Origin of the sequence: Winogradskyella sp. (assembly GCF_013213975.1) — a bacterium.
Lineage (GTDB): Bacteria > Bacteroidota > Bacteroidia > Flavobacteriales > Flavobacteriaceae > Winogradskyella.
On sequence record NZ_JABSST010000006.1, the window covers coordinates 1 to 57,671 of the forward strand.

Below are 57,671 nucleotides of genomic sequence, written 5' to 3' on the forward strand. Positions count from 1 at the left end.
GAAGGTCGTTTAGTGAATCTAGGTTGTGCTACAGGTCACCCTAGTTTTGTAATGAGTAACTCTTTTACAAACCAGACGCTTGCACAAATAGAATTGTGGAATAATTCTGAAGCCTACGAAAACAAAGTATACATGTTGCCTAAACATCTTGATGAAAAAGTAGCTAAACTACACCTAGAAAAAATTGGTGTTGAGCTAACAGAATTACGGAAAGAACAAGCAGATTATATTGGTGTTACAGTTGAAGGTCCATTTAAACCAGAACACTATAGATACTAAACTAGTCATCTACTTTAATAAATAGAATAAACCCTTGCAGAATTGTAAGGGTTTTTTACTTTTAAGATTATGAAGCAGCCAACTAAACTTTCGCAATACCTCAATAGATTTGAAGCGGTCATACCACAATTTGAAACAAAAAATCTTAAGGCATCAAAATCTTCTGTAGGCTGGCAAATAGATCATAGTCTTAAAGTTATTAATGGTATAATACATCAATTAAAAGCGTCATCAAATAACATAAAACCTAAACGCACGCTTTTAGGGAATTTCTGTTTAATAACAAGATATATTCCAAGAGGAAAAGGCAAAGCTCCAAAAGTGGTTTTACCACCAGATACTATTAAACTTAATAACCTCAAAGAACAATTGGAAGTGGCTCGCATCGCCATTGTAGACTACTCAGAGATTAATACAAAAGCTACCTTTAAGCATCCTTATTTTGGAATTTTAAATAAGACCTCAACTTTTAAATTTTTAGAAGTTCACACCAAACACCATCTCAAAATAATTGAGGATATTTTAAAAGACTAAAGACAACTCATCTTACTCCATTTTTGCAGTCAATTCTATTGAGAAGTAACTATCTTTATAAAATGCAAACCCGTTCAAAATTACCTCATGTAGGCACTACAATTTTTACCGTAATGAGTGCCTTGGCTAATGAGCATAACGCTATTAATTTATCTCAAGGTTTTCCCAACTATCCTAGTTCACAGAAATTAAACGACCTTGTTAACAATGCCATGAATAATGGTTTTAATCAATACGCACCAATGGCAGGTCTTTTAAATCTCAGAGTAGCCATTTCTAACAAATATGACCTTCTCTATAAATCCACATATCATCCAGAAAAAGAAATTACCATAACAGCAGGTGCAACACAAGCCATTTATACCGCAATTTCGGCGTTTGTGCACCAAAATGATGAGGTTATTATCTTTAAACCAGCCTACGACTGTTATCAACCCGCAATAGAAATCAATGGAGGTAAGACCATTGCAATCCAGTTATCTGCACCTGAATATAAGGTTGTTTGGACTGAAGTAGCTTCAAAAATTAGCTCTAAGACTAAAATGATTATAATTAATTCGCCACATAACCCGAGTGGTACCATTTGGTCTAAATCCGATATGTTAGAATTACAGCGGCTTACTGCAAATACAAATATTATTATTTTAAGTGATGAAGTCTATGAGCACATTGTCTTTGACAATGAAAAACATCAGAGCGTTTGTCTATTTAATGATTTAAAACAACGTAGTTTTATAACTGCATCCTTTGGTAAAACTTTTCACAATACTGGCTGGAAAGTTGGTTATTGCTGTGCTCCTGAAACATTAATGCAGGAGTTTAGAAAAGTACATCAGTTTAATGTATTTTCAGTGAATCATCCTGTTCAAAAGGGTATTTCGGACTTTATGTTGGATGCAGATACGTATTTAGGCTTAAATCGGTTCTTTGAGAAAAAACGTGACCTTTTTTTAAATTTAATTAAAAAATCACGATTTAAATTCACCCCATCACAAGGTACCTATTTTCAGGTTTTGGATTACTCAGAAATAACCAGTGAAAATGATGTTGAATTTGCGAAACGACTAACCAAAGACTTTAAGATTGCTTCGATTCCTTTATCAGTTTTTAATGAGAATAACAAAGATGACAAAGCTCTGCGTTTCTGTTTTGCCAAAACTGATGAAACCTTGATTGATGCCGCGGATATTTTATGTAAAATTTAAGTTACTTTTTGTAATTTTCCATGTCTTACCATTGAATAAAAACTAAAATCAATGAGATATTACATTATACTATTCCTCTTTACTTTTTCATTTAGCTCTTTTGCCCAAACTATAGAAAAGAATGGAAAGACCTATGAAGTTAAGGATGAAAAAATCTTTTTTAATAGCGAAGACATTACAGAAAATTTGAATATTGAAGAAAAAGCAAAACCTAAACTTTAGACTATGAGCAATACCCTAAAAGTTGCTTTAATACAAACAGAATTGGCTTGGGAAGAACCAGTGCTTAATCGGCAAAATCTAAACACAAAGATCAATTCTATTACAAATGGAGTTGATCTTATTATTTTACCAGAAATGTTAACCTCTGGCTTTACAATGAACGCAGACGTTGTCGCAGAATCTATGGAAGGAGATACTATTTCATGGCTAAAGGATCTTTCTAATTCAAAAGATGCAGCAATCATTGGAAGCTTAGTTATCTCAGAAAACAATCAATTCTATAATCGCCTGGTATGTGTTGAGCCAAATGGTAAAATAACCACTTATGATAAACGCCATACATTTACCTTAGCCGGCGAGCATAAGGTTTATACTTCTGGGACCGATAAAGTAACCTTTGAATATCGTGGTTGGAAAATATGCCCATTAATTTGCTATGATTTGCGCTTTCCTGTATGGGCTAGAAATAGTGAGGATTATGAGCTTCTTATTTACGTTGCTAATTGGCCAAAAACCAGAGTAAGCGCCTGGGATGCACTTTTAAAAGCACGCGCCATCGAAAATATGAGCTATTGTGTTGGTGTAAATCGGGTAGGTCTAGATGGTAATAACTATGAATACACTGGTCATTCAGCAGCATATGATGTTCTCGGGCATCGCTTAGATGACATCCCTTCTAATGAAGAAGCAATATGTATTGTTGAACTTGAAAAGTCTCATATTGACTTTTACCGAGATAAATTAGGTTTCCTAAAGGATCGTGATTCCTTTATTATAACAAAGTAAAATCAATTACAAAGTCAAAACTAGCCCTTACTTCTTCCAACGGTGGGGCATAACTGACGCGCTCTGGTTGAATTCCAAGTAAGAAATTACCTGTATCATATTTTCCATTACCATTGGTATCATAGATAACTCTTAAGCTGTATTGTCTTGGTGAAATATCAGTAAAATCTACAACGGGAGATTCTGTTGTATAACGCTCATAAATAACCACACCATTTTGATTAACCAATTGAACAATCAATGGGAATTCAGCATTTCTGAGGTTTACTCTTATGTTGCCATATTCCGATTTCATTTTTGTTCTAAAAGAAAAATCTAAAGTGTCTTTATTAACTCCATCATAGAAATCGATTATAGCTTCTGGGAGAATTTGCATAAAATACTTCTGTCCTTCTTCCTTTTCAATTGGAAATGAATAACGGTTGTAAAGTGAATCGTATTCAACCTTAAAATCAATATCCACAGAATCTCTATTAATTACTTTAATCTTTGATTTATCAATCTTAACTAAAGGAATATTGCCTTCTAAAGTAAAGTCAGTTTCAAAATTTAAGGTACCAGAGGTCACTGCTTTTAATTCCAGGGTGTCTTTATCAAGTTTTCTAAAGCGATGATTAAATGTATCAACAAATCTCTCGTTAGTTACCAAAAACTTAGTGGTATCTACTTCAAAACTTGGTTTATACCAATAATACAGGGAATCCGTGGTTGGATCCTTCAAAATTCTGGTCTGATAACTTTCTGGCTTTTGACCTAGTACTTTAATACGAATACCTTCATAACTCCCTTCATAAGGAAACAAAATCTTAGTTGCTCCTTCTTGTTTTGGTTTAAATGCTTTATAGTTAACCTCTTCTTTAAACAAGGTTAACTTATAATCTGCTGCTGTCGGAACTGAAATATAGTCTTCAAGAAAGGCAATTTTATCATTCTTTTGATCGAACTTATAATTTCCATTCCTGTCTTTTAAAGCAATTAATTTATAGTTTCCTTCCTTAATGTTATCTATACTAAATGTTGTAACACTATCTAAGGTATTAGTGACATATCTCGGTTTCTCTTTATAGACAATAGAATCTGTATAAGAAGAATCTACTTCATAAAGCATTACCGAAATAAAAGACTCAGGTTTTTCTAATAAGGCATCTTCAACATAACCAATAACTTTTAAAGAATCGATAGAATCCCCTGTAGAAAACACATAGCGATAAAAAGGATACGGATTTCCCTCGTTATTATCTACAATACTTTCCCCAAAATTAAAAGCGTAAGTTGTATTATCTCTTAAGGTATCTTTTATTTTTATTGAAATGTATTTGCTCGCACCACTTGCTGGAACAATAATTGGATCTTGATCCATTGGTGGTGAAATGATTAGTTGTTTTCTTATATCCTTAATGGTTACATATTCATCAAAATAAATTCTGATTTCGTCAGCTTTAAAATTGGTGGAAAAATTCTCAGGAACCTCTTTAATAATAACTGGCGGATCCTCATCTTTTGCACCACCATCTGGAGTACCTCTATTAGCACAACCTGTTAGAGTAACTGCAATTAACGTAAGCACTAAAAAACGATAAAATAGTACGCGCATTATAGAGATTTAATTTAGCACAAAGAAACAATATTAAAAGCAAGAAACGAAAAAATCAATCGGCAATCGCCATTGTCGCTAGACTTAACTTAATATTATCAATTTTTAACAATTCTATAGCACAAGCTTCGATGGTAGCCCCTGTAGTAATGATATCATCCACGAGTAAAATATGTTTATCTTTTAATGATTCAACCTCAGAAATGGAAAAGATGGCTCCATCATTCTTCCATCGAGACATTCTACGTTCAAAAACTTTGGTTTTAGTAGACTTTACTTTAATTAGGATTTGATTGTTGTAATCTGCATGTAATGCCTTTGCAATTTCCATCCCAAACTTTTCAACTTGGTTATAGCCACGTTTGCGTAGCTTAGTTTTGTACAATGGTACAGGAATTACAACATCAATACCCTGATATTTCTCAATTTCACTCAACTCAGCACCAAGCCATGCACCTAAAAAACCACTTATTTGTTCATGACCTCTGTACTTAAGATTGTGTAACATTTGTTGAACGATACTTTTCTTGGAAAAATGAAGTAATGCGGTTGCACTTTCTAACTTCACCCGACCATATAGCACTTTCTTAACTACTTCATAATCATTAAAATGAAAATTAGTTACTGGTAACTCATGCCTGCACTTTAAACATAAAATTGACTGATTATCGTTTAAAATATCATTACAAGCTTCACACACTTTTGGAAAGAATATGTTCAACAAATTTTTTACCACTTAATCGAATAAAATAAATTGACCCTTCAATATACTGTAATTTCGTACCATCTAAGAAAATTAATAATGATAGTTAACCCTCAATTATTTAACTACAGATTAATTATAAGTTCTTTATTAGTCGTTTTAACCGTTTTAGGGATATATAGTTTTACAAATTATAAATCCATTAAATCCTACGAAGAATTCCTAAAACAAGAAAAATCTTTGATAGAAAAAGAATTATCAGAGATGTTAGTTAGTTATGACGAACTAAGCCAAGAATATGATCTTATGGGCTCTCGGCTCCAAGAAGCAAAATTTGAAACTAAGATTGCTTTAGATTCTTTAAGATTATTAAAAAGTGACTTATCAATTATTACTAAGTTTAAAGACCAACTTTTGGTATTAAAATCAAAAAGTAAGGTGCTTTTAGCTACTGTAGATTCTCTTAATTCTGCTAATGAACGATTAGAGAAAGAGAAACGCTATGCACTTAATACAATAGAAGCAAAGTCATTAACCATTTCTCAATTAAAAGAAACAAATTACGCTTTAAATAAAACAATTGATAAGGCCTCCATTTTAAAAGTAAGTCAAGTAAGTGCTGAAGCCTTTAGGATTAATAACCAAAAGAAAAAAGCAACAACACGAGCGCGACGTGCTAATGCCATTGATATTTGTATCGATTTAATAGAAAATCCGCTAACCGAACAAGGAGATAAAGAGTTTTATATTCAAATCGTTAGCCCAAATAATAACATTATATCAGACAAAGGTGAGGTGTTCTTTGGAAACAGCTCATTGATATATAGCAAAAAGCAAACGGTTAATTTCGATAATAAAAATTTAAATATTTGCACTACAGTGGCGACTTATAAAGAAGATAGACCTCTTAAGAAAGGTACTTATTTTATCAATGTTTTTCATGAAAACCGAAAATTAGGAAGTACAAGTATTCAATTGAAATAAGAAATCATATAATTTTATAGAAACCGCTCTTTTAATTTGAGCGGTTTTTTATTTTTGTGCCATGGCAAATGACGATAAATTCAAAAAGGTAATCTCTCATGCAAAAGAGTATGGTTACGTATTTCAAAGTAGCGAAATCTATGATGGATTAAGCGCTGTATATGATTATGCACAAAATGGTGCTGAGTTAAAGAAAAATATCCGTGACTACTGGTGGAAAGCCATGGTACAGATGCATGATAATATTGTGGGTATAGACGCTGCAATATTTATGCATCCAACCACCTGGAAAGCTTCAGGACACGTCGATGCATTTAATGACCCTTTAATTGATAATAAAGATTCTAAAAAACGCTACAGAGCAGATGTATTAGTAGAAGATTTTAGAGAGAAAATCCAGCAAAAAATAAATAAAGATATTGCTAAGGCACAAAAACGTTTTGGCGATGCTTTTGATGAAAATGAATTTAGGTCTACTAATGGTAATGTGTTACGTCGCCAAAAACAGATTGACGACATTACTGTAGAACTTACAAGAGTTCAAGAAGAAAATGACCTTGTTGGTTTTAAACAACTTATTGAGGATTTAGGCATTGTTTGCCCTGTTTCAGGAAGTAAAAATTGGACAGATGTTAAACAGTTTAACCTTATGTTCGGTACACAATTAGGCGCTTCAGCAGACAGTTCTACAACAGTTTACTTAAGACCTGAAACTGCACAAGGGATTTTTGTGAATTTCTTGAATGTACAAAAAACAGGGAGAATGAAAATTCCTTTTGGAATTGCACAAACTGGAAAAGCCTTTAGAAATGAAATCGTTGCAAGGCAATTTATCTTCAGAATGCGTGAATTTGAACAGATGGAAATGCAATTCTTTATTAAACCAGGAACTCAGAAAGAATGGTTCGATTACTGGAAAGACACACGACTCAAATGGCATAAATCGTTGGGTATGGGAGATGAAAATTACCGTTTTCATGACCATGACAAACTTGCACACTATGCTGATGCTGCTACAGATATTGAATTTAATTTTCCATTTGGATTTAAGGAATTAGAAGGTATCCACTCGCGTACAGATTTTGATTTAAGGCAGCATGAAGAGTATTCAGGTAAAAAGCTACAGTATTTTGATCATGAGGATAACGAGAGCTATACTCCATATGTTTTAGAAACTTCTATTGGTCTTGATAGAATGTTTTTAGCGGTATTTTCTAATAGCTTACAAGACGAGACTTTAGAAGATGGCAGTGAGCGTACTGTACTTAAATTACCTGCTGTTTTGGCACCAACTAAAGCTGCTATTTTACCTTTAGTTAGAAAGGACGAAGCATTAACTAAAATGGCCAAGGCAATCGTTGATGATTTAAAGTGGGAATTTAACGTTGCTTATGACGAAAAAGATGCTGTTGGAAGACGTTATCGTCGACAAGATGCTGCAGGTACGCCATTCTGTATTACTGTAGATGGCGAAAGTATCGAAAATAATACTGTAACTATTCGTCATAGAGATACTATGGAACAGAAACGTGTTAACGTTTCAGAACTTCGTGATTTAATTAAAAAGGAAGTTGACGTTAAAGAGTGGTTAATGCGAATGAAATAATTAATCATTCATTATGAAAAAACAAAAACCCAAGTTAAGCACTTGGGTTTTTTTAATGTAAATATATTTTTAATTAATGAATGACAAATATATATTATAAATTGAATTCCAGCTTAATTAAAAACGATAACCTATTGATATTCCTAATTTAAAGACAAAGTCATAATGCCTAAGATTAATTTTTTCATAGTTTAAAATTTAAATTGAATTCTTGTTAACTAGATGTGTATATTGCCCAAAGGTTACGTAAGAAATTACCTTATTTAAAAATAGGCCTTCAATTGTATCGTTCCTGTATGAATCACTTTTGAGGTTTCGGTTTTTCTACCAAAATAGTTGAGGTTTAAATCTAAAAATTTGGTCAGTTTTTTCTGTGCAAGCAAGCTCCAAGTAAAATTTTGCCCTGGCTGTAATCCTTCTAATAATTGAAATCCAACAGGTGTATTGGGATTGCCTTCATATTCGTTTTGAAAGAAATTAAACTCACCAGTTAGAGCAATTTTTTCTGCTTTATTGTAGGTGAATGAAAACCCATAATTATTTTGTTTTAGAGACTCTAAACTTCCTATTGTATTTTGTTTAGAGGTGTATTGATAAAAGACATCAAACTGTGCATTCTCACTAAACAAATAAGATAATTTGGGTTGAAACTTTTCTTCTTCAATATTAAAATTTCGATTAGCAAAGTTCTCACTAAGACTCTCATCCGTTTCAAAGCTTGCCAAGGCATTAGCCAACCAATTAGCTGCAAACTTATGGTTAAAATTCAATTGATGATTAGTTACCTTGTTTTCTTGAAATCCTATAGACAGGAGATTTCGACTAATATTTGTTAAGAAGGTATACGAAGTAGTATAACTTTGTTTTCCTCTATTATAAAACAACACATTTCTTACACTGTTATTTAATGCCAGCTGATTCTCTTCGTCTTCTTTAAAAGGATTTAGGTTAAAGTTGTTACCATCTCTACGTACTTTTCTATCAATTAAATAAGATGTCTGATTATAGAAATGTGAGAAAAACTTTTTTGTCTTATTCTCAGACTTACTCCATTGCACAGGATTAATAGTTAAGGTCTGACTCAGTCTATTTTGATGCGTTCTTATAAAAACTTGGTTAGGCAATAACACACGAATATAATTTCCTTGATCTGCAAACTGAGCGATTTCAAATTCATTAAGTTCTTGGATACCATTTTCGTTATAATCAATCCAAGTATATGCGCCTTGTCCTGCCTCAACCTCTACATATGTAAAATCTTGTTGTGGTAAGGTTCCTGAATTTGTTTCAAAACTCGTATTCCAAAGGATGAGATTATTGAATAATTTCTGATTAAAATTCAAACGGCTATTTAAACTTTGTTCGTCTTCTGAAGTATCATCTTCAGCCTTTAAGTCTCTATAGTTCACAAATAATTGCAGATTAGTAGTTTTATTCTGAATTAATCGCGACTTGAGATAATACGTATTTGATGCATTAACACGCTCTACTAAATTATTTCTAAGACTATCATTAAATCGTCTAATATAACCTACCTCAGCAAACACTTTTGTACTGTCACCTATACCAACAAAAGCCTCATAAGCAGAAAATTTTTGACTTAAAGGTGTCAATGAATCTGTTGCAATAACTTTTTGTTCATTGTCCTCCAAAGCCATTTTTGCTCCCGCCCATTTATTTCCTTTTCCATAAACAATACGATTAAACGATCTTAAAAACGTTGAACGATTTATGGTACTTTCATTATTTAAATAACTTGAATTAGAAAAGATATTAAAGTCACCTAAACGTAAATTAGCCATGAGATTATGACGACTTCCGTTAAAATTATTTGCGTAATCTAAATACTCAAAATTATAGTTCGCTGTTCCCTTTTTTGAATGCGATAATTGAAGTCCAGATGTTAGTAAAATTTGGTTACCAAAATTAAAATTACCTTGATCGTCTCTATCATCCTCTAAATTCCAATCTCTATTAAATTCCGCTCTATACAATCGCTGAATAGTTCTAAAATTCTTCTGAAGAAAGTCAATATCAACTAATGCAGACAAATTCCAAAGGCTGTCAGTTTTTATTAATTTCTGATTCACTCTTAATTTACCTGCAAAACCATCATTATCGTCATCATCAAGGCTAGAAAACAAATTGAGGTCGTTTTTACTACCTGCCAATTCAAAATAAACATCGGTTTTATCTGAAGGCTTATATTGTCCGTTAAGAACAGCGATTTGCAATCGTTCTGGTGCTATAAGCTGTGTAATAGGTTCATAATTTCCTTGAGGTACTCCTCCAATTGGTGCCACATATTCAAAAATATTAGATATTGCATTATCATTACTTAATACATAATTCCCTTGATTTGCACCAACTAATGTAAAACGTACACTAAACAATTCATCTTCTGGGTTCTGAGAAAACACAAAAACTTGTTCTCCATTTATGATATCCTGTCTGTAGAGTATTCTATTTTCTGAAAAAGATTCTTGAATTGCCGAAGGTGCCACCATTAAACTTCTGTCGTCTCCTGCATCTGCTAATATTTGAATTTGCTCGGTAGATAAGTTTTGTTGCAAGGGTTGATTCTTTGCATCACTTTCAGAATACACAGACACATTAAAACGCAATTTCTCAGATGTGTAAGAGCTTCCACCAAAAACTGTAAATCTTGAGTAGTTACGATCACTAAATTGATAGTCTACCGTAATTCGCATTTCGGATGTAATAGGATATGTGGAATTAAAAATAATTTCACCAGCATTATAATCAATGATATAATCTCTATTTTCACCACGTTCTAATGGTACTCCATTGACATAAACAGTCTCACTTCCAGAAACAATCAATACAAAAAGCTCATTATTTGGACCTCGCAATTTATATGGTCCTTGATTTCCTTCTTGCGCTGTAAACTGTGTTGTGGTAAACTGTCCTCGCACCAAGGCTCCTGATGCAAATACCGAAGTTTTATCACTGATGTTAGCATTAACTAAAAGACCTTGCACGCGTTTAGAAAAATTAGCGAAATAACTACTCGTATTAACCAAATCAATATCACCTGCTCTAATATTCCAGTTATCACTAAACAATTCAATAAACACTTGATCAAATTCATCCAGTCGCTGTGAATAACCACTTTCCTGTAAAGGAATATTTGCATCTTGTATAGATGCTCTTAACGACACCTTATCACTTAATCTCCCTGAAATTTGTAAATCAAGTTCACTATTTAAAACTGAATTTTGATTATTACCAATGGTAACACCACGTGAAATACTACCAGACGTAGTTAATCCATCAAATGGCGTAAAAGCATTACGTCTTGTATTTCGCTGTAACTTGTATAATGCTTCAGATCCCGAGGACGAACGGTCTACAATTACCTTCTCGTCCAATTGCTTATAAACTTTAGTTAAAAAGTTAGGATACCTTAAATACTCAACCTCTATCGTATCTGTTCGAATACCTTGATTAAATTTTAAAATTGAAGTTTCAAAATCGATAGTATAACGTGAAGCATCAATGATTTCACCTCCTTTATTTTTAACAATAAATCGCGAAGGGTTTATACTTACTGAGTCAATGATAATTGTGTCTTTAACGGCAAGTCGCTTCTTTTTATAATTACTTGTTTTCTCTTGAGCTTCGACCCAAAAAGAAGTAAGTAAAAATAAAAAAAAGAGTAGTCGTTTCATGTAGAACTATAACTGCTTATCACTGTAATTATTTCATGCCATAACTGAGGTTATTATATTTAGAATTTCCTTATTCAACTTAAAAACAAAGCGTCATAATCTTAGAGAAATTGGCTTTCGGTAATTTACTGTTAAAATAGGCTCAAAATAATAGTGTAAAAGTAGGGTATTATTTAATTTAGACGGACAAACCTCAAAAGGTTCCAACGAAATCCTAAATTAATTATATGAAAATAGCATCTTACAACGTCAATGGTATAAGAGCTGCCATTAATAAAGGCTTTATAGATTGGTTAAAAGCAACAAATCCAGATGTGATTTGTTTGCAAGAAATCAAAGCTATGAAGGAACAACTTGACTTAGATTTATTTTCAGAAGCAGGATACGAGTACAATTACTGGTTTAGTGCGCAAAAAAAGGGTTATAGCGGAGTTGCTATTTTATGCAGAAAAGAACCTAACCATATAGAATTTGGTACTGGAATAGAATCTATGGATTTTGAAGGTCGAAATCTAAGGGTTGACTATGATGCGGTTTCGGTGATGAGTATGTATTTACCTTCTGGCACTAACGATGCAAGACTTGCACATAAGTTTGAATACATGGATTTAATTCATGACTATTTAAATTCGTTGAGAAGTGAGAAGCCCAATCTTGTGGTTTGTGGAGACTATAATATTTGCCATGAACCTATTGATATTCATAATCCTAAAATGAAAGGTGTATCTGGTTTTTTGCCAGAAGAACGTGAATGGTTAGGTAATTTTATTGACAGTGGTTTTATAGATAGTTATCGTTATTTACATCCAGAAAAGCAGGAATTCTCTTGGTGGAGTTATCGCGCTAATGCCAGAGCCAATAACAAAGGTTGGAGATTAGACTACGCCATGGTTACAGAACCATTACAAGAAAAAATAAAACGTGGCGTTATACTCACTGAAGCAGTACATAGTGACCACTGCCCTATTTTATTAGAACTCGATTTATAAACTGATTCAACTCAAAACAATGATTAAAAAACTTTTATTAATAGCATTATCATGTGGCATGTTGAGCTCTTGTGTCTCTAAAAAGATTTATACGGATTTAGAGGACAAATATGCTAACCTTAAAAAGGAAAACAAAGCTTTATCTGATGAATTAGAGGCCTTGTCTGATCAGAAAAATCAAGCATTGAATAATTTATCGCAACTTACAAAAGAGTACGAATCAGCTATAGAAAATTTAAATCAAACAAAATCAGAGTTAGCTGCTACAAAGTCTAATCTGGATAATTTAAAAGCCTCTTACGAAGCTTTAGAAAAGAATAGCTCAGCTGAAATTACTAAGAATTCTAAAAAGAATAGAGAACTTCTAGCTCAATTAGAAGCAAAAGAACAAGCTTTAGTAGCAGAAAATGAGCGCCTTGAAAAACTCAAAAGGGAATTAGAAAGTCGCTCTCAACGTGTAGCAGAATTAGAAAATGTAATTGCTGCCAAAGATGCTAACATGCGTGCTTTAAAAGATGCCATTTCTAAAGCATTAACCAATTTTGAAGGCAAAGGATTAACCGTTGAGCAGCGGAATGGAAAAGTATACGTTTCTATGGAAAACAAATTGCTATTTCAATCTGGAAGCTGGTCTGTTGGAACAGAAGGCCGTAAAGCTGTGCAACAATTAGGTAATGTTTTAGCAGAGAATCCAGATATTGCAATTCTTATTGAAGGTCATACCGATGATGACCCTTATAAAGGAAACGCACATTTAAGCGGTAACTGGGATTTGTCTACAAAACGTGCCACGGCAATAGTTAATATTCTTAGAGAAAACGCATCGATTAATCCAGAGAACTTAACAGCCGCAGGACGTGGTGAATATGCACCAGTAGCCAGCAACGATACCGCAGCAGGAAAGGCTAAAAACAGACGTATTGAGGTTATTCTAACACCAAAACTCGATGAGATTTCAAAATTATTAAATGATATTTAAAGTCCTTTGCATATTATGCTTTACCCTGTCTTTTCTGTGTCCTGCACAAAACACTAAAGATGTTGGTTTTATTAAAAACCAACCTTACCTAAAATATGCAAAACATATTAATTGCGATAGTACTTCAGGAACGACACTTGAACAGCGAATTTGCTCAAATATAAAACTACAGCGTGTAGATTCGATGATGCTATCAAAGTTCAATCAGATTTTAAGTAAAATTGAGAATGATAGTCTAATAAGTGTATTTAAAACACATCAATCTCACTGGGAAGCTGAAAGAAAAAGTATTGGAATGCTTAAATCAGAAGGGTATGAACATAATGCCGAAGCCATAATGTATATGCATTATATGATACAAGCAACAGAAACAAGAATATTGACTTTAGACATATTATTAGAAGAGCTTTATTAAAGATAGACCTTAACAAAGATTTAGACCTTTCGTATTTTTAGAACATGAAAGGTCTTCTTATTTTTGCAAATTAGATGAACAAATAACACCTTCCAAAAAGGAATAACTATGAAATATACAACACTACCACATACTAACATTAAGGTGAGTAAAATATGCTTAGGCACAATGACTTGGGGCAATCAAAACACTCAAGACGAAGGATTTGCTCAGATGGATATGGCCTTAGACAAAGGTGTAAATTTCTTTGACGTTGCAGAATTATACCCAGTTCCTGCGACAGCAGAAACCTATGCTGATACCGAACGAATTATTGGTAACTGGTTCACCAAAACAGGCAATAGAGACAAAGTGGTTTTAGCTACAAAAATTGCAGGTCCTGGAGATTATACAGCACATATAAGAACAACTGGTTTTAGCAAGGAATCCCTTAACGAAGCCGTTGATAATAGTTTAAAACGATTACAGACCGATTACATAGATCTTTACCAACTGCATTGGCCAGAGCGCCAAACCAATACTTTTGGTGTTAGAGATTATACGCATAATCCTAATGATGGTTGGGAAGATAATTTCAATGAAATTCTTCATAACCTGGATGAAATCATTAAATCTGGTAAAATAAGACAGGTTGGTTTGTCTAATGAAAAGGCTTGGGGAACCATGCGGTACTTAGAGGAATCTAAACAACATAATTTACCGCGAATGATTACCATCCAAAATGCATATTCACTTTTATGTAGGCCTTTTGAAGGTGATCTTGCTGAAGTGGCACATCGCGAAAACATTGGATTATTAGCCTACTCACCTATGGCTTTTGGAGTCTTATCTGGAAAGTACATTAAGGGTACTGCGGCAGATAATGCACGATTAAAATTATTCCCAAGATTTGCTAGATATAGCAGTGACCAAGCCACAGAAGCTGCAAAGCGTTATTTAAAAATTGCAGAAGACCATGGTATGACATTAGCACAAATGTCTTTAGCTTTTGTTAATGAGCGACCGTTTCTAACGAGTAATATTATTGGCGCCACTAACCTTGCACAATTAGCTGAAAATATTGATAGTATTAATACATCCCTTTCTAAGGAAGTCATGGATGCTATAAATGCAGTGCATACAGAAATTCCAAATCCTGCACCATAGGTCATTAAAGCGAATAAAAAAAGCCCTTCCTAAATTGGAAGGGCTTTTTTTTAATAGATATTAATTGATTTTGTTACCATCTTTGTCAAAGAAATGGTATTCAAGATATGTGTAAGCATCTCTAGGTAAAACTTTTACCCATTTTTTGTGTTCTAAGAACCATTTGGTTCTTACCGATGGATAACCTTTTGTTAAAAAGGCCGCTATAAAAGGATGCGCATTTAAGGTTATCTTTTTATAGTCTTTCTTAAGAATCCGTTCTAAGTCTTGCTTAATACGTTGTACAACTTTAATTGGTGCTTCTATTTCGTCACCACCTACAAGATTAGGATTCTCTTCTTTAGTTTTAATTTTGCGCTCTGGCCTAACGCGTTGTCTGGTAATTTGCACTAAACCAAACTTACTCGGCGGCAAAATTTTGTGCTTTGCTTTGTCGTCTTTCATCTCATCTCTGAGAAAGTTGTAAAGCTTCTTTCTATTCTCTGCTCTACCCATATCAATAAAATCGATAACAATAATTCCACCCATATCACGTAAACGTAATTGGCGCGCAATTTCGGCAGCAGAGATTAGATTAACTTCTAAAGCTGTGTCTTCTTGGCTCTTTTCTTTGTTAGAACGGTTACCACTATTAACATCTATTACATGCATAGCTTCTGTGTGTTCTATAACTAGATAAGCTCCTTTAGCCATAGAAACGGTTTTTCCAAATGAGGTTTTAATTTGGCGTTCGATACCAAACTTTTCAAAAATTGGAACTCCGTTTTTATAATACTTTACTATAGACTCCTTTTTTGGTGCAATTTGTTGCACATAATCTTTTACTTGGATGTATAATTCTTCATCATCTACTACTATTCCTGAAAATGAATCATTAAAAATATCTCTCAAAATAGAGGATGCTTTGTTCATTTCTCCGAGAACTTTTGTAGGATGGTGTGCTTTATACAACTTTTTACACATTGCGGTCCATCGTCCCAGCAAATTCTGTAAATCACTATCGAGCTCGGCAACTTTCTTGCCCTCAGCTACAGTACGAATAATAACTCCAAATCCTTTAGGTGTGATACTCTTTACCAATCGTTTTAAACGATCTTTTTCTTCTTGTGATTCAATTTTCTGAGAAATTGAAATACGATTAGAAAATGGTACTAATACAATGTATCTACCAGCAATAGACAATTCTGAACTAATGCGTGGTCCTTTAGTAGATATTGGCTCTTTTACTACTTGTACTAATATGGATTGGTTAGATTTTAAGGCATTTACAATTTTGCCGTGTTTATCTAAATCCTTTTCCATCGGAAAGTCTTTGAGCGTATAATCTCTTAATCTTCCTGTGCTTACACGTTTAATGAATTTTAAAAGGGAAGGGAGTTTTGGTCCAAGATCATGATAGTGTAAAAAACCATCTTTCTCATAACCAACGTTTACAAACGCGGCATTAAGACCTGGCATAACTTTACGAATCTTGGCAATAAATATATCACCTACTGCAAAGTTATTATCCTCTTCATCTTTATGTAATTCAATAAGTTTTCCATCTTTTAATAAGGCAAAATCAACAATATCTGAACTCGATCTTACGATTAATTCCTTGTTCATAATGTTAATTTATATCCCGATAAATATCGAGATGGATTTTACTAAATTATTTGACACAGGATTTCCCAAATACATTGGGAATTTCCAACAAACTCAAGTATACTCTATTAAATACACTTAAATTCTATATCAAAGAACGTTCTTTAAAACTGAAAAAAGTAGTCATAAAACTACTTTTTCCCAGCTTATTTCTTTTTGTGACGATTAGCGCGTCTACGTTTCTTACGCTTATGCGTCGCTACCTTGTGTCTTTTTCTCTTTTTACCACTTGGCATAATTAATAATGCTTTTAATTAATATTTTTTTAATGTATTAGTTTACTTCAACATTAGATTTCACACCTTCTAAAAATACTTTAGCTGGCTTGAAAGCTGGTATGTTGTGAGCTGGAATTTTAATCGTAGTATTCTTTGAAATATTACGACCTGTTTTTTCAGCTCTAGTTTTTATGATAAAACTTCCGAAACCTCTTAAATAAACATTATCCCCACTTTCTAGAGATGATTTTACTTCTTCCATAAAGGTTTCAACCGTAGCTTGCACATCACCTTTCTCAATTCCTAATTTATCAGAGATTTTAGCTACTAAATCGGCTTTTGTCATTGTTATTAGTTTTAGGGTTACTATAAATTCTAAGGGATGCAAATATAGGTAATAATATTTCAATATTTCAAACGTAATTAATTAAAATTTAACGTTATAAAGATTTACTTTTGCCCTAAGCCTTTAACAAAAGAATGGAATTTAATAAAACGCTAATTAACTGGTATTCAAAACATAAGCGAGATCTACCTTGGCGAAGAACAAAAAACCCATATTACATATGGCTTTCCGAAATTATTTTACAACAGACTCAGGTTAAACAAGGCTTACCTTATTATGAAGCTTTTGTTAAACAATTTCCTACGGTTTTTGATCTCGCAAACGCCTCCGAAGATGCTGTTTTAAAGCTTTGGCAAGGCCTTGGCTATTACTCCAGAGCAAGAAACCTCCATACTACTGCCAAACATATTGCATTTGAGCGTGATGGAGAGTTCCCTAACGCTTATAAAGATTTACTTCAATTAAAAGGTGTAGGTGATTATACGGCAAGTGCCATAGCCTCAATTGCGTTTAATGAACCTGCAGCTGTGGTCGATGGTAACGTTTATCGTGTACTCTCAAGATATTATGGTATTGAGACTCCAATAAATTCTACACAAGGCATTAAAGAATTTAAAGCACTTGCTACAACCTTAATCGATCAAAAAGTACCTGCAACATTTAATCAGGCTATTATGGAGTTTGGTGCTACACAATGCAAACCCAAAAACCCGTATTGTCTGGTCTGCCCCTTTAGTGAAAGTTGTATTGCTTTACAAAAAAATCAAATTCATCGCTTACCGGTGAAGCTCAAGAAAACCAAGGTAAAAACTAAGTTCTTTAATTTTCTAGTTTATATCGATAATAATATGAACACCATTTTAGAACAACGCACAGAGAAAGGGATTTGGCAGAATTTATATCAGTTTCCACTCATAGAATCTCAGCGTAGTTTGAATGTTGATGAATTCCATCTCTTACAAACCGAGGACAGCAAGTTGTTATTCAAGCCATTCGAATACAGCCTATATAATGAGAAGGATATCATTCATAAACTATCTCATCAACACTTACATACTAAATTCTGGATTATAGAACTGGAAGATATTCCTGCACAAGCAATGCCAGTCTCTCAACTCGAAAAGTTTCCAGTACCCGTTTTAATAGGTGATTTTATAAAAGCCTTCCCTTTTAATAGCCTCTAAAAATCACTTTTTTTTCTTAATTTTAAACGTAAGATATCTAATTGAGTAAATTTGTAGGCTAAAACTAATTGTTATGTCAGGAACACTAAATAAAGTAATGCTAATTGGGCATTTAGGAGATGAAGTAAAAATGCATTATTTCGATGATAAAAATTGTGTTGGACGTTTTCCATTAGCAACAAATGAAACCTATACTAACAAAACAACAAACGAGCGTATTTCTAACACAGAATGGCATAATATTGTCGTTAGAAATAAAGCTGCAGAAATTTGCGAAAAATATCTAAGCAAAGGTGATAAGGTCTATATAGAGGGTCGCATTAAAACTAGAAAGTGGACTGATGATAAAGGTATGGAACGCTACTCAACAGAAATACAATGTACTGACTTTACATTCTTAACAAATAAGAATGAACAAGCCAATCCACAATCGCATCAATCACAATCCTATAAACCAGCTACACCACAACAAACTCAGTCAAACAGTGTTGTAACAGATGGAGATGATGATTTACCATTTTAATCTTAATTAAATTTATCTTGGACCCAGAACCCACGGTTTTAATTTCAAATTTATTAGTTACTAATACATCCTTTATAACTGGCGCTGTGTTACTCTTAATCCTACTCGCTTGTTCCGCTTTAATATCTGGTGCTGAAGTCGCTGTTTTCTCATTAACCAAATCTGATATTGACAGGGGAATTAATGAGAAATCCGCAGCCATGGAAACCATCTCTAATTTATTAGAACGCCCTAAAAAGTTACTTGCTACAATTTTGGTAGCTAATAACTTTATCAATATCGCGATAGTATTACTATTTGCTTTTTTGGGTGAAACACTATTTAAGGATGTCACTAATGCATTAGTGAGGTTCTTGCTTGAAGTGGTTACAGCAACATTTCTAATTTTGCTTTTTGGAGAAATTATTCCAAAAATATATGCCAGTAGAAATAGCGTTAAGTTTTCAAGCTTTATGGCTAAACCTTTAAAAGTATTAGATGTAATTTTCTCGCCAATAAGTTTACCCATGCGCTTTGTGACTTTGAAGATTCAAGATCGCTTTGGAAAACAACATTCTAATCTTAGTGTAGATCAGTTATCACAAGCTTTAGAACTTACAGATAATAATGATACTACAAAAGAAGAACAAAAACTATTACAAGGTATCGTATCCTTTGGGAACACAGATACTAAACAAGTTATGCGACCTAGAATGGATTTATTCGCTTTGGAGATAAATACTCCTTACGAAACCATTATCAAAGAAATTGTAGAAAATGGATACTCAAGAATACCAGTATATGAAGAAAGTATCGATAATATCAAAGGGGTATTATATGTTAAAGACTTATTACCACATTTAAATGAGAAAAATTTCAACTGGACTACCTTACTAAGAGCACCGTTTTTTGTTCCAGAAAATAAAAAACTAGATGATTTAATGGTCGAGTTTCAAAATAAAAAAGTTCACCTTGCACTCGTAGTTGATGAGTATGGTGGAACATCTGGTTTAGTTTCTCTAGAAGATGTTATTGAAGAAATTGTTGGTGATATCAGTGATGAATATGATGATGATGATCTTATATATACCAAGTTAGATGATAATAATTATAGTTTTGAAGGAAAAACTCCCCTTAAAGATGTCTATAAAATTATTGATGTAGATGAGGATGTTGAAGATTTCGAAAACAGAAAAGGTGAAGCTGAAACCTTAGCTGGCTTTGTGCTTGAGATATCTGGTGGATTCCCAAGGATAGGAAGTAAAATAAATTTTAAAAATTACGTTTTTACCATAGAAGCTTTGGAACGTAAACGTATAAAACAAATTAAGTTAACATTACTCAAATCTAATCTATGAAGCGTCTAATATTCCCTGTTCTAAGCCTTTTGTTAATAGGTTGTGGTAACGATCCTATACCTAAACCCAAAGCATACCTGAGATTGGAATACCCTACTGCCAATTATAAAAAAACAATAAGTCCGCTTCCATTTTCATTCGATAAAAATGAACTTGCTGAACCAATTTCTAAGGTCAAAACATTAGGAACAACAAAAGGAATTGAAGTAAAGTATAGCCAGTTAAAAGCTACTATTTATTTAAACTATAAGCCTGTAGAAAATGGGAATCTTGATAGTTTATTAAGAGATGCCCAAAATCGCACACAAAAGCATACTATGAAGGCAGATGAAATTTCCCAGAACCTATTCGAAGATTCTGAAAATAGCGTTTATGGGATGCTTTATGAAGTTGGAGGGGACGCTGCTTCTCAATCTCAGTTTTATGTAACTGATAGTACAAATCACTTCTTAAGTGGATCACTTTATTTTTATGCTAAGCCAAACTATGATTCTATTTATCCAGCTTCGGAATATTTAAAAAAGGATATTAAGCACATTATGGAATCCGTAAGATGGAACCAATAAAAAAACCGCTGAGAGATTCAGCGGTTTTTTTATTATGCAATTGATTGATCTATTCTCCTTGAGGAACCCATTCTCCGCCAGACTTTATTAAAGCAAAGTCCTCTGTAGAATTTCCTGGTGCCCATGTTGCAATAGTAACAATATATTTCTGCCCTTCTTCTGCACTTGGATTAATTGCATCAAGAACAAAATTTAGTGCAGTGATAATCATTTCATCAGACCAGTTTGTACTACCACCTGTTCTATTGAAATTTCCAAAATTATCAAGGTTTGCAACTGCAGCTTCAAATCCTTCAACTCCTGTTAAAGCATTTACTACTGTTGCATAATCACTAGACACTAAGGTATATCTAATTGTATTATCTGGAACCCATGTTCCGTTTTCTAGACCAAATTGTAAAGACGATACGCTTGGTACCCATTCGCCATTAACAACTGTATAAAGGTTTCCTTTTGTTACCGTTCCTTCAGAACCTCCTTGGAAAAATCTATAAATTACAAATAACTCATCGCCTTCTTGTGCGAAAGGATACTTTAAGTTTAAGAATTGCGGTAAGTAATTTCCTGGTGATACAGAACCACTAAAGTTATTAAATGCACCTGGCTGACCAGATCCTTCACCCATTGAATCATAATCTGCAACACTTAAGTAGTATACACCATCTTCCTCATCCCAAGAACCATCAAAGTACATGAAGTATGCTGATAATGATTCTGTTGGGCCAGAAAAACCTGTTGTTCTGATTGCAAAATCCTGTACCCTCCATCTTGGTGAATCAGAATCTGTAGAACTATACTTAAGACCAACGTGTACCGTTTGACCATCGTAAGCTGAAAAGTCTAAATCTTCTGAAGTTGTCATACTCCCAAAAAGAGTCTTATCGAATGGTACTGCTGTCCATGTAGCCATCATTGGATCTGTTCCATTTGTGTAATCCGTAGAAATTAAGATATCAATTAAATCAGGATCACCTAAGAAATCAATCTCTTGAGTAATTTGTAATGTTAAACCTGTTTGACCTGCCAGATCAATTTCTGGTGAGATTAACCACTCTTCCACGGCATTAGCACCACCGTCAAAACCAGATCCTTGAACGTTAGTCGATCCAACTGTCCACCCTAAAGCATCAGGACCAGAAACAGAAACTAATTCAAAGTCGTCATAGTTTGCTGGGAAGGCCGCCTCATAAACACTAGCTAGACCTACTTCTGGTACTTCTGTAAATCTGTTGTATCCAAATCTTACAACTTGACCATCTGTTGGCATAGGAAACTGAGAACTTAATAAATTCTCAAAAGTCACATCAGGATTTTCCTCTAATAAGAATGCATTACTATTACTTGTTGGGTAATCAGTTGACCCAAGCACATATACATCTGCATTTGTAAAAGCACTAACGTCTTCTGGATCTCCGTCAAATAAATTAAAATTAACAGTTACTGAAGAACCATCTCCCCAAAACGGGTATTTACTTGCTAAAAATGGAGGTAATATAGCTTTAGCATCTTCTAAATCGCTAAACGCTTCAAATTCTTCATAAAAATCAGGATCTCCATCTCCTTGATCAACCAAATCAGCATAGTCATCAGAGGTCAATGTAATTTCATCTGTTCCAATAACAGGCTCTGCCTGCTCAGCAAGATCATTATTTATATCTTCAATAGGGTTACATCCTACGAAAACTAATCCTACAAGAGCAACTAATAAATAAACTATTCTTTTCATTTTTCTAATTTTTTAAAATTTTAAAGTTGCACCAACACTAAATGTTCTTCCGAAACCGTAATAAACCAATGCAGTTTGCGCATTTGAATCTGCCCCATCTAAAGCATCAGCAATATAATGTGTGTTAAAGATATTATTGATTCTAGCTATTAACGACGCTCTAAAAGGACCAAAGTCAAAGCCATGAGTCATTGCCGCATCGAAAACTCCATATGCAGGAACTTCCCAAGGATCTGGCGCGTTAGCATCTCCTCTATCACTAGGATCAAAATCCGCATATAAACGATCAAAGTAATTATAGTCTACAGATAATCGTGTGTCTTTACCGAATTTGTAATCTGCGCCGATCGCTAAAGTTGTTTGCGCTGCATCACCAACTGGTGTGTCTTCGATGAATAAGTTTACAACATCTACAACATTTTGTTCTTCATCAAGAATATTTACATCTGTAACATCGTCTTCCCATCTCCAATCACCAAAAGATGCCATACCTGTAATGTTTAACTTATCTGTTGCCTTATAAACAAAATCAACTTCGATTCCTTGATGAATTGCATTTACACCTAAGATATTAGCAAATCCTGTTTCATCTGCACTCAATTGGAAAGCTAGAGTCTCTGTTCTATCTCTCCAAGCTGTTCTATATAGGTTGACATTAGCAGAAAGACGATCTCCTCTAAATCCATATCCTACTTCAAAGCTGATGATCTTTTGGTTTTCCGCATTAGCATTTATCTCTTCATTATTAAAGTTAGGAAAAACAGCATCAAAATCAGGAGCTCTTTCAAAATATCCAAAATTTACAAACACGTTGTGCTCGTCTGTTAATCTATAGTTAGCCCCCCCTTTTGCACCAAAGGCAAAGAAATTATAGTTATCTGTTTCTTGTAATGGATCCCCATTTAAGTAATTAAAGTAATCTTTCCTTTTGTAAGATGTATTAGCAGCGTTAAGCGCAACAAAGGTGTTAAATTTCTCATTAACATCGTACTCTAATTGTAAAAAGGCACCTAACCAACCAACAATACCGTCGTTATTATAGGCGATTTTATCACCAACTCTTGAAATACCTGTTGGATTATTTACGTTATCTTCATTAATAATAAATTGGCCACCTAATAAATCTGTCACCTCTCTAAAGTGCTTACCAATATATCTCCTAAAGTCTAAACCGGCTAAAAGAACCATGTCATCATTTAAGTCAGACTTTAAGGTAGATAAAAGACCATACCAATTGTGATCGTTACGTGATGCTCTTAAAGCTGCACTAGATCCATTTGCACCGTTAGCAATATTCTCATCTACAATTCGATCGAAATCTAATGGTCCGAATTCTCCAATTCTATACTCAGGACTTTGGAATTTATACCTTCCGTCTGCATCATCCCCTAAAGTCTCAGAATCACTTCCTAGAGTACCCCCTCCACCACCGGTTCCAAAAGAAACGTAAGCTGCAGTTGATATACTTGTATTTTCGTTTAAATCCCAATAGTGATTTAAAGAGATTTGTGGTTTATGATAGAAGTTGTCTTCGATGAAAGTAACTTGTCCATTTTTATAACCCCAATCTGAATTATATTTGATACCGTCTTCACTTCTTCGGTAAGTATCGATTAAGTGTCTATTTTGTCTTTGTCCGTGGCGTTGTTTTGCACCAAAGGCGGTAAATGATATTTTGTGCATTTCATTTATTTGCTTTGATACATTAACGAAATACGATACCGCGTTAAATTGGGTCCCTCTTACATAACCATCGCCATCCGTTTTAGCAACAGAGACAGTTGCAGCATAACCATTGTCCATTAAACCAGTTGAATATGTTAAACCAAACTTCTGGTAACCATCATTCCCTAAAGTTGTTATAAGACTTCCACCAGCTTCAATATCTGTTGTCTTTGTTAAAATGTTAATTGTACCTCCTACAGATGGCACAGCAACTCTTGCGGCACCAAGACCTCTTTGTACCTGCATAGAACTGGTAACATCACCAAGTCCAGCCCAGTTGCTCCAGAAAACACGTCCATTTTCCATGTCATTTACCGGAACACCATTAATCATAACAGCAACGTTTTCAGAAGTAAATCCACGTAAGTTAATACGTCCATCTCCGAAACCACCACCCGACTTAGTAGCATAGACACCAGGTGTTGACTTTAAAACTTCTGGGAATTCTTGAGTTCCCAACTTTAATTCAATGTCTGCAGATCTCACAGTAGAAACTGCTACAGGTGTTTTTCTATCAACTGCTACTGAAGCAACAACCATTACTTCGTCCAGACCTAAATCACTAGACATTAAATTGATTGTTCCCAAATCAGTATTTCCGTTAAAAGCTATTGTTTGACTTACATAACCCACATAAGAAATTACAATTTCACCAGAGGCTGAATCAGCAGTTAAATTAAACTCACCATCAAAATTGGTATTTGTACCATTTGCTGTTCCCTTAACCAGTACATTAGCCCCAGGAAGAGGTGAGTTTAACTCAGCGTCCATGACTTTTCCAGTGATAGTCGACTGAGCAAAAGCAACCGTAGTGAATAGCATCATCACCGTTGCAAGTAAAAATTGGTTAAATTTTTTCATATAAAATTTAAGTTAATTGGTTTCTAATAGTTCCGCAAAATTACAACTATAACTAGTTGTAATATTACTTAAATGTTAAGAATATTAACGTTTCAAGTTAATTATTGAATTCGTATTTTTTTGAAAAAATTTTGAATGTTATTAAAACTTCTTAACAGTTTTTAACAATTCTTCTTGTAAAATTCTATTAAGTTTTGAGTAGAAGTATCGTGGCTTGACTCAGATGCGGTACAGTTTAACTCTTTAAGGATAGATTTAGCTAATTGTTTGCCCAATTCAACACCAAATTGATCGTAACTGTAGATATTCCAAATGATACCTTGTACAAAAATCTGATGCTCATAAAATGCGATTAGTTTTCCTAAACTTTCTGGCGTTAATTTTTGAATAAGCACTGAAGTTGTTGGTTTATTACCTTCGAAAACCTTGAATGGCAATAGCTTTGTGATTTCTGAATCACTCAATAACTGTGACTGTAACTCAGACAATACTTCTGTCTTGGTTTTTCCATTCATTAAAGCTTCAGTCTGTGCAAAATAATTAGACATGAGTTTGTTATGATGGTCCCTATTCCCATGAAGTGACTCCACAAAACCAATAAAATCTGCAGGAATTAATTTAGTCCCTTGATGAATTAATTGAAAAAATGCATGTTGCGAGTTTGTTCCTGGCTCTCCCCAAATTATATTTCCTGTTTGATAGCTAACTCTATTACCTGACCTGTCTACACTTTTTCCATTGCTCTCCATTATACCTTGCTGAAGATAGGTTGCAAATTGGTTCAAATATTGTGTGTATGGAATAATAGCTTGACTTTCGGCATTAAAAAAGTTATTATACCAAATGGTTAATAATCCAGATATTACGGGAAGATTTTTATCAAATTGAGAATCTCTAAAATGTGTATCCATTTTACCTGCTCCAAGAAGCAGACTCTCATAATGATCATACCCGAGTGCTAAACTAATTGATAATCCAACAGCACTCCATAAAGAGAATCGCCCTCCAACCCAGTCCTTCATTGGGAAAATATTATTTGCATCTATTCCAAATGCTTTTACACTTTTAATATTAGTAGAAACGGCAACAAAGTGTTTTGAAATTGCTTTTTGTGGTAAGGAATTTAAAAACCATGCTTTAATTGAATTTGCATTTGATAAAGTTTCTTGAGTCGTAAAGGTTTTAGAAACAATCACAAATAATGTAGTTTCTGGATTCAAACCTTTGATAATTTCATTATAATGATCTCCATCGACATTACTTACAAAGTAGGTGTTCAGATGATTTTTATAATACTTTAGTGCATCTACAACCATTGCCGGACCCAAATCTGATCCTCCAATCCCAATGTTTACAACATCTCTAATTGCTTTACCTGTAAAACCCTTGTGCTCTCCATTGACAACTTTATCTGTGAAATCTTTAATCTGAGCCTTAACATTTTGAACTTCTGGTATGACATTAGCACCATTAACAAGAACTTCATTATTGCTTGAAGTTCTCAAAGCGGTATGTAATACAGCGCGCTTTTCGGTTTCATTAATGATATCACCTTCGAAATACTTTGAAATAGCATCACCTAAATCCAACTCATTAGCCAAATCAATAAGTAATTCTATGGTCTCCTTTGTAATTCTATTTTTTGAATAATCCACATAGAAATCGTCCCAATGTATGGTTAGATCATTTGCGCGATTTGGATTAGAATTAAAAAGTGCTTTTAAATGATGAAGCTTTAGATTCTCAAAGTGTGATTGCAGCTTTTTCCAAGAATCTGTACTTGTTGGATTGGTTGGTTTTAATGCCATTATTGAATATCTGTAATTTGATCTTCAGTTATTGTATTCTCAGTATTTTTAGGTGCTGCTTCCAAAAAGAAAATAGCGTCTAAACGTTCTTTTAAAGGCGTCATATATTCTAAATATCCAGTCTTAAGTGAATCTGAAATTGGCTTCGCTTCAGGCAGCTTTTGTTTAAATGGATCGACTTGCTTACCGTTTTTCCAGAAGCGATAACAAACATGTGGACCACTTGTATTGCCTGTCATACCAATATAACCAATTATATCTCCCTGCTTTACGTAATCACCTTTTTTCACGGCTTGTCTACTCATATGTAAATACTGCGTGGTATAGGTATCGTTATGCCTTATCTTAACATACTTACCATTGCCACCTCGTCTTGTAGACTCTATTACTGTTCCACTAGCGGTTGCCATAATTGCTGTTCCCACTGGTGCAGCAAAATCAGTACCTTTATGAGGCCTAACTCTATTACCGTACAATGCAATTCGTCGCTTTAGATTATATCTCGAAGATAATCGACCAAATTTTATTGGCATTTTCAAAAATGCGCGACGCAAATTTTTTGCATTTTCATTAAAATAATCCACTATATTTTTTGAAGAATCGGTTTGATATCTAAACGCATACAAGGAGTCGCCATTATGCTCAAAATAAGCTGCTTTTACATCATGAACACCAGCATATATGGTATCGTTTATATACTTATCGGTATAGATTACCTTAAAACGATCGCCAGGCAAAAGTCTTCTAAAATCTATGGTCCAAGCGTAGATATCATCTGCCAATTTATTTGCTAGTACTTGACTCAGTCCTTTTTCCTCTAAAGTCAAAGAAATATTGTTCTCAATGATTCCAGTTGCTGTTTTTTCTATATATGTTACAGGCTTTTTACTCTTGTAGGCTTGAATAGTATCTGTAAAGTCTATAACGACATAATCCTCTAAATTTTGCTGATAAATAAAGGTCGTGGGCTTTTGGACACTATCATTCAAATTGTCTTTTGAAAATAATAAGGTATATGGCTTACCGACCTGAAGTTTTGTTGCAATATCAAAGGTATCTTTTGCCTTTTCAGCAATCTGAAAAATTTCGGGATAACCAATGTTATTTCGTTCTAAAATTATTCCGAAGGTATCCCCTTTTTTGACGGTATCTCTTTTAAACTCAAAGTCTTCCTGGTCGAATCCGAATTCTATAACCTTTTCTTCTACTTGAGCTGCTAAGTCTTCTGCTTTAGTTTCAATTTTTGAGTTATCATCTCTACATGCCGTAATGCATATTGCAATTATGATTGTTGCTACTAATCCTCTGAAGTGCATTAATACTGCTAATTATATATTATTTCCCCAATTATCTTGTTCATCTTTTGTCCATAAGTCCGGAAAGAAAATACGTTTTTGGTACTTAGGATGCATATATTTTTTCCAATCACTACCACCTGTTGCTTCGCCATCACCGATACCACTTTCAATATAGTGTACTGCTGTATTATAATGCGCCATTACCCAAGTAACGTTTACCGTATAATCAAAATGTCGCATTGCCTTAATCAAATCTTTATCGTTTTGATCTTCTTCTGGCAATTCTTTAAAACGTGTCCAAAGGTTTTTAGTATTATAGGTTTCCATGAATCTTAAAAACTCATTCTTATAACGTTTTTCAAAATTAACCAAAAGTGTGGATTTCTTGCCTGTTTTATGATCTTTTCCTGCGGCCTGCCAATACAGGTGTTCAAAGGCATGTGTAAATGGAGTATTTCGATCTATATTTTTTCTAAATCTATAATCAATTAAATTAATTAATTCAGTTGATGCAAATTCAATTAATCGGTATTGCGCACTTTGAAATCCACTTGCTGGTGTAAGCGAATATCTAAACTTCATGTATTGTTCCACTTCCATTCCCTCTCGCATTATATTAAAAGAGGTAGTAAGCATATCAAAATAACGACTGATGCGCATAATTTTACCCTCAAAAAAGGCGGCGTCTAAATCTTTTTTTTCTGCAACCTGAGAAATTTCCCAAAGAATCATTTTAAAAATGAGCTCATTGATTTGATGATAGGCAATAAAAACCATCTCATCGGGAAGTGTAGTACGCTGAATTTGAAGATTTAATAAAGCGTCTGTTTGAATATAATCCCAATATGTTATCGGCTTACTATACAACAAGCCGTATAAATGATCGTCTGTATTTTGGTCTATAGTATTGTACTTCTCTTGAAGAGCGTCTAAAATTTGACTGAAATCTGGTTGGTCTGACATAAATTAATTATCAAATACAATTGGAAAGTAATGCTTTAAACCTTTAAATTGAACTAAATCTGCTCTTAAAGAACCTACTGCTAAATCTGCTTTGATTTTGAGTGGGATTCTATTCTTATCCGCACTAACCCAAAGTGTTAAACTTTCTTCTTCTTTAAATACGCGTCCGGCCATAACATACGGTCTAAACATTAATGATTTTACTTTTACTTTGGTTCCGTTAGCATCTACTTTAATAGTTTCCTTTCCAAGGTACTTTAATTTAAATCCAAAGTTTTCTTCATCAAAAAACATATTCGTTTCTATTTCATCACCAATTTCCAATGCAGTCACATTAATACTATTCCTGAGATGGTAATACATTGAAACCATATCCTGAACATCCTTTTCAGTAGAAAAGGTCTTCATTTTTTTATGTTTCTTATTGTTGACAAATGCTTGTTGCTTTTGATGGTCAAATTCTATCTCAATATCCTTTGTATGACCACCTTCGTCAATCTTTCTAATGAATTTATAAGGAACGCCCGTCTCTTTGTCAAAATAACTTTCATAGCGATCTCTTACTCTAAAAAATGCATTTGCTAAACCTGTTGTCTTTCCTTTTCCCACAACATGAAATACTGGTTTACCAGCTAGTCTTTTCTCTTCAACTTTTAAGGTTGCTTCGCCTGCTTTAAACCAGCCACTATAGCTCATTCTGAACTTAAACCACTCACCCGACATAAACGCAGATTCTTTTTTAGCCATTGGTGCATTAACTCCAATAAAAAACACTAATATGGTAAGAATATATTTCATAATAATTGCTTTGTAAATTTAAATAATGTAACTCAATTTTGATGTTACAATTATCTTAAATACAATTACTATTCCAAAACTACTAAACAATTGATATTCAGCAAAAAATAACAGTCACAAGCGAAAAATATTCGATTTATTGGTTCAAATTAAAAATGATAGGCATTCTATAAAGTGCCTCTTTTAGCTTGTTCGCGTTCGATAGATTCAAAAAGAGCTTTGAAATTTCCAGCCCCGAAACCACGAGCTCCCATACGTTGAATGATTTCAAAAAATAAGGTAGGTCGGTCCTCAACAGGTTTAGTAAAAATCTGCAAGAGATACCCTTCTTCATCTGCATCAATCATTATTCCTAATCTCTTTAACGTTTCAATATCTTCTCTTAACTCATGACTAAACTCTTCTAGTCTTCCAGGAACTGCTCGATAATATTCTTCTGGCGGAATAGATAAAAACTCTACTCCTCTTGCTCTAAGCGCAGAAACAGTTGTGACAATATCGTCCGTTGCAACGGCAATGTGCTGTACTCCAGGCCCTTCGTAAAAGTCTAAATATTCCTCAATTTGAGAACGCTTTTTTCCTTCGGCAGGTTCGTTGATTGGAAATTTAATTCTTCCATTACCATTACTCATCACCTTACTCATAAGAGCTGAATACTCCGTATGAATTTGCTTATCGTCGAAGGATAGAAAGTTAACAAATCCCATGACCTCTTCATACCATTTCACCCAGGTGTTCATTTCTCCCCATCCTACATTGCCAACCATATGATCAATGTATTTTAATCCAACTGATTCAGGATTGTAATCGCTTTTCCATTCTGTAAAGCCCGGCATAAAAACACCATTGTAATTTTTGCGCTCAACAAACATATGTACTGTTTCGCCATAAGTGTATATTCCAGCACGCACAACTTCGCCATATTCATCAGTCTCTACAATTGGCTCCATATAAGATCTCGCTCCCCGTTTTGTAGTTTCGTCATACGATTTTCTGGCGTCCTCTACCCATAAAGCTACAACCTTTACACCATCTCCGTGCTTTACGATATGATCGTTTACAGGGTGTTTAGAATTTAATGGTGTTGTTAAGACTAATCTTATTTTATCCTGTTTAAGAACATAAGAAACAGTGTCTTTACTTCCCGTTTCCAAACCTTTATATGCATAAGATTGAAAACCAAACGCTGTTTTGTAGAAATGGGCAGCCTGCTTGGCATTACCAACATAAAACTCTACATAGTCTGTCCCTAGAAGTGGCAAAAAATCTTGAGCTCCTTCAAATATTTTTTCTAAACCGTAATCAACGGATTTAATTTCTTTTGACATGATTTCTTTATTTTCTATTGATTGTTTATCTCTTTTTGTTCTAAAGTTGATTCTATATTTAATGAATCTTGTTTAACTCCTATTTCAGAAACTTTCTTATCCCAATTGAGTGTATCCGTTTCTGCTTCGTATTCGTCCACATCATAGTATTCTGAGTTTTTGAGAATTTCATCATAAAATCCAGATGATAATAGGGTACCGTAAAACGCAATTATTGCAATTGAAAATAATAAGATTAAACTATTAAGAACAATAGCAATGATATTTATAATTTTTGCTGTATTAACATTACTTCGAGATTGGTAGGAGTACAAATCTGGATGTAATTGATATTGCTTTAAACTTTTATTCGCTGTAATTAACCCAACTATAGCGATAATTAGAGGAACGATTGCTGTAATGCCATAACAACAACAGCCTGCCAAACCTATAACTAAGGCAAGAATCCCTAAGACTAAAGACAGTGGATCTGCCGGTAATTTATTATGATTATCCCTCATTTATTATTCTAACCAAGATTTAAAATAATCGTCGTCTGCAATTTTGAGTGCTTCTTCAGTCACTTTTAATGGTTTAAACGTATCTACCATTACTGCCAATTCATCTGTTTTAACTTTACCGATACTTCGCTCCATTGCACCTGGATGTGGTCCGTGAGGAATACCTGCTGGATGTAATGAAATGTGTCCGGCATCAATATCGTTTCTGCTCATAAAATCTCCATCCACATAATATAATACCTCATCACTATCTATATTACTGTGATTATACGGCGCTGGCACTGCCAAAGGATGGTAATCATACAGACGCGGTACAAAACTGCATACCACAAAAGCATCCGTTTCAAAAGTTTGATGCACTGGTGGTGGTTGGTGAACACGACCTGTTATGGGTTCAAAATCATGAATTGAAAATGCATAAGGATAATTGTAACCATCATATCCAACAACATCAAAAGGATGAGAGGCATAGACCATATCAAATATTTCGTCTTGCTTCTTTATTTTAATTAAAAATTCACCTGATTGATTATAAGTCTCTAACTCTTGTGGTTGTCTTAGATCGCGCTCACAAAAAGGTGAATGTTCTAACAATTGTCCAAACCAATTGCGGTAACGCTTTGGTGTATAAATCGGACGATAGGATTCTACAATAAACAAACGATTATCATCTGTATCAAAATCAAGCTTATAAATGATACCGCGCGGAACTAACAAGTAGTCACCGTATTTAAAATCTAAATTACCAAGATGCGTTCTTAATTTACCAGTGCCTTTATGAATAAAAATAAGTTCGTCAGCATCCGTGTTTTTGTAGAAGTAGTCCTCCGTTGAGGATTGCGGTGCTGCTAGGATAATATTACAGTCACTATTAGTTAATACTATTTTTCTACTCTCTAAATAATCGTTTTCTGGCTTAACCTTAAAACCGTGAAACCTATAGGATTGCATATTATTGGGTTTAGCAACCTTTGGCGCAACACTGTATTGTCTTTTTATTTCTTTGACCTGCGTTGGTCGTTGCTCATGATAGCTATTTGTAGACATACCATCAAAACCAATTGTACCAAATAATTGTTCATAATAAAAGGTACCGTCTGGCTTTTTAAATTGCGTATGGCGTTTAGGTGGAATTTTTCCAAGTTTATGATAAAATGGCATTTTTTAATTTTTAAAAGTTGATCTTTTTACACGCTAAAGCGCATAAACTCTACTGATTAAAGGTACAAAAAATGCAATATTACTCTGGGTTCCTTTTGATTAGGAAGTGTAAATGAAGTTTAATATCTGCCCAGAATGGTTTCATACCTTAGCAAAGTTGAGAATTTTTACTTTAAAACCAAAACCCGAGATTAAAAAACCACTGACTCTTTCCTGTCTCTGGTGAATAAGAATACTTAGCCTCTAAGGGTCCTAGAAAAGTTTCTAAAGAATAACCAATGGCATAACCACTAAAATTCGGTGAAGAAAGAAAATCTCCTGTTTCAAAAAGACCATTGTCTATATTAGCATAATTAGCAGCGAGAAGCACATGATGCTTTTTGAAAATCTCATAATCCATGGTGAATGTTGCTTTTACAAAACTGTCACCGGATAACGCTAAATAATCATAACCGTAAAATGATTGAAAATTATTGATGAAATTATAGGCGTAACCGCCCAATCCAAAGTCTAAAGTAGTAGTTGAATTATCCCCTATTTTAAATCCGCCACTAGATTCGGTTTTGAGTGATACTTTATTACTCAAACGAAAGGCGTATCCTAAATCTGCTTTTGCAATAGAAAATTCATCAAAATTACTGTTATATCCGTAAGCATTAAAGAACAAATGAAAATCACCATTAAAATAAAATCCAGTTTTAGGGAAGTATTTGTTGTCATAATTATCAAAAACTAAATTCCCAAATAGACTAAAATAATCGGTATTCTCAAACGTAAATTCATCGTCTTGATTTGGGTCAATTAAAGTTTCCGAAGTCACTTTTAATCGTTTATGCTCAACACCAGCTTTTAGAGAAAAGTCTTTTCTAAAAATGGTTTGTAAATACAACTGATTTGTAAAATCGGTGAGTTCTACATCTACCTTATTTAAACCAGATAATAAAGGATCGTCTTCTTCTAAAACTAAAAGCGCATTCACATTTTTATTAAACTGATTGAATCGTGACTTAACTCCAATACTAATGTAAAATCCTTTGTCTATAAAGTAGTCAAAATTATACCTTGGATTAGCACCCAAAATCAAATCTAAAGAGGCAATGTCATTTTTAAATAATAATCCTCTCTTAGTAAGATTGGCTAATAAAGCACTTTTATATAATGCATCATAATGCACGCCTAACCTTAAAAAGGTAGAAGTCTCTGCCGCTCTTAAATCTCCTTTGAGATTATAGCTAGAATCATCGTTAGTCTCTAAATAATATCTGAATGTCTCAAAATTGTTTGTCGCAATTAAATTATTAATCCCTTCTTTGAAGTCAGTATAGCTAATATTCGCGTTATTCTTAAACTTTAACTTCCCTAAAAGATAGGATCTGGAATATTTGTTGCTACTGTTAATACTAATAGAATTAATTCTTAAGCTATCTGTTAGTTCAATTGATGGTCCATTGGGCTGAGAAATTTGTTGCGATTTCACCTTAAGCAGTTGTTGCAAATTGGCTCGTGCCGCATCAGCCCCATTGGCGATGATATCCCGTCCTTCATCAAAGGATACTACCGAAAAATTGGTTATATCTGGTTTAATATAGATGTCTGTTAAAGAAGCCTTGGTTTTCATGGCTTCAATCGTCCTAAAGTTATTAATCTGTACCAATATTTCAGGTGCCGATTTAAGAGATGCTCTATCTTTTAAGACATCTTGAACATCAACTCCGATAATTATATCCATCCCTTTTGCTCGGAGCTCTTCTACCGGAAAATTATTAGTTACACCGCCATCAAGTAAAATGGTATCACCAATTGTTACAGGTTGAAACAAAGATGGTAATGCCCCACTAGCGGTTACTGCCTCAGCCAACCTACCTTTATCCATAACAATAGACTCACCGGTTTCTATATTTGTAGCAATACAAAAGAATGGAATTGGTAAATCTTTAAAATCTCTGATTTCATTTACAGGAAGCATCAATTGATAAAGCAAATTATAGACGTTTTGCCCACGTGATAATCCAGATGGTAAGTTTATTTTAAAATTATCAAACGGAAGACTAACCGCATATTTTTCAGCATTTTCACGTTCGTAAAATGGTTTTGAGGACCTCGGAAATTCATCATTTATTAATTCGTTAAAATCAACAGTATTAAATAGCGCTTCTAACTCCTTACCCGAATAACCGGTTGCATATAAAGATCCTATTATAGCACCCATGCTGGTTCCCGCCACATAATCAATCTTAATACCTAAACTATCAATGACCTTTAATGCTCCTATATGAGCAAAGCCCTTTGCCCCTCCTCCACTTAAAACCAGTCCCACCTTAGGTTCTTTTTGTTCTTGGGCCTTTATATTATTCAATGAAAATATTACAACTAGGATAACGAGAAATGCAGAGTATGTTTGGGTAAGTTTCAATTTAGTCTTTATGATAGTAATTATAAACTTTATTTGCTCTTGAAACCCCTACAACATCTTCTAATTCATCAAGTTTGGCATTTGCAATTCTTTTAACAGTTTTAAACTGTTTCATCAAATCAATTATGGTTTGCTCACCAACTCCAGGAATATTTTCTAACTCTGTTGTTAAAGCACTTTTACTTCGTCTATTTCTATGGTGCTCTATACCAAAACGATGCGCTTCATTACGTAATTGTTGAATGATTTTTAAAGTTTCACTTTTCTTGTCTAAATATAATGGAATTGGGTCATCTGGATAGAATAATTCTTCTAAACGTTTTGCAATCCCTATTATGGCAATTTTACCTCTCAGACCTAAGACATCTAAACTCTTTAATGCAGAAGATAATTGCCCCTTTCCGCCGTCTATTATAATAAGTTGAGGCATTGGTTTATCTTCTTCTAATAAACGTTTATATCTACGATGAACCACTTCTTCCATAGAGGCGAAATCATCTGGCCCTTTAACAGTTTTAATATTAAAATGACGATAGTCTTTTTTACTCGGCTTACCATTTTTAAATACAACACATGCCGCAACAGGATGTGTTCCTTGAATATTTGAGTTATCAAAACATTCAATATGTCTTGGCTCTTCCGAAAGTCTTAAATCTGCCTTCATTTGAGCCATGATACGATTGGCATGTCTATCTGGATCTACAATTTTAATTTGTTTCAACTTATCCATGCGATAATACATGGCATTTCGTTTTGATAAATCCACTATACGTTTTTTATCACCGAGCTTAGGAACTGTAACTTTTGTCTCTTCGCCTAAATCCACCTTAAAAGGCACATAAATCTCCTTTGAGTTTGAATTAAACCGTTGACGTATTTCCGTAATCGCAATCTCAAGAAGTGTTTTGTCTGATTCCTGTAATTTCTTTTTAATTTCAAGGGTATGGGATCGTATTATTGAACCATAACTCAGTTGTAAAAAGTTAATGTAGGCGTAGGTTTCATCACTAACAATAGAAAAGACATCAACATTACTAATCTTAGGATTAACAATTGTTGATTTTGATTGATAATTCTCAAGTATATCAAGCTTCTCCTTTATTTTTTGAGCATCTTCAAATTCCATTGCTTCCGCATGGCCTTTCATCTGGGCTCTAAACTGTTGAAGAGAGTCTTTAAAGTTGCCCTTCAAAATTTCACGAATGGCTTTTATATTGTCATGGTATTCTTCTTCGGTTTCTTTTCCTTCACATCCTCCTTTACAATTACCCAAATGATATTCAAGACAAACCTTATATTTTCCAGCATTAATTTTTGATTCAGAGAGATCGTAATTGCAGGTACGTAATTGATACAAACCTTTTATAAGACCAAGCAAGGTCTTTACAGTTTTCATACTGGTGTAAGGTCCAAAATATTCCGAGCCATCTTTATAAATACGTCGTGTTGAAAATACCCTAGGGAAAGGTTCATTTTTAACGCATATCCAAGGATATGATTTATCATCCTTAAGCATAACATTATACTTAGGTTGATACTTTTTAATTAGATTATTCTCAAGCAGAAGTGCATCATTTTCGGTCTCAACTACTATATGCTTGATAGATGCAATATTTTTGACTAAAACTCTAGTTTTCCCGTACTCGTGATGTTTGGTAAAATAACTACTAACACGCTTTTTAATATTTTTTGCTTTCCCAACATAAATTAACCGCTCACCAGAATCAAAATACTGATAGACACCAGGTTGATTTGGTAGGGTTTTTATCTGTATTTCTAAGCTTGTTTCGGGCATAAAATCAAAGGTAGTTTAAAAGCTAGGATTCTAAAAATCAGAATTCCTTTTTTAGTATATTGCCAGTACAAAGTCATTCCTAATTGTATCATGAACATTGTTATACTGTCGCGTAACGAAAATTTATATTCTACAAGACGCCTCATAGAAGAGGGTAAAAACAGGGGGCACGATATTGAAGTTATAGATCCTCTTAAATGTGATATTATAATTGAACAGGAAAAACCGACTATTTATTACAAAGATCGTTATTTAGACTATGTCGATGCGATAATACCCAGAATTGGTGCATCTGTGACTTTTTTTGGTTGTGCAGTAGTGCGACAATTTGAAATGATGAATGTATTTACAACCGTTACCTCAGATGCTATTATTAGAAGTCGAGATAAACTAAGAAGTTTTCAAAGATTATCTAAAGCCGGTATAGGAATGCCTAAAACTGTTTTTACGAATTATTCTCGTGATGTAGAAGAAGTTTTAAATCATGTAGGTGGTCCACCTGTTATTATCAAATTATTGGAGGGCACACAAGGATTAGGCGTAGTATTAGCAGAGTCTAAGAATGCCGCTGAATCGGTACTTGAAGCTTTTAATGGCTTACAGGCACGAGCACTGGTTCAAGAGTATATAGCAGAAGCCAAAGGTGCAGATTTAAGGGCATTCATCGTAGATGGCCAAGTTATAGGAGCTATGAAACGACAAGGTAGAGAAGGCGAATTTCGATCTAACTTGCATCGTGGTGGAACTGCAAATTTAATTCGACTATCTGAAGATGAATTAAAACTAGCAATAAAAGCGGCTCGGGCTCTTAAACTTCCTGTTTGTGGTGTAGACATGTTACAGTCTGAAAGAGGTCCACTAATGATGGAAGTTAATTCGACTCCAGGATTAGAAGGTATCGAACACGCCACACAAAAAAACATAGCAAGAGCCATAATTACATTTATAGAACGCAACAGAAAGTAGAGCATGAGTGAGAAAGAAGTACTAGACATTCTAGGTGAAAAAGTGGCACTAGGAGAAAGTGCTAAAGTGAGTTTTAATGTTGCAAAATTACATACTCAAAATACAATAGACGTCCCTGTAATTATTGAACGTTCTAAGAGGCCAGGTCCAACAGTTTTAATTACAGCCGGAATCCATGGGGACGAAATTAATGGCGTTGAAATTGTTAGGCAGATTATTGCTAAAGGTATTAACAAACCCAAAAAAGGAACCATTATTTGCATTCCCGTAATTAACGTTTTTGGTTTTATACATATGGATAGAGAGTTTCCGGATGGACGCGATTTAAATCGTGTTTTCCCAGGAGGTAAAAATGGCGCATTAGCGAGTAGAGTAGCTCATAAACTCATGACAGAAATTGTTCCTCATGCAGATTTAGTATTAGATTTTCATACTGGAGGAGCAGATCGATTTAATGCCGCTCAAATTAGAATTGTAAAAAACCAGATCATCCTCGAAGAACTTGCTCAAGTATTTGGTGCTCCCGTAGTTTACTATTCTAAACACCTAAAGAAATCCTTTAGAAATTCTTGTTACAAACTAGGTATTCCAATGCTTCTTTTTGAAGGCGGAAAATCATTTCACATAGATAAAACTGTAACCAACACTGGTGTCAATGGCACGAAGCGTGTTCTGCATCATTTAGAAATGTTAGGAACAAAATTTAAGGCATCAAAACCAAAAAAACATGGTATTAAAATTGTTGAAAGTAAATGGATTAGAGCAAATCACTCTGGAATGTTTAAGTCTGATATTTTGGTAAATACTCATGTTAAAAAGGGAGATGTTTTAGGACACATAACAGATCCCTACGGCAGTTTCAATCACTTTGTTAAAGCGCCTAACGATGGCTATATTTTTAATGTTAATGAATCACCTATAATTTATCAAGGTGATGCTATTTTTCATATTTCTACTAGTATTGAATAATGTCTAAATCAGAACTTCGTAAGAAATATAAATCGCTTCGAAAATCACTTTCAGAAGGTGAAATAGACGATAAAAGCTTAGCCATTGCCAATCAGCTTTTAAAACTCAACATTTGGGATAAATCGTTCTATCATATTTTTTTAACCATTGAAGAACAAAAAGAAGTTAACACCGAATATATCTTGAATATACTTTCTGGCAAGGATAAAAACATCGTTATTTCTCGAAGCGATTTTGATGATTATTCAATGACTCATGTACTTTTAACCGATAGTACTAAAATCAAAAAAAACGCTTACAATATTCCTGAACCTATTGACGGTATACCGATTGCTTCAGAAGTTATTGATGTTGTTTTTATTCCGCTTTTGGCCTTCGATAAGCTAGGCCATAGAATTGGTTATGGTAAAGGGTTTTATGACCGGTTTTTAGCCCGATGCAAATCAGAAACACTTAAAATTGGATTGTCGTTTTTTAAAGCGAACAAGGAAGATTTCGAAGTTTCTCCAAGTGACATTGCATTGGATTATTGTATTACTCCAGAAAAGGTTTTCCAATTCTTATAAACGAGGTCTAAATCCAAAAGATCTAAATAAAGTTCCCCAATTATTATTATTTACATCATTTGGAAGACCTTCTGTTCTTAACAAAGCGTCTTGATCAGTTTCATCAAACTTCCAAAGCCAAGCAGCATAGGACATTTGATTATTATGAATAATATTTAGAAAAGGTTCTGGATTCATAAGAACACCAGCGTTGACGGAAGCTACCTCTCCAAAAAACACAGGAAGATTGTTAGATATTAATATTTCCAGTATTTCTAACCACATTATAAAGTTTGATCATGGTATTACTCAATAATGTATCTGTATAACCATCAGAACGATCGAAGCGATAAGGCTCATTCTAAACTTCTATCCATACATCATCTTGATCTTTAAAGCACTCTGACCATTCTGCAAATCTTAACTTGAAGGCCTCCCAGAACTCTGTTGCAGTCGGGAGTTTTCCTGTAAATAAAGTTTCATTTTGACCGTTCCATCCAAAAGGGCATAAAATGGAAACCAATCCATTATTACGATTATCGTTTACTATAAATTGTAAGGAATGTAAAAATTGACCATTGCTATCTTGTATAGGAAATCCATCAATAGGATTATCAGTTACATTGCCAACAAATTCGCTCACAATGTTTAAATTCCACGTTGGCATATCACTACTGCCAAGACCAAAGGAATGCAGTGCATTTGCACCTACAAACTACTTATCGCAATTATCAACTACAATAGCATTAGCATTAATTCTATAACCATTATCTAAATTATTACTGCTGCTGTCCTTAGAACAGGAAAGTACACTCAGAATGACTGATATAATTAGATAAGCTTTATACTTGATCGTTACTATTTTGGGGCAATTCGTTTGAATCATCAAATGCGCGTTTATTGAAAACAATTAGCATACCAATACCAGTACTTATTGCCATATCTGCAACATTAAAAACAGGATCAAAAAAAGAAAAATATTCTCCACCAAATAGAGGAATCCACTCTGGCAGTACACCACTCCATATTGGAAAATGAAGCATATCTACAACATTGCCATAAAAGACATCGGCATAACCCCCTCCTTCAGGTAAAAACGTAGCAACTTGACCATTACTATAATCAAATAAGATTCCATAAAAGACTGAATCTATGATATTCCCGAGCGCACCAGCAAAAATAATGGCTATAGCAAATACAAGCGTTTTAGATTTCTGCTTTTTAGTTACGTCAAACAACCAAAATCCGATACCAGTTACGGCAACAATTCTAAATAGGGTTAAGATGAGTTTGGCTGAACTATCTGAAATAAATGTAAAAAAATCACTCAGTTTAGCTCCCCATGCCATACCATCATTCTCTACAAAAGCGATTTCGAACCATGAGAATACTTTTACAGGATCATCATTAAGAGAGAAATGTGTTTTAATATAAATTTTGCTGATTTGGTCTATCAACAAAATAACTAGAATGATTAATGAAGCTTTCTTTAAGGACATGAACCTAATTTGAACAAAATTAACCGATTATTCTTGTTTTACAACTGTAATATCACCATTAATGGAATGTAGATTCCAAACATTTTCTGACGACTCTAAGGGATCAGCTTTAGAATTTCCATGCTTTGAATTTGCATTAATAATAGCATTATTAGTTGCCACTTTTATGTTACCGTCTATGGTATTAATTGTTGCTGATGTCGAATTAGCATTTACATTGCAATAGCCTTGTAAAAGCTCAATAAAAATAGATTCGAATTGACCAGTTAAGTTAACAGAACCTACATCACTTTTAATATTAAGCATTAAGTCTTCAGGAATTTCAATTTTTAATGTAGCAGCAATGACTTTATGTGCATTTCGTTTATCATCTGGAATATCATCAAATGAAACATAATCTAGTCCTAGCAGTAACTGATTTCCGTCATGTTTCAAGGCTATTTGATACTTATTTTGATATTCACCGTCGAGTGTCGAGGAAACAAGAATGCGATTATTTTTGGTTGTTGTGACACTTATATTAAATATTTGATTTCCATTAATAGCAATAGTATTGATACTATCAGCTGCTATAGTTTTGGTTAACGAATTTTGAGCTTGAATCAGAGTTAAGCTCAAAGACCAGTACAATAAAAAAGCCTTGAATTTTAGAATCCAAGGCTTTATATTTATGCGTTTGGTCATAAATTATTTTTGCATATTCTTTGCTTCAATACTTAATGTAGCATGAGGCACTAACTTTAAACGTTCAGGATTGATTAATTTACCTGTTACACGACAAACGCCGTAGGTTTTATTTTCAATTCTAATCATTGCATTTTTTAAATCACGGATAAACTTCTCTTGACGAATAGCCAATGCCGAATTTGCTTCTTTACTCATTGTCTCACTACCTTCTTCGAATGCTTTAAATGTAGGTGATGTGTCATCTGTACCATTATTATGGTTGTTCATATAAGCACTTTTTATAAGTTCTAAATCATGTTCGGCTTTATCCATCTTTTCTTGTATTAAAACTCTAAATTCTTCAAGTTCTTTATCCGAATATCTGTTTTTAGTATCTGTTGACATATCTATTAGTGTTTTTGAATAAATAATTTTGTGTTGACATCATCAAAAGCAATCGTTATACCATTATTAATTGTGTCTATAATTTTTAACTCTTCAGTTAGTGTTTCTGATTTAATATAGTCTTCATTCGATGCTATCGCAGCTACTACAAGGGCATCATTTTGTAATTGAACATCTATACGATCAGTAACTTCAAAACCTGAGTCTTTGCGTAAATTTTGAATTCTATTTACAAGCTCACGTGCAATACCTTCTTTTCGCAAATCGTCTGTTATGGTTACGTCTAAAGCCACCGTTAATGCACCTTCATTAGCAACTAACCAACCTTCTATATCTTGTGATGTTATCTCAACATCGCTCAGTTCTAAATTAACATTTTTTCCATTAATTTCTACCTCTAGATTACCGTTTTGTTCAATTTTTTTAATATCATCTGACGAAAATGAACGTATTGCACTAGAAACCAGTTTCATATCTCTCCCAAAACGTGGCCCTAAAACCTTAAAATTTGGCTTAATTTGTTTTACTAAAATGTCTGAAGCATCTTCTAACAACTCAATTTCTTTAACATTTACCTCATGTTTAATTAAGGCAGAGACCGCGTGAATCTCTTCTTTTTGATATTGGTTATCAACCGGTATCATAATCTTTTGTAATGGTTGACGCACTTTAATCTTCTCTTTAGCTCTCAACGATAAAACTAGAGACGATATTGTTTGAGCGTTTTCCATTTTGCGTTCTAAGACCTTATCAATCGCTAATTTATCGGCTATTGGAAAATCCGCTAAATGAACACTTTCAAAAGACTCTTTATTTGTTACCTTATTTAAATCTAAATACAAACGATCCATAAAAAACGGAGCAATTGGAGCACCGAGTTTAGCAATGGTTACCATACAGGTATATAAGGTCTGATAGGCAGAAATTTTATCAACTTGATAATCTCCTTTCCAAAAACGTCTTCTACTTAAGCGGACATACCAATTACTCAGGTAGTCCTGGGTGAAACTAGAAATTGCTCGAGCGGCCTTGGTTGGTTCATAATCCGCATAATAGTCATCAACCTTTTGAATTAATGTATTTAATTCGGATAAAATCCAACGATCTAATTCTGGCCGTTCTTCTATTGGAATATCAGATTCTTCATATTTAAAACCATCTAAATTGGTATATAAACTAAAGAATGAATATGTATTGTACAGTGTACCAAAGAATTTACGTTTAACCTCTTCTACCCCTTCGATATCAAACTTTAAATTATCCCATGGATTTGCATTACTAATCATATACCAACGGGTTGCATCTGCACCGTGATTAGCTAAAGTTTCAAATGGATCAACTGCATTACCCAAACGTTTGGACATTTTCTGTCCATTTTTATCCAACACTAAACCATTAGACACTACATTTTTATAGGCTACAGAATCAAAAACCATAGTTCCAATGGCGTGAAGCGTATAAAACCAACCTCGAGTTTGGTCAACACCTTCTGCAATAAAATCTGCTGGGAACGCCTCTTTTTTATCAATTAAGTCTTTGTTTTCAAATGGATAATGCCATTGTGCATAAGGCATAGAACCAGAGTCAAACCAAACATCTATTAAATCACTTTCGCGCTTCATAGGCTGACCAGAATCTGAAACTAAAGTTATCTTATCTACTACATTTTTATGAAGATCAATAGTCTCGTAATTGGCGTCTGACATATTGCCTACTTCGAAATTAGCAAAGATACCCTCGGTCATTACGCCGGCCTCGATCGCCTTCGCTATTTCATCTTTAAGTTCAGCAACAGATCCAATACACAATTGCTCTTTTCCATCTTCTGTTCTCCAAATTGGAAGCGGAATTCCCCAAAAACGAGATCTTGACAAGTTCCAGTCATTTGCATTAGCCAACCAATTACCAAATCGACCCTCGCCTGTTGACTTAGGTTTCCAATTAATACTGGTATTTAACTCATGCATTCTTCCTTTTACATCAGTAACTTTAATAAACCATGAGTCTAGCGGGTAGTATAAGATTGGCTTGTCAGTTCTCCAACAATTTGGATAACTGTGCTTATACTTTTCTACCTTGAAGGCCTTATTTTCTATCTTTAATTTTATAGCAAGTTCTACATCTACAGATTTTTCTGGAGCTTGACCTTCATCATAGTATTCATTCTTAACATACTTTCCTGCAAACTCACCAACCTCTGGTCTAAAACGACCTTGCAAATCTACTAAGGGTACTAAATTACCATTGTCATCTTTAACTAACATTGGAGGAATTTCTGGTGTCGCTTGCTTGGCAACCAAGGCATCGTCTGCACCAAATGTTGGAGCTGTGTGCACGATACCTGTTCCGTCTTCTGTTGTAACAAAATCACCGGCTATGACTCTAAAGGCGTCTTGTGGATTATCGTTTGGTAAAGCATAGTTTAAAAGCTGTTCGTAAGTAATACCAACAAGGTCTGCACCTTTAAACGCTTTGACAACATAAAATGGAATCTTCTTATCGCCGTCCTGATAGTCTAGTAGTTCTGACTTAGATTCTACTTTATTGTACTTTCCATCAAACTGTTTACCTACCAGGCTCTTAGCCAAAACTACATTCATTGGCTTGAATGTATATTGGTTATAGGTTTCAACGAGCACATAATCTATTTTTGGCCCTACAGTTAAAGCCGTATTACTTGGTAACGTCCATGGAGTTGTTGTCCATGCCAAGAAATAAATATCACCTTCATTTTGAAGGAAATCAGGTAGGGTTTCTACATCTGCTTTAAACTGAGCAACAACTGTGGTATCTGTAACATCTTGATATGTTCCTGGTTGATTTAACTCATGAGAACTTAATCCTGTACCAGCCTTTGGCGAATATGGCTGAATGGTGTAGCCCTTGTATAACAAATCTTTATCATAAATCTGCTTAAGCAACCACCATACAGATTCCATATATTTTGACTTGTATGTGATGTATGGGTCATCCATGTCGACCCAATATCCCATTTTTTCAGTCAGGTCATTCCAGATATCTGTGTACCGCATAACCGCTTTTTTACAAGCTTCGTTATACTCTTCTATAGTTATTTTAACACCAATATCTTCTTTAGTAATACCGAGTTCCTTCTCAACTCCAAGTTCTACAGGTAATCCATGCGTATCCCAACCAGCTTTACGCTTCACTTGAAAACCTTTCATGGTCTTGTAACGTGGAAAAATATCTTTAATAGCTCGCGCTAGTACATGATGAACCCCTGGTAATCCGTTTGCAGATGGAGGGCCCTCAAAAAAGACATAAGGTTCTTTTCCTTCTCTTGTGGAAACACTCTTTTCAAAGATGTTTTTTTCTTCCCAATAGTTGCCAATTTCATCTGCAACTTTTGGCAAGTTAAGTCCTTTATATTCAGGGAACTTTGTACTCATGATATCAAAATTCTTTTGGAGTCGCGAAATTAAGAATTTCTTGCCAAAAGAGGGTTTATATCATAAAAAAAAGCAATCGGAATCGATTGCTTTTCTTTGCTAGGGCCATTAACTAATCTTTTGTTAGTAAATTAAACTTTTTGAAAATTAATATGAATAATCCTTATATCTCTTAACATATGATAAAATATAAGTTTTAATCTACAATTTGTATTTAAACCTACGCATCGGACCGGTGCAATATTTAGGTAAGAAGCCATTTAAAATTAAGGAACTAAAACATGTATGTCAGGTGTATTTTTTTTAATATCTCATAACGCGCCGTTGTTTTTGAGGTGTAGATGATCCATTAACATATTTTCATATAGAATAAATATACTTTATGGACTTCTATTATAAATATGGCTGATTTCTAATTTAGTCTCAAGGCGCTTTAAAAAGCCTTTAAAATTTAATTAGTATGCTGCCAAATCTACCAATGCTAAACGAGAAAGACAAGAAGGCTCTTCTTTGGTAAATGAAGAAAATAATCCAACAAACGTAAAAGAAGTATCTAAACTTAGCACCTTCTTTTTCAGTCTCTAAGAATACAATTGGCTATTAGTAAATTAGATATAACAAAGAACATTTTATCGCTTTCGATAGCTTGTAACACTGAAGTTTCAAATTGTTTCAACGTTCTAGGAGTCGTCAAACCTTGTAAAACAGAATGTACCTCTTTAGTAATATGGCATTTTGAATATAAAATTTCAAAGTTTAGGTTAACCATAATATTAATAAATCTATATTAGTAAAAAGGTCAATCCTAATTTTACATAGAATTGACCTTTTAATTTAAGATACTTTTAGCTCTTAATAAATACTTAAGATGGTAAGTACAGACGACTCTTTAAATAGTGTAAGCATCGAAATTTAATTATATCACTTCAGTTTAATTAATGATAATTTTTTTTACAATTAGATTATTGTTTTCCCCTTCAACTTTAATAATATAAATACCACTGCATAAGTTTGATAGGTCATATCTCATAATATCTTTGTCATTAAGAGCATTACTTACAAATACAGTCTGGCCGGTAACTGCAAAGACTTCGATTTTTTTTAAGAGTTGATTATAAGGGTTGTTTACGACAATGGATTTAGAATTATTTACATATTTAATGTCTAATGCATTATTATCTAGATCTAAATTAGATAAGGTTGTTTTAAATGTTAACTGAAACCTACCTGGAAAGTAACCAGAATCCGAAGGGAAAATGTAAGCATCATCGCTTCTAAGATTAAATGTAGTATCTAATAAATTATCGCGTAGTTCCACATTTTGATTACCCATGTTTTCGATACCAACGAGCTCTATGGAATAATCATAACTACCAGACGCTTGAAATACAAGATCAATAATTTTATCCTCAGTTATTGAACTGTAAGCTTGAGAGGTAAAATATTCTCCATTTAAAAATAAATTTAAATCATCCTGCATTAAGGACGCATTTTTAGTATCAAAACCTTCATCATAATTTTCCGATGTATTGGGGCTAAAGCTAAGATCTAAAATTCGGTTAACCGCTGGACCATTGACATTTGTAAATTCCAAAGTGAAACTTTGTATTGGTTCGTTACTATTGTTTGATTGCCCTTGTACATTTGAAATAGATGCACAAAAAATAAACACAATAAATAACAGAACGTATTTCTTTTTAAGTAGTAGTGTTTTCATAGATTTAGGTTTAATTGGTTAAATAACTAATACTACGTACTAAAACAGAATCTTATTCGAATGGATTAAATTATATCTGAGGAAGGAATTTAATGACCTATAAATAAATCACTCACAATAGTAACAAGGAATCTACAAACAGCCACTTTTATTCGTTGAAATGCGTTTTTTTATCGATAAAGAGTATTTTTTTATAAGAATTAACAGGTGTATTTAGCGTGATTCTATATCAATTTATTAACTAGATCATCAACTTTAGAAATAAGATGTATTTTAATTTTATAATTGTTAGTACTTATTTTACTGTATTTGGAAATATAGATCGCAGAGAACCCTAGCTTCTCGGCCTCCATAATTCTTTGCTCTACACGCTGAATAGGGCGTATTTCACCAGACAATCCTACCTCTGCAGCAAAACAGACATTATTAGGTAAGGGAATATCCTCATTGGAGGATAAAATAGCTGCAACCACCGCCAAATCTATGGCAGGATCATCCACAGATATTCCACCTGTAATATTTAAGAAAACATCTTTAGCACCAAGTCTAAAACCAGCGCGCTTTTCTAATATTGCCAATAACATATTTAATCGCTTAGCATTAAATCCAGTTGCAGAGCGCTGTGGCGTCCCATAAACGGCAGAACTAACTAAAGCCTGAACTTCAATCATTAAGGGTCTTAAACCCTCAAGTGTTGCAGCAATGGCATTACCTGAAAGTTCACCATCCTTTTCTGAGATTAAAACTTCAGAAGGATTCTTAACTTCGCGTAATCCAGAACCTTGCATTTCATAAATTCCTAATTCATTGGTGGACCCAAAGCGATTTTTATGAGCTCTTAAAATTCTAAACACGTGATTTCGGTCTCCTTCAAATTGCAACACAGTATCTACCATGTGTTCTAAAATTTTTGGACCAGCAATATGACCATCTTTAGTGATATGACCTATCAATAGTACAGGTGTGGCACTTTCTTTAGCAAATTTAATAAGCTCAGTTGTGCACTCCTTAATTTGTGAAATACTTCCTGCAGAAGATTCTATGTAGTCACTATGCAGGGTTTGAATTGAGTCAATAATTACCAAATCCGGCTGTAAATTCTGTATTTGCTTAAAAATATTCTGAGTTTTGGTCTCTGTAAGTATAAAGCAGTTATTATCTTCAGGGTCGATGCGCTCAGCACGCATTTTAATCTGTTTTTGACTTTCCTCGCCAGAAATATATAGCGTTTTATATTTTAGCTTAAGTGCTATCTGCAACAGGAGGGTGCTTTTACCGATCCCTGGTTCACCACCCAATAGCGTGAGTGAACCCTTAACCATACCACCACCTAGCACGCGATTAAACTCAGCATCAAACATATCTAATCTTGCTTCTTGCGCTGTATCTATTTCACTTAATTTTAAAGGCTTGGAAATACGTTTTAATTTAGATTCTTGTTGGTGCCAAGTTTGCTTTTCCAACTTCTGAACAACCTCCTCAACAATGGTATTCCATTCTTTACAAGACGTACATTGTCCTTGCCACTTGGAATATTGACTTCCACAATTTTGACAAAAAAAAGTTGTTTTTACTTTAGGCATACTGCGACTTAGATTTTACACAAAATCTATTTATTCAGAATCGCTAAATTAAGATATTTTTAGTTGATATCTTTAAACCAATGTGCTATAGCAATTAGTTTTGCAACGGCCAACTTAGAAGGCATATGCGCAGTAAAGAAAGCTCTGAATTTTTTAAATAAAGCTTCAAAAAAATAGTCTGTTGACAAGGTAAGTCTCTTAGTTCTCTTCATTTTCCTCCTCCTCTTCTTCTTCGTCGGTATCTACGACAGTGAGTTCATCTATTTTAGAAAATATAAAATCTCTATTTATATGACGCACATCATTAAGTGATAATGCAGACTCGTATAACTTTTTTGCCTTTTTTATTTTACCTACCTTCTCCGAATATTGCGCTAGATAATAGGTTCCTAGCAATGATTCAGGATTTAATTTTTTTGCGAGTTTCCCAATCATCTCAATAGATTCTAGATCATTTCTTTGCTCTGCAATCTTTACTACCTTTTCAAATTCTTCCTCAGCAATAGGCTTTTTTATTCCAAATAAATCTTCTATACGATCATACCGCTCAACAAGATACTTATCTAATGTACCTTCATATGGAAGTACCTTTTCTTCTAATTCTTTTTCACGAAGTGGTTTATATAATTCAAAAATTTTATCAAATGATTTTGCTATTGCACCATTTACTAAGGTATAATGTGTGTCATTTTTAAAATCATCAAAATAGTAAGTTAGATACTGATTTTGAACTTTTGAAATTTGAGTATTGACATTTAATACTGCGTCTCTTATATATGGTAAATCCTTATCTGAAGTTGCCATATAATAGAATATATGATCCTTAAAAACTTTAAGCCTCTTACCAAGGAAATCTCTAACTGTTCCCGATAAATCCGGACTTATACAGACATAGGCATTAAAAAGTGGATCGTCTTTAAATAAAAAAGCATTAATAAAATTACCCATTAGATCATGTCCAACTGCTACTCTAAACTTGCTAGTATTATATCTCTCATCTAAATATGGAATTAGTTCTTCAGCTACGAAATCGTGAAAACGCAAACCCGAATCTTTGGGTAATCCCGTTACTTCATCACAATATCCATCACGCCGACGCTCGCGCCCTTGAACTACCCCAACAATAATTGAGCTCGGCATATCATCAAAATAGGTCTGAAAATCTACTTGACCAGAAATTGGCTCAAATAAGTAGTCCCCATCAAAAACTATAATTAACGGGTATTTTACGTCGGAAGAAGGATCGTAGTTTTTAGGTAATTTTATTTTTAGTTGTCTGACTGCTTTTAATTTTGAAGAATTAAATTCGTCATAACTAATCTGAGCGAGCATCGACAAACTAAAAAAGCACGTTAAAACTATAAGAATAGTCTTTTTCATGTGTAAGTAGGTTTAACTTTGGGTTACCAAACTTACTAAAATATCGCCAAATTGTAAATTTTTTTCGACGAAATGCAATTAGTCATTAATTGCATCCTGTACGTCGTACATTTTCTCAAGCATCAATTCTTTATCGATGTATTGGGAAGGCTCTAAAAGTAATCCCGATTTATATCGTAAAAGGGCTTTCTTTAAATTACCCTCTTTTTCATAAAACATACCCATGTAATAGGCGCTAAGCATAGAATTAGGAAACTGTTTGTTAACCAGTTTTGCAAGGTTCTCTAAAGATTCTAAATCATCCTTCTTTTTTGAGGCAGCTGCTATGGCTCTGATATCATTTTCAATGAGCTTTTTTTCAAACCCATAAAAATACTGGATATCATTGTATTTTTTCATCAAGTAGTCGTAAGGTGACCCCTCATAAGGCAGTACTTTTTCATTGTACTCCTTTCCATTTATAGGTTTGTATAAGGCAAATATCTCATTTAGTGCCTTCGGGATTCCACGACCAACTAAAGAGTAATGGTTAGCATCTTCAAAATTATCAAACTTATAATGCAGCTTATCATTTTTAATCGGCTTTAATTTAGCATCGCATTCTATTATGGAATTTCGAAGCACCTTAACATCGGCATCTGCTGTTGCCATATAATAGAAGGTTTCTTGACCCAGAATGGTGAGTCGTTGCTGTAACCTTTCAATCATTTTAGGGGCTAAATCTGGACTCAAACTTATGTAAGCTCTAAACATTGGCTCATCCTTGAAAAGGTAATAATTAATAAAATTTGCACTCAAATCATGACCAACGATTACTCGATATGGTGAAACGTTATAGTTATCCTCTATAAATGGAATTAACTCTGCACCCATAAACTCATAAAATGCAGCACCTTTATCAACTGGGAAACTTGTCTCATCAGCATAATAAAAGTCATCTTCTCTTGTTTCTGATTGTTTTATTCCAACTATAATACAATCAGGTATATCCTCCCAGTATGCTTGGTAATCAATATTTCCTGCTACAGGTTCAAAAAGATAATCCCCATCTAAAACCATAACTAATGGATAAGCTCTGTCAGCATCTGCATCGTAGTTTCTGGGAAGTTGAATCTTTAATTCTCGTTGTCCTTCCAATTTATAAGAATCGATACTTTCATAAATAGCTTGTGAATACAGACTAAAGCAAACAGTTAAAAGAAGTAAACTGGTGAAAAATTTCTTCATTGGTTGATTAAATTTAGGATAAGACAAGGTAAAAAATATTTCTATAAATTAGATTTCTTCCTGTTGTAGATTGGCAAGAATAGTAATGACAAACCACCAAACACAATAATAATCAAGGTTTGTGCAGACCACATGATCCATCCAAAAGCTCTACTTGGATCTTCAGAAATACTAAATAATGTAAAGGCAATAACAACAGCTTCTGGAAAGGATCCTATACCGCCATTGGTAGCAGCAATACTAAAACTCGCTAAAATAAATCCAATCAAGACTGTACCTAAAGTTATACCTTGTAATTCTGGTAGCGCCTTGGTCGTAATAAAAAACATGCATAAATACATCACCCAAATGAATACTGTATGGAAGAGAAAAGGCCATTTCTTTTTCATTCTAAAAATACTGAGCGTACCTTCAATAAGACCATTTACAAATTTTTTGACCTTTAAAGCAATCGAAGATGAACTTGTCTTGATAAACAAAAAGAAAATTCCTCCAATGATTATAAGTACAAGTAATCCAATTAACAGTGCAGAAGTGTTAAACTTTTCAATAAGAAAATTGTAAATGAAATCAAACTCCAAAACAAGTGCAACTCCAATAATTAAAAGCAACATTATAGTATCCGCAACCCGTTCTGCTACGATTGTTCCCAATCCTTTATCAAATGGCACGCCTTCATAAGTTGAAAGAATTGATGCTCGAGCAACCTCTCCAGCTCTTGGAATAGTTAGATTAATAAGATAAGCAGAATATACAGCCATAAAGCTATTGACTAACTTAGGCTTGTAGCCAAGTGGCTCCGCCATAAACAACCATCTATAGGCTCGTGAAACATGACTTAATACCCCCAGACTTACACCCAAAACAATCCAAAAATAATTAGCATTCTTGAAATATTTAACAAGTGTAGAAATAGAAATTTGAGACAATGAATACCAGACCAAAAGCAAACCTAAGAGTAAGGGTATTATAACCTTTAGGATGGACTTTGATTTACTCAAGTGTTTAATTTAATAAATTGTTTTCCTCATTTGGAAAGACCAATGATGGTTTAAAAACTTTTGCCTCTTCTATATCCATAAAGGCATAAGTAATTAGAATTAAAATATCACCAACTGCAACCCTTCTTGCGGCAGCGCCATTTAAAGTGATTTCACCGCTATTACGAGGACCAGGAATACAATAGGTTTCTAGTCGTTCACCATTATTATTGTTAACAATTTGAACTTTCTCACCTTGTATATTATTTGCAGCATCCATTAAGTCCTCATCGATAGTTATACTACCAATGTAATTAAGGTCTGCACCTGTACATTTTACGCGATGAATTTTAGATTTTACAACTTGAATTTGCATAAGGCAAAGATAATTAATTTAAGGCGATATTATCTATGAGTCTTATATCACCAGCATAAGCAGCTATAAAGGCTCTGTATGTCTTTTGTGTTGATTTTCGTTTAACTGGCTTTAAGGTCATGGTGTCTGCTATAATAAAATATTCCAAATCTAACAATGGTTCTTCTTTAAATGCTTTCTCGACCCATTCCGTCACAACTTTAGCACTTTCTGTGCCAAACTTAATTTTGGCAGTTTGCAATGTTTTAAATATAAATGGTGCTGCAGCTCGATGCTCAGTCGTTAGCCTCGTATTTCTAGAACTCATTGCTAATCCATCATCTGCTCTATGAATTGGACACCCTACAACTTTAACAGGTAAATTATAAAGCTCGGTAAGTTTTTTTATTATTTGCAATTGCTGAAAATCCTTTTCACCAAAATATGCATACTCGGGTTTTACAATTTCAAATAAGCGCTTAACTATTGTACCAACACCGTCAAAATGCCCTTTTCTAAACGCACCCTCCATTTCATGCTCTAAACCATCGAAAGAAAAAGCCTGAGATGTTACATTGTTACCATAAATATCTTCTACTGCCGGCGCATATACAACGATCTTGGTTTTACTTACGCTTTCTAAGGCCCTAACATCAGCATCTAGTGTTCTTGGATATTTAATTAAATCCTCTCCATTGTCAAATTGAGTAGGATTAACAAAAATACTCACAACCACTAGGTTATTATCCTCTAAACCTTTTTTAACTAAAGACAAATGACCTTCATGGAGCGCACCCATGGTAGGCACAAATCCTATAGAATCTCCTTTCGATTTAAATTCCTCTAAATAGGAAGATAGCTCGGTTTTATTAAGAAAAATTTTCAATCTAGTAACAAAAAATTAACGGGTGCAAACATAATATTTTACTGGCAATCTGCACAAATTTTTGTAATTTTGCCTGTTTTTTACTTTTAATTTTCAAAAGCAGTAGATTTATGAAAGATAAACGAATATTATATGTGTCGTCGGAAGTTGTTCCTTATTTACCAGAAACTGAGATTTCCTCTATGTCCTTTGAGGCTCCAAGAATGGTGAACAAACAAGGTGGACAGATAAGAATATTTATGCCTCGCTTTGGAAATATTAATGAAAGAAGACATCAATTACATGAAGTCATAAGATTGTCAGGAATCAATTTAGTTATTAATGATTTAGATATGCCTTTAATAATTAAGGTCGCCTCTATTCCAAAGGAAAGAATTCAAGTTTATTTTATAGATAACGAAGAGTATTTTAAACGTAAAGCCACATTAACTGACGAGGACGGTAAGTTGTTTTCTGACAACGATGAACGTGCGATATTTTTTGCTAAAGGAGTTATAGAAACTGTTAAGAAATTAAACTGGGCTCCAGATATCATTCATGTAAATGGCTGGTTAGCATCTTTATTACCGCTGTATTTAAAAGAGTTTTATAAAACAGAACCATTATTTACTGAGAGTAAAATTGTAACTTCGGTATACAATCAAAGCTTTGATGGAACGTTAGATAAAAACATGATTAATAAAATAAAATTTGATGGTTTGGAAGAACAAGCTATAGAAACGCTTAGCAAACCGGATTACATAAATCTAATGAAAGTAGCCATTGATAATTCTGATGCTATTATTAAAGGTTCGGAGTCCTTACCTTCAGAATTAGATACGTATTTAAACGAATTAACAAAACCAGTATTGGATTTTCATTCAATAGAAGAATTTGCTGACCCATATACTGAGTTTTATAAAGAAGCTGTTTTAAACAGTTAATAACTTTTATGAATAAAAATAAGTTTGCCCTTCAAATACTAGTCCTATTATTCATAGTGATTAGTTTCATTGCTTGTGATAAAGATTTCTCTGCTTTAGAATCTGATATAATTAGCTCTGATGTTGCCACTAATTTCGATGTTTTGCAAATGAGTGAAACAAATCCAGAATTTACTGATATCATAACTTATACTGATGTACTAGAACCCGTTCAAACAAATGGACTAGGTCTTAATTCTATTGGCATTTATGACGATGTTGCTTACGGAAGAACAACAAATAGTTTTGTTTCTCAGTTAACTACTTCAACGTTTACCTCAGATTTTGGTGAACAAGTAAAAATCGATTCTGTTGTATTATACTTGCCATACTTTAGTTCTATTGAAGATATTGATGACGACGAGAATATTACCTATGAAATTGATTCTGTTTTTGGAAGAGAGCCATTTAGGCTAAGTTTATTTGAGAGCAATTATTTTATTAGAGATTTTGATCCTGATGCTGAATTTGATGAAATTCAGCCTTACTTTTCTAACATGTCGGCATCAACATCAGAAATGATTTCTGAGACCTCACTTGAAGGTGTGGAATTAACTTTTGTTGACTATAACGAAGATACTGGTAATTTTGACCCTATTGATAATACCATCGAAATTTCAGAAGATGGGTATATTTTAACATCTGTTGAAGAAAATGAAGATGGCGAAGAAGAAGTGACATCTCGAAGACAATTTCCTGGGATTAGAGTATTATTAGATACGACATTCTGGCATAACAAAATTATCTCTAAGGCTGGTGATCCTGTTTTAGAAGGGCAAAATGCGTTTTCTGAATATTTTAGAGGTCTATACTTCAAAGCAGAACCTATAAATGATGATGGAAGTTTTATTATCTTCAACACTGCAGGACCTGCTGGACAGACATCAAATATAACTATATATTACACTAGGCTAATTGCAAATTCTGATGAAGAAGATGCTACTGAACAAGCTACATATACCTTGAATTTTGGCCCAAATAATATTAATTTCATTACTAATGAATTCACAACCGTAATAAATGATGGTGATAATGTAAATGGTGATGCTAGATTGTTTCTAAAAGGTGGAGAAGGTGCAGTAGCGAAATTTAAATTATTTAATGGAACTGACCTTGATGACGATGATGACACAATGAATACATTCGAAGCTTGGAAAAGCGACTTTGTTGAAACGGATAGTGAAGGAAAATTTGTCAGGGCTAAACGCATAATTAACGAAGCTAATTTGGTATTTTATGTTGACCAGAATTTAGTAGATGGTGATGAGCCTGATCGCCTCTATTTGTATGATGTAGACAATAAGCAACCTTTAGACGATTATTTCCTTGATATTTCTAATTCTGGTTTACCTTCGCTTTCGAAGACGACTCATCTTGGTCCTTTGGAACGTGTTGATGATGAACCAGATGGCGACGGAATCAGATACAAATTCAGAATCACAGAGCATATAAATAATCTATTATTAAGAGACTCTACCAATGTTGAATTAGGTCTAGCCGTGTCTTTAAATGTTAACATGGAAGAAATAGTTCTTCAAAGACAAGTACAAACCGAAGACAATTCAGAATTTACAGTGCCTGTAAGTTCTGTTTTTTCACCAAGAGGGACAGTGTTGCATGGAAACAATACTGAAGACCCAACTAAAAAGGTGTATTTAGAGATATATTACACCGAACCAAATAACTAAAATTTAACCTATGTGCGGAATTGTTGGATATATTGGTCACCGAGAGGCCTATCCTATAATTATTAAAGGTCTCCAGAGACTTGAATATCGCGGATATGATAGTGCTGGTATTGCACTTTACGATGGAAGCGATATCAAGCTATCAAAAACTAAAGGAAAAGTATCAGATTTGAAAGAACGGTTGGAAGATGAAATTTCAACCCATGGAACATTAGGAATTGGTCATACGCGTTGGGCTACTCATGGTGTACCTAATGATATCAATTCTCACCCTCATTATTCTAACTCAGGTGATCTTGTAATTATTCACAATGGTATCATTGAAAATTATGATTCCCTTAAAAAAGAACTTATCAAGCGTGGATATTCCTTCAAGTCTGATACCGATACAGAAGTATTGGTTAATCTAATTGAAGATGTTAAGCGTAATGAAAATACGAAGCTTGGAAAAGCGGTTCAAACAGCTCTAAATCAGGTTATTGGAGCTTATGCTATAGCTGTTTTCGATAGAAATAAACCAAATGAAATTGTTGTTGCTAAATTAGGAAGCCCCTTGGCAATTGGAATTGGAGAAAATGAATTTTTCATTGCTAGTGATGCTTCTCCGTTCATTGAGTTTACAAAAAATGCTATTTATCTTGAAGATGAAGAATTAGCTATTATAAGACGAGGCAAAGATATTAAAGTAAGAAAAATAAAGAATGACGCCTTAGTAGATCCTTACATACAAGAATTACAACTTAATTTAGAGCAAATCGAAAAAGGTGGTTATGAACACTTTATGTTAAAAGAAATTCATGAACAACCAGAGGCAATTTCCGATACCTTTCGTGGGCGACTTATTAGTAATGAAGCCGTGGTTAAACTTGCAGGTGTTGAAGATAACATGAAAAAGTTTTTGGCTGCTGATCGGATAATTGTAGTTGCTTGTGGAACTTCATGGCATGCAGGATTAGTATCTGAATATATTTTTGAAGATCTCGCAAGAATCCCTGTTGAAGTAGAATATGCTTCAGAGTTTAGATATAGAAATCCGGTTATAACTGAAAACGATATTGTCATTGCAATTTCTCAATCTGGAGAAACAGCAGATACGCTTGCTGCT

General features: G+C 33.9%; 51 protein-coding genes (1 of these 51 running past the window's edge). 21 read left to right on the forward strand and 30 right to left on the reverse strand.

All coding sequences use genetic code 11. The features are described from left to right. The 5 genes from HRU49_RS01165 to HRU49_RS01185 all read left to right on the forward strand — a co-directional run. The coding region (locus HRU49_RS01165) for an adenosylhomocysteinase (protein WP_296353299.1) at positions 1–279 on the forward strand (279 nt) is incomplete at its 5' end. Between the two features lie 69 nt (positions 280–348). Beyond that, the gene (locus HRU49_RS01170; protein ID WP_296353300.1) at positions 349–813 is read left to right on the forward strand and encodes a DUF1569 domain-containing protein; all 465 of its coding nucleotides are present in this window, start codon (positions 349–351) and stop codon (positions 811–813) included. A 62-nt stretch (positions 814–875) separates the two neighbouring features. Next, complete coding sequence (locus HRU49_RS01175; protein ID WP_296353302.1) at positions 876–2,018, forward strand: methionine aminotransferase; 1,143 nt, start codon at positions 876–878, stop codon at positions 2,016–2,018. A 51-nt stretch (positions 2,019–2,069) separates the two neighbouring features. Continuing rightward, complete coding sequence (locus HRU49_RS01180; protein ID WP_296353304.1) at positions 2,070–2,240, forward strand: hypothetical protein; 171 nt, start codon at positions 2,070–2,072, stop codon at positions 2,238–2,240. 3 nt (positions 2,241–2,243) lie between these two features. Further along, positions 2,244–3,026, forward strand: a complete 783-nt coding sequence (locus HRU49_RS01185; RefSeq protein WP_296353307.1) for an amidohydrolase — start codon at positions 2,244–2,246, stop codon at positions 3,024–3,026. Here HRU49_RS01185 and HRU49_RS01190 read toward each other — a convergent pair. Further along, a complete protein-coding gene (locus HRU49_RS01190; protein WP_296353309.1) occupies positions 3,013–4,620 on the reverse strand; it encodes an Ig-like domain-containing protein in 1,608 nt (535 codons plus the stop codon). The two genes, HRU49_RS01185 and HRU49_RS01190, sit on opposite strands and share 14 nt — an antisense overlap. Positions 4,621–4,675: 55 nt before the next feature. Continuing rightward, positions 4,676–5,341 (reverse strand): phosphoribosyltransferase family protein, encoded by a 666-nt coding sequence (locus HRU49_RS01195; RefSeq protein WP_363146091.1) that lies wholly within the window; start codon positions 5,339–5,341, stop codon positions 4,676–4,678. A gap of 81 nt (positions 5,342–5,422) precedes the next feature. Between HRU49_RS01195 and HRU49_RS01200 the strand changes: the two genes are divergently transcribed. Next, a complete protein-coding gene (locus tag HRU49_RS01200) occupies positions 5,423–6,307 on the forward strand; it encodes a hypothetical protein (RefSeq protein ID WP_296353311.1) in 885 nt (294 codons plus the stop codon). Positions 6,308–6,368: 61 nt separating this feature from the next. Beyond that, complete coding sequence (locus tag HRU49_RS01205) at positions 6,369–7,913, forward strand: glycine--tRNA ligase (protein WP_296353314.1); 1,545 nt, start codon at positions 6,369–6,371, stop codon at positions 7,911–7,913. Between the two features lie 263 nt (positions 7,914–8,176). On the opposite strand, the gene HRU49_RS01210 is transcribed toward HRU49_RS01205, so the two are convergent. Beyond that, complete coding sequence (locus tag HRU49_RS01210) at positions 8,177–11,605, reverse strand: hypothetical protein (protein WP_296353316.1); 3,429 nt, start codon at positions 11,603–11,605, stop codon at positions 8,177–8,179. A 227-nt stretch (positions 11,606–11,832) separates the two neighbouring features. Between HRU49_RS01210 and HRU49_RS01215 the strand changes: the two genes are divergently transcribed. From HRU49_RS01215 to HRU49_RS01230, 4 genes are all read left to right on the forward strand, one after another. Beyond that, complete coding sequence (locus HRU49_RS01215) at positions 11,833–12,594, forward strand: exodeoxyribonuclease III (RefSeq protein WP_296353317.1); 762 nt, start codon at positions 11,833–11,835, stop codon at positions 12,592–12,594. 19 nt (positions 12,595–12,613) lie between these two features. After that, on the forward strand, positions 12,614–13,573 hold the full coding sequence (locus HRU49_RS01220) for an OmpA family protein (protein ID WP_296353319.1): 960 nt from the start codon (positions 12,614–12,616) through the stop codon (positions 13,571–13,573). Next, positions 13,563–13,988: a lysozyme inhibitor LprI family protein gene (locus HRU49_RS01225; protein ID WP_296353321.1), complete on the forward strand. Its 426-nt coding sequence runs from the start codon at positions 13,563–13,565 to the stop codon at positions 13,986–13,988. The genes HRU49_RS01220 and HRU49_RS01225 overlap by 11 nt, the downstream gene beginning before the upstream one ends. A gap of 108 nt (positions 13,989–14,096) precedes the next feature. Continuing rightward, positions 14,097–15,134: an aldo/keto reductase gene (locus HRU49_RS01230; protein WP_296353323.1), complete on the forward strand. Its 1,038-nt coding sequence runs from the start codon at positions 14,097–14,099 to the stop codon at positions 15,132–15,134. A 60-nt stretch (positions 15,135–15,194) separates the two neighbouring features. On the opposite strand, the gene HRU49_RS01235 is transcribed toward HRU49_RS01230, so the two are convergent. Both HRU49_RS01235 and HRU49_RS01240 read right to left on the reverse strand, forming a co-directional pair. Then, complete coding sequence (locus tag HRU49_RS01235) at positions 15,195–16,739, reverse strand: ribonuclease E/G (protein ID WP_296353325.1); 1,545 nt, start codon at positions 16,737–16,739, stop codon at positions 15,195–15,197. A 312-nt stretch (positions 16,740–17,051) separates the two neighbouring features. After that, complete coding sequence (locus tag HRU49_RS01240; RefSeq protein WP_185788003.1) at positions 17,052–17,342, reverse strand: HU family DNA-binding protein; 291 nt, start codon at positions 17,340–17,342, stop codon at positions 17,052–17,054. Between the two features lie 134 nt (positions 17,343–17,476). On the opposite strand from HRU49_RS01240, the gene mutY reads away from it, so the two are divergent. The 4 genes from mutY to gldD all read left to right on the forward strand — a co-directional run bounded on the left by mutY (position 17,477) and on the right by gldD (position 20,952). Beyond that, on the forward strand, positions 17,477–18,526 hold the full coding sequence (mutY, locus tag HRU49_RS01245; protein ID WP_296353331.1) for an A/G-specific adenine glycosylase: 1,050 nt from the start codon (positions 17,477–17,479) through the stop codon (positions 18,524–18,526). Positions 18,527–18,599: 73 nt separating this feature from the next. After that, positions 18,600–19,049, forward strand: coding sequence for a single-stranded DNA-binding protein (ssb, locus tag HRU49_RS01250; RefSeq protein WP_296353333.1), 450 nt, complete (start codon positions 18,600–18,602; stop codon positions 19,047–19,049). Positions 19,050–19,066: 17 nt separating this feature from the next. Next, positions 19,067–20,386 carry a gliding motility-associated protein GldE gene (locus HRU49_RS01255; protein ID WP_296353335.1) on the forward strand — a complete coding sequence of 440 codons (1,320 nt, stop codon included), beginning with the start codon at positions 19,067–19,069 and terminating at the stop codon, positions 20,384–20,386. Next, positions 20,383–20,952, forward strand: coding sequence for a gliding motility lipoprotein GldD (gldD, locus tag HRU49_RS01260; RefSeq protein WP_296353337.1), 570 nt, complete (start codon positions 20,383–20,385; stop codon positions 20,950–20,952). The genes HRU49_RS01255 and gldD overlap by 4 nt, the downstream gene beginning before the upstream one ends. A 49-nt stretch (positions 20,953–21,001) precedes the next feature. On the opposite strand, the gene HRU49_RS01265 is transcribed toward gldD, so the two are convergent. From HRU49_RS01265 to uvrC, 11 genes are all read right to left on the reverse strand, one after another. Then, the gene (locus HRU49_RS01265; RefSeq protein ID WP_296353339.1) at positions 21,002–22,678 is read right to left on the reverse strand and encodes a choice-of-anchor J domain-containing protein; all 1,677 of its coding nucleotides are present in this window, start codon (positions 22,676–22,678) and stop codon (positions 21,002–21,004) included. 12 nt (positions 22,679–22,690) lie between these two features. Next, positions 22,691–25,264, reverse strand: coding sequence for a TonB-dependent receptor (locus HRU49_RS01270; RefSeq protein WP_296353341.1), 2,574 nt, complete (start codon positions 25,262–25,264; stop codon positions 22,691–22,693). Positions 25,265–25,425: 161 nt separating this feature from the next. Beyond that, positions 25,426–27,072, reverse strand: a complete 1,647-nt coding sequence (gene pgi, locus HRU49_RS01275; RefSeq protein WP_296353343.1) for a glucose-6-phosphate isomerase — start codon at positions 27,070–27,072, stop codon at positions 25,426–25,428. After that, positions 27,072–28,388 (reverse strand): peptidoglycan DD-metalloendopeptidase family protein, encoded by a 1,317-nt coding sequence (locus HRU49_RS01280; protein ID WP_296353345.1) that lies wholly within the window; start codon positions 28,386–28,388, stop codon positions 27,072–27,074. Before HRU49_RS01280 ends, pgi begins: the two co-directional genes overlap by 1 nt. A gap of 12 nt (positions 28,389–28,400) precedes the next feature. After that, positions 28,401–29,333, reverse strand: a complete 933-nt coding sequence (locus tag HRU49_RS01285) for a tryptophan 2,3-dioxygenase family protein (protein ID WP_296353347.1) — start codon at positions 29,331–29,333, stop codon at positions 28,401–28,403. A 3-nt stretch (positions 29,334–29,336) separates the two neighbouring features. Beyond that, positions 29,337–30,131 carry a DUF3108 domain-containing protein gene (locus HRU49_RS01290; protein WP_296353350.1) on the reverse strand — a complete coding sequence of 265 codons (795 nt, stop codon included), beginning with the start codon at positions 30,129–30,131 and terminating at the stop codon, positions 29,337–29,339. 167 nt (positions 30,132–30,298) lie between these two features. Further along, entirely contained in the window at positions 30,299–31,459 is a 1,161-nt protein-coding gene (gene hppD, locus HRU49_RS01295; RefSeq protein WP_296353353.1) for a 4-hydroxyphenylpyruvate dioxygenase, read from the reverse strand. 14 nt (positions 31,460–31,473) lie between these two features. Continuing rightward, entirely contained in the window at positions 31,474–31,959 is a 486-nt protein-coding gene (locus HRU49_RS01300; RefSeq protein ID WP_296353356.1) for a CCC motif membrane protein, read from the reverse strand. A gap of 3 nt (positions 31,960–31,962) precedes the next feature. After that, the gene (locus tag HRU49_RS01305) at positions 31,963–33,120 is read right to left on the reverse strand and encodes a homogentisate 1,2-dioxygenase (RefSeq protein ID WP_296353358.1); all 1,158 of its coding nucleotides are present in this window, start codon (positions 33,118–33,120) and stop codon (positions 31,963–31,965) included. A gap of 172 nt (positions 33,121–33,292) precedes the next feature. Next, entirely contained in the window at positions 33,293–35,476 is a 2,184-nt protein-coding gene (locus tag HRU49_RS01310) for a patatin-like phospholipase family protein (protein WP_296353361.1), read from the reverse strand. A gap of 58 nt (positions 35,477–35,534) precedes the next feature. After that, entirely contained in the window at positions 35,535–37,328 is a 1,794-nt protein-coding gene (uvrC, locus tag HRU49_RS01315) for an excinuclease ABC subunit UvrC (protein WP_296353363.1), read from the reverse strand. Positions 37,329–37,418: 90 nt separating this feature from the next. Here uvrC and rimK point away from each other — a divergent pair, with 90 nt between their 5' ends. Genes rimK through HRU49_RS01330 form a run of 3 tightly spaced genes read left to right on the forward strand, consistent with a single transcriptional unit; the run spans position 37,419 to position 39,829 of the window. Beyond that, positions 37,419–38,294, forward strand: a complete 876-nt coding sequence (gene rimK / locus HRU49_RS01320) for a 30S ribosomal protein S6--L-glutamate ligase (protein ID WP_296353365.1) — start codon at positions 37,419–37,421, stop codon at positions 38,292–38,294. A gap of 3 nt (positions 38,295–38,297) precedes the next feature. Next, positions 38,298–39,263 carry a succinylglutamate desuccinylase/aspartoacylase family protein gene (locus HRU49_RS01325; RefSeq protein WP_296353369.1) on the forward strand — a complete coding sequence of 322 codons (966 nt, stop codon included), beginning with the start codon at positions 38,298–38,300 and terminating at the stop codon, positions 39,261–39,263. After that, the gene (locus HRU49_RS01330) at positions 39,263–39,829 is read left to right on the forward strand and encodes a 5-formyltetrahydrofolate cyclo-ligase (protein ID WP_296353371.1); all 567 of its coding nucleotides are present in this window, start codon (positions 39,263–39,265) and stop codon (positions 39,827–39,829) included. The genes HRU49_RS01325 and HRU49_RS01330 overlap by 1 nt, the downstream gene beginning before the upstream one ends. On the opposite strand, the gene HRU49_RS01335 is transcribed toward HRU49_RS01330, so the two are convergent. The 14 genes from HRU49_RS01335 to panC form a co-directional block, all read right to left on the reverse strand. Then, positions 39,824–40,093 (reverse strand): hypothetical protein, encoded by a 270-nt coding sequence (locus tag HRU49_RS01335; protein WP_296353373.1) that lies wholly within the window; start codon positions 40,091–40,093, stop codon positions 39,824–39,826. The two genes, HRU49_RS01330 and HRU49_RS01335, sit on opposite strands and share 6 nt — an antisense overlap. Positions 40,094–40,169: 76 nt before the next feature. Beyond that, positions 40,170–40,451, reverse strand: a complete 282-nt coding sequence (locus HRU49_RS01340) for a hypothetical protein (RefSeq protein ID WP_296353375.1) — start codon at positions 40,449–40,451, stop codon at positions 40,170–40,172. A gap of 199 nt (positions 40,452–40,650) precedes the next feature. Next, entirely contained in the window at positions 40,651–41,307 is a 657-nt protein-coding gene (locus HRU49_RS01345; RefSeq protein ID WP_296353377.1) for a lipoprotein signal peptidase, read from the reverse strand. A gap of 27 nt (positions 41,308–41,334) precedes the next feature. Then, on the reverse strand, positions 41,335–41,991 hold the full coding sequence (locus tag HRU49_RS01350) for a hypothetical protein (RefSeq protein WP_296353379.1): 657 nt from the start codon (positions 41,989–41,991) through the stop codon (positions 41,335–41,337). 3 nt (positions 41,992–41,994) lie between these two features. After that, positions 41,995–42,378, reverse strand: a complete 384-nt coding sequence (locus HRU49_RS01355; RefSeq protein ID WP_296353381.1) for a TraR/DksA C4-type zinc finger protein — start codon at positions 42,376–42,378, stop codon at positions 41,995–41,997. 5 nt (positions 42,379–42,383) lie between these two features. Further along, positions 42,384–45,788, reverse strand: a complete 3,405-nt coding sequence (ileS, locus tag HRU49_RS01360) for an isoleucine--tRNA ligase (protein WP_296353383.1) — start codon at positions 45,786–45,788, stop codon at positions 42,384–42,386. A 931-nt stretch (positions 45,789–46,719) separates the two neighbouring features. Further along, positions 46,720–47,505: a T9SS type A sorting domain-containing protein gene (locus HRU49_RS01365; RefSeq protein WP_296353385.1), complete on the reverse strand. Its 786-nt coding sequence runs from the start codon at positions 47,503–47,505 to the stop codon at positions 46,720–46,722. A 224-nt stretch (positions 47,506–47,729) separates the two neighbouring features. Further along, complete coding sequence (gene radA, locus HRU49_RS01370) at positions 47,730–49,088, reverse strand: DNA repair protein RadA (protein ID WP_296353387.1); 1,359 nt, start codon at positions 49,086–49,088, stop codon at positions 47,730–47,732. Between the two features lie 59 nt (positions 49,089–49,147). Next, positions 49,148–49,300: a hypothetical protein gene (locus HRU49_RS01375; protein ID WP_296353389.1), complete on the reverse strand. Its 153-nt coding sequence runs from the start codon at positions 49,298–49,300 to the stop codon at positions 49,148–49,150. Further along, the gene (locus tag HRU49_RS01380) at positions 49,287–50,468 is read right to left on the reverse strand and encodes an alpha/beta hydrolase-fold protein (protein ID WP_296353391.1); all 1,182 of its coding nucleotides are present in this window, start codon (positions 50,466–50,468) and stop codon (positions 49,287–49,289) included. The genes HRU49_RS01375 and HRU49_RS01380 overlap by 14 nt, the downstream gene beginning before the upstream one ends. Positions 50,469–50,546: 78 nt before the next feature. Continuing rightward, complete coding sequence (locus HRU49_RS01385) at positions 50,547–51,695, reverse strand: alpha/beta hydrolase-fold protein (protein WP_296353393.1); 1,149 nt, start codon at positions 51,693–51,695, stop codon at positions 50,547–50,549. Positions 51,696–51,736: 41 nt separating this feature from the next. Continuing rightward, a complete protein-coding gene (locus HRU49_RS01390; RefSeq protein WP_296353394.1) occupies positions 51,737–52,696 on the reverse strand; it encodes a lysylphosphatidylglycerol synthase transmembrane domain-containing protein in 960 nt (319 codons plus the stop codon). Positions 52,697–52,700: 4 nt separating this feature from the next. Beyond that, entirely contained in the window at positions 52,701–53,051 is a 351-nt protein-coding gene (gene panD, locus HRU49_RS01395) for an aspartate 1-decarboxylase (RefSeq protein ID WP_296353397.1), read from the reverse strand. A 13-nt stretch (positions 53,052–53,064) separates the two neighbouring features. Then, positions 53,065–53,916 carry a pantoate--beta-alanine ligase gene (gene panC, locus HRU49_RS01400; RefSeq protein WP_296353399.1) on the reverse strand — a complete coding sequence of 284 codons (852 nt, stop codon included), beginning with the start codon at positions 53,914–53,916 and terminating at the stop codon, positions 53,065–53,067. A 110-nt stretch (positions 53,917–54,026) separates the two neighbouring features. Between panC and HRU49_RS01405 the strand changes: the two genes are divergently transcribed. The 3 genes from HRU49_RS01405 to glmS all read left to right on the forward strand — a co-directional run. After that, a complete protein-coding gene (locus HRU49_RS01405) occupies positions 54,027–54,839 on the forward strand; it encodes a glycogen/starch synthase (RefSeq protein ID WP_296353401.1) in 813 nt (270 codons plus the stop codon). A gap of 8 nt (positions 54,840–54,847) precedes the next feature. After that, on the forward strand, positions 54,848–56,566 hold the full coding sequence (locus tag HRU49_RS01410; protein ID WP_296353403.1) for a DUF4270 domain-containing protein: 1,719 nt from the start codon (positions 54,848–54,850) through the stop codon (positions 56,564–56,566). Between the two features lie 10 nt (positions 56,567–56,576). Next, positions 56,577–57,671, forward strand: part of the annotated coding region (gene glmS / locus HRU49_RS01415) for a glutamine--fructose-6-phosphate transaminase (isomerizing) (protein ID WP_296353405.1) (this coding region is incomplete at its 3' end). 538 nt of the annotated region lie beyond the right edge of the window; 1,095 of its 1,633 annotated nt are in view.

Excerpts from the sequence above, each read along its gene's own strand:
- HRU49_RS01170 (WP_296353300.1), top strand. The coding sequence starts at position 349 with ATGAAGCAGCCAACTAAACTTTCGCAATACCTCAATAGATTTGAAGCG.
- HRU49_RS01175 (WP_296353302.1), top strand. The coding sequence starts at position 876 with ATGCAAACCCGTTCAAAATTACCTCATGTAGGCACTACAATTTTTACC.
- HRU49_RS01180 (WP_296353304.1), top strand. The coding sequence starts at position 2,070 with ATGAGATATTACATTATACTATTCCTCTTTACTTTTTCATTTAGCTCT.
- HRU49_RS01185 (WP_296353307.1), top strand. The coding sequence starts at position 2,244 with ATGAGCAATACCCTAAAAGTTGCTTTAATACAAACAGAATTGGCTTGG.
- HRU49_RS01190 (WP_296353309.1), bottom strand. The coding sequence starts at position 4,620 with ATGCGCGTACTATTTTATCGTTTTTTAGTGCTTACGTTAATTGCAGTT.
- HRU49_RS01200 (WP_296353311.1), top strand. The coding sequence starts at position 5,423 with ATGATAGTTAACCCTCAATTATTTAACTACAGATTAATTATAAGTTCT.
- HRU49_RS01205 (WP_296353314.1), top strand. The coding sequence starts at position 6,369 with ATGGCAAATGACGATAAATTCAAAAAGGTAATCTCTCATGCAAAAGAG.
- HRU49_RS01210 (WP_296353316.1), bottom strand. The coding sequence starts at position 11,605 with ATGAAACGACTACTCTTTTTTTTATTTTTACTTACTTCTTTTTGGGTC.
- HRU49_RS01215 (WP_296353317.1), top strand. The coding sequence starts at position 11,833 with ATGAAAATAGCATCTTACAACGTCAATGGTATAAGAGCTGCCATTAAT.
- HRU49_RS01220 (WP_296353319.1), top strand. The coding sequence starts at position 12,614 with ATGATTAAAAAACTTTTATTAATAGCATTATCATGTGGCATGTTGAGC.
- HRU49_RS01225 (WP_296353321.1), top strand. The coding sequence starts at position 13,563 with ATGATATTTAAAGTCCTTTGCATATTATGCTTTACCCTGTCTTTTCTG.
- HRU49_RS01230 (WP_296353323.1), top strand. The coding sequence starts at position 14,097 with ATGAAATATACAACACTACCACATACTAACATTAAGGTGAGTAAAATA.
- HRU49_RS01235 (WP_296353325.1), bottom strand. The coding sequence starts at position 16,739 with ATGAACAAGGAATTAATCGTAAGATCGAGTTCAGATATTGTTGATTTT.
- HRU49_RS01240 (WP_185788003.1), bottom strand. The coding sequence starts at position 17,342 with ATGACAAAAGCCGATTTAGTAGCTAAAATCTCTGATAAATTAGGAATT.
- mutY (WP_296353331.1), top strand. The coding sequence starts at position 17,477 with ATGGAATTTAATAAAACGCTAATTAACTGGTATTCAAAACATAAGCGA.
- ssb (WP_296353333.1), top strand. The coding sequence starts at position 18,600 with ATGTCAGGAACACTAAATAAAGTAATGCTAATTGGGCATTTAGGAGAT.
- gldD (WP_296353337.1), top strand. The coding sequence starts at position 20,383 with ATGAAGCGTCTAATATTCCCTGTTCTAAGCCTTTTGTTAATAGGTTGT.
- HRU49_RS01265 (WP_296353339.1), bottom strand. The coding sequence starts at position 22,678 with ATGAAAAGAATAGTTTATTTATTAGTTGCTCTTGTAGGATTAGTTTTC.
- HRU49_RS01270 (WP_296353341.1), bottom strand. The coding sequence starts at position 25,264 with ATGAAAAAATTTAACCAATTTTTACTTGCAACGGTGATGATGCTATTC.
- pgi (WP_296353343.1), bottom strand. The coding sequence starts at position 27,072 with ATGGCATTAAAACCAACCAATCCAACAAGTACAGATTCTTGGAAAAAG.
- HRU49_RS01280 (WP_296353345.1), bottom strand. The coding sequence starts at position 28,388 with ATGCACTTCAGAGGATTAGTAGCAACAATCATAATTGCAATATGCATT.
- HRU49_RS01285 (WP_296353347.1), bottom strand. The coding sequence starts at position 29,333 with ATGTCAGACCAACCAGATTTCAGTCAAATTTTAGACGCTCTTCAAGAG.
- HRU49_RS01290 (WP_296353350.1), bottom strand. The coding sequence starts at position 30,131 with ATGAAATATATTCTTACCATATTAGTGTTTTTTATTGGAGTTAATGCA.
- hppD (WP_296353353.1), bottom strand. The coding sequence starts at position 31,459 with ATGTCAAAAGAAATTAAATCCGTTGATTACGGTTTAGAAAAAATATTT.
- HRU49_RS01300 (WP_296353356.1), bottom strand. The coding sequence starts at position 31,959 with ATGAGGGATAATCATAATAAATTACCGGCAGATCCACTGTCTTTAGTC.
- HRU49_RS01305 (WP_296353358.1), bottom strand. The coding sequence starts at position 33,120 with ATGCCATTTTATCATAAACTTGGAAAAATTCCACCTAAACGCCATACG.
- uvrC (WP_296353363.1), bottom strand. The coding sequence starts at position 37,328 with ATGCCCGAAACAAGCTTAGAAATACAGATAAAAACCCTACCAAATCAA.
- rimK (WP_296353365.1), top strand. The coding sequence starts at position 37,419 with ATGAACATTGTTATACTGTCGCGTAACGAAAATTTATATTCTACAAGA.
- HRU49_RS01325 (WP_296353369.1), top strand. The coding sequence starts at position 38,298 with ATGAGTGAGAAAGAAGTACTAGACATTCTAGGTGAAAAAGTGGCACTA.
- HRU49_RS01330 (WP_296353371.1), top strand. The coding sequence starts at position 39,263 with ATGTCTAAATCAGAACTTCGTAAGAAATATAAATCGCTTCGAAAATCA.
- HRU49_RS01335 (WP_296353373.1), bottom strand. The coding sequence starts at position 40,093 with ATGTGGTTAGAAATACTGGAAATATTAATATCTAACAATCTTCCTGTG.
- HRU49_RS01345 (WP_296353377.1), bottom strand. The coding sequence starts at position 41,307 with ATGTCCTTAAAGAAAGCTTCATTAATCATTCTAGTTATTTTGTTGATA.
- HRU49_RS01350 (WP_296353379.1), bottom strand. The coding sequence starts at position 41,991 with ATGACCAAACGCATAAATATAAAGCCTTGGATTCTAAAATTCAAGGCT.
- HRU49_RS01355 (WP_296353381.1), bottom strand. The coding sequence starts at position 42,378 with ATGTCAACAGATACTAAAAACAGATATTCGGATAAAGAACTTGAAGAA.
- ileS (WP_296353383.1), bottom strand. The coding sequence starts at position 45,788 with ATGAGTACAAAGTTCCCTGAATATAAAGGACTTAACTTGCCAAAAGTT.
- HRU49_RS01365 (WP_296353385.1), bottom strand. The coding sequence starts at position 47,505 with ATGAAAACACTACTACTTAAAAAGAAATACGTTCTGTTATTTATTGTG.
- radA (WP_296353387.1), bottom strand. The coding sequence starts at position 49,088 with ATGCCTAAAGTAAAAACAACTTTTTTTTGTCAAAATTGTGGAAGTCAA.
- HRU49_RS01375 (WP_296353389.1), bottom strand. The coding sequence starts at position 49,300 with ATGAAGAGAACTAAGAGACTTACCTTGTCAACAGACTATTTTTTTGAA.
- HRU49_RS01380 (WP_296353391.1), bottom strand. The coding sequence starts at position 50,468 with ATGAAAAAGACTATTCTTATAGTTTTAACGTGCTTTTTTAGTTTGTCG.
- HRU49_RS01385 (WP_296353393.1), bottom strand. The coding sequence starts at position 51,695 with ATGAAGAAATTTTTCACCAGTTTACTTCTTTTAACTGTTTGCTTTAGT.
- panD (WP_296353397.1), bottom strand. The coding sequence starts at position 53,051 with ATGCAAATTCAAGTTGTAAAATCTAAAATTCATCGCGTAAAATGTACA.
- HRU49_RS01405 (WP_296353401.1), top strand. The coding sequence starts at position 54,027 with ATGAAAGATAAACGAATATTATATGTGTCGTCGGAAGTTGTTCCTTAT.
- HRU49_RS01410 (WP_296353403.1), top strand. The coding sequence starts at position 54,848 with ATGAATAAAAATAAGTTTGCCCTTCAAATACTAGTCCTATTATTCATA.